We start from the raw sequence: 55,567 nt of genomic DNA, 5'->3' as shown, positions 1-55,567 counted from the left end.
CGCCGCCGGTCGAGCCGGTGATGGAATCGTCGCCCGACCCGCCGGCGACGTTCTCCATGCCGGTCAGCGAGTCGCTGCCGACATCGGACCCGCCGATGCCGGTGCCGTTGCCTTCGTCGTTGAGCGTCACCGTCACGTCGCTGGTGGCGTCGGAGTAGTCGGCGAGATCGGTGCCGGCGCCGCCCATCAGGCTGTCGTTGCCGGCGCCGCCGTCAAGGCTGTCATTGCCGCCGCCGCCGTTCAGCGAGTCGTTGGCGCTGCCGGCGCCGCCGGCGAGGCTGTTGTCGCCGCCGGTGCCGAGGATGCTGTCCGCCCCCGAGCCACCGGTCGCGTTCTCGAAGTCGCGGATGGTGTCGGTGCCCGCGGCGCCCTGCGCGGTCTCGGCTTCCAGGTTGACCGTGACCGCGCCGGTGATGCCGGTGAAGTCGATCAGGTCGATGCCGTCGCCGCCGAGGATGGTGTCGTCGCCGAGGCTGGCGACCACCGTGTCGTTGCCGGTGCCGGCATCGATCGTCTCGCGGGAGCTGCCGCCCAGGATGCTGTCGGCGCCCGCCCCGCCCACCAGGGTGTCGATGTCGCCGTTGCCGAGGATGGTGTCGTCGCCGTCGCCGCCGTCGAGCAGGTCGGCGCCCTCGTCGCCGTTCGCGCCCGTGCTGCCGATCAGCAGGTCGTTGCCGCCCTCGCCATAGGCGGTGTCGCCATAGTTGGTGTTGACGGTGTCGTTGCCGCCGCCGCCCCACATGACGTTGTCGACATGCGTGCTGCCGGTGAGGTTGTCGTTGCCCGAGCCGCCGCGCAGGTTCTCGAAGACATTGGCCGAGAAGGAATCGCCCTGCGCGTCGCCGCCGGAGGCGGTGCCGGCGGCGAGGCTCACCGTGACACCGGTGGTGTCGGATGCGTAGGAGAGTTCGTCCGTGCCGTTCGAGAAGCTCGACTCGACAAAGGTGTCGGCACCCGCGCCACCCTCGTGGGTGTCGTTGCCGGAACCGCCGGTGAGCCAGTCGCCGTCGCCGCCGCCGCGCAGCACGTCGTTGCCGGACCCGCCATCCAGCGTGTCGTTGCCGGCGCCGCCGAGAAGCAGGTCGGCATCGTTGCCGCCGAGCAGGCTGTCATTGCCGGCGCCGCCGTCCAGCGTGTCGTCGCCGTCCTCGCCGCGGAGCGTGTCGTTGCCGCCATTGCCGGCGAGGTAGTTGCCCTCGTCGTCGGTGCCGACGAAGCTGTCCGCCCCGGAACCGCCGACGGCGTTCTCGAAGTTCAGCACGTAGTCGCGCGTGCCGGTGTTGCCCGACTGCGCCTCGCTGCTCGAGCCGCTATTGGCGCTGCTGGCGCGCGGCGTGCTGGCGTCCAGGTCGATGGTCACGCCGGCGGTATCGTTGATGTAGGAAACGGTGTCGCTGCCCGACCCGCCATCCATCGAATCCTGGCCGAGCCCGCCTTCGACCCAGTCATTGCCGCTGCCGCCGACCAGCGTGTCGGTGCCCGTCCCGCCGATCAGCGAGTCGCTGCCGTTGCCGCCGTACAGCGTGTCGTTGCCCACGCCGCCGAGCATCGTGTCGTCGCCGCCCTGGCCGTAGATCCGGTCATCGCCGCCCTGGCCGTCGAGGTAGTCGGCGCTGCCGGTCGCCACGTCCGCATTGGTGGAGGTGGTGTCGCCGTAGATCGTGTCGTTGCTGTTGGTCGAGTTCGCCAGGCCGCCCGAGCTGCTGGCGCTGATCGTGTCCGATCCGGTGGTCCCGGTGATGACGGCCATGGGTCTCTCTCCTCAGGAACGCGCCGCGCCAGCCGTTGCCGGGCGGAATGCGGGTTGAAAACGGGCAAAGCCCGCCGCGCGGCAGCACGGCGGGTGACACAGGCCCCGATGGGGCGTCGTGTTGCGCTGGCCGGTTCGGCCGGCCGGTCGGCCTGGTCGGCCCGGCTTGCCGCCAGACGGGCGGCGCGTGGCGGGTCGTGCCGCCGGGCGCGGCGCGCGTGGGGTGGCGGCCGCCCCGGGAAGCACCGGCTCGGTGGCTTCGAGCGTCGCGGGCTGGCGCAGGTCGGCCATGCGGAATGCGGGCTGGGCGTTCCGCACGCAGATGCACCGCCCCCGCCGCGCGAGCCCGGCCATGCGGCGGACCAGCCGCAACGACAGGCCACCCGTCATCGGGTTGCCGGGCGATGCGGCCCCCTTCGAGGGCAGCGGCGAGGAAGGACTCATTATGCGTGCGTTAACCAGATTTTGAGACAATTCTGCTCATCGGTGATCTGTTTGGTCTTAGGAAATCACGATTTTGTGATATTCGCCTTAACTATGCCTTCAGTTTTCACGATTCTGCTCGCATAGGTTGTAGTGCTGATCGGCCGATTTTCGGCACAACGCCGCCCGCGAACCAGAAGGGCCCGGGATCGCAAGGTTTCGTGATCGGTCCGGCCGCCCCCGCCGCCCCCTGACACCCGCGATGCGTGCATGGCTTCGCCAGACGGCCGTGGTCGTCTGGCGCCGAAAAAAGTTCCCGCGAGCCGGGCGCCGCGGCAGCCGGGGCCGATTCGCCTGCGGCCTATTCGGCGCCGAGCGCCGCACCGGCGGCCAGCGGCGCCAGCGGCACCGCCAGCGACACCCCCGCCCCCAGCAGCAGCAGGAATGGCGCGGGGGAAAGGCCAGCCGCCGCCGCCTCGATCGCCGCCGCGCCGAAGATCACCGCCGGGATGGCCAGCGGCAGCACGAGCAAGGGCAGCAGCACGCTGCCCCGACGTGCGCCAAGGGTCAGCGCCGCTCCTACCGTGCCGAGCAGCGACAGCAGCGCAGTTGCCAGCGCCAGCGCCGCCAGCGCCGCCCCCCAGGCTTCGACCGGCAGGTTGAGCAGGGCCGCTGCGACCGGGGTGGCGGCAAGCAGCGGCAGCCCGGTGGTGATCCAGTGCCCGAGCGCCTTGGCCGCCGCGATCCCGCCTCGCGGCAGGCCGGAGAGCAGCAGCTGGTCGAGCGTCCCGTCCTCCGCATCCGCGCCGAACAGGCGATCGAGCGGCAGCAGCGCGGCGAGCAGCGCCGCGGCGAAGAGCGCCCCCGGGGCGAGCCGCGCCAGGGTTTCCGGCGCCGGCCCCACGCCGAAGGGAAACAGCGCGCTGACCAGGACGAAGAACAGCACCGCCGCCAGCGTGTCCGCCGGGTGGCGCAGCGCGAGGCGGATCTCGCGGCCCAGCAGGGCGCGAAAGGCGGCGGCCTCGCGCGGCCGATCCGGTCCTGTGCCCCCATCCTCCGGCGCGCTCACAGCCGGAGTTCCTGCGCATCCGGCAGCGGCAGCGGCAGATGCGTCGCCGCCACCACGATGCCGCCGGCCGCCCGGTGCGCCGCCAGCAGCGGCCCGAGCCGTTCCACGGATGCCGCGTCGAGTCCGGTGGTCGGCTCGTCCAGCAGCCACAGTGGCGCCGGCGCCAGCGCCAGCCGGGCCAGGGCGAGCCGCCGCTTCTGCCCGGAGGAGAGCACCCGCGCCGGCAGTTCCGCCAGCGGCGCCAGCGCCACGGCGGTGAGCGCCCGCCCGACCTCCCCGCCCCAGAGACGGGCGAAGAAGGCCAGGTTCTCGGTCACGGTCAGGGCCGGCTTCAGCGCATCCTGGTGGGAGAGGTAGCGCAGCCGGCGGGCATGCGCGGCAGGATCGGCGGCGATGTCCTCTCCCCGCCACAGCACGGCGCCTTCGGCCGGGCGCAGCAGGCCCGCCAGGATGCGCAGCAGGGTGGATTTGCCCGCGCCGTTGGCGCCGGTCAGCAGCAGGGCCGTCCCTTCGGCCAGCGAAAGGGACAGGCCGGCGAAGACGGCGCGCTCGCCGCGCAGGCAGGCGAGGTCGCGCGCTTCCAGGATCGCCCCGCCTGCCTCAGCCAAACCTGCCCCCACTCCATGGACCGCCGCCGGCCGCCATGCTTAATACCGCCCGTTTCGCGGCCGCGACCGGCCGCTTTCTTTCGAGGAAGGGCACCCGGACCATGCGGATGATCGGGCAGGACAGCCTGAAGACCCGCCGCACCCTCGCGGTGGACGGCAAGACCTATCACTACTTCAGCCTGCCCGAGGCGGCCAAGAGCATCGGCGACGTCTCCCGCCTGCCCTACAGCCTCAAGGTGCTGCTGGAGAACGTGCTGCGCTTCGAGGACGGCCGTTCCTACACCGTCGACGACGCGAAGAAGATCGCGGAGTGGGTGAAGGAAGGGCGCTCGACCAAGGAAGTGCCGTTCCGCCCGGCGCGCATCCTGCTGCAGGACTTCACCGGCGTGCCCGCGGTCGTTGACCTCGCCGCGATGCGCGACGCGCTGCTCAAGCTCGGCGGCGATCCGCGCAAGGTGAACCCGCTGGTGCCGGTCGATCTGGTGATCGACCACTCGGTGATGGTGGACGTCTCGGGCACCCCTGACGCGCTCAAGAAGAACGTCGACATCGAGTTCGAGCGCAACGGCGAGCGCTACGAATTCCTCCGCTGGGGCCAGGAAGCCTTCAACAACTTCCGCGTCGTGCCGCCCGGCACCGGCATCTGCCACCAGGTGAACCTCGAATACCTGGCGCAGGTGGTCTGGACCTCGACCGACACCGGCGAGACCTTCGCCTTCCCCGATTCCTGCTACGGCACCGACAGCCACACCACGATGGTCAACGGTCTCGGCGTGCTCGGCTGGGGCGTGGGCGGCATCGAGGCCGAGGCGGCGATGCTCGGCCAGCCGATCGCCATGCTCATCCCCGATGTGATCGGCTTCAAGCTGACCGGCAGCCTCAAGGAAGGCGTCACCGCCACCGACCTGGTGCTGACCGTCACCCAGATGCTCCGGAAGAAGGGCGTGGTCGGCAAGTTCGTCGAGTTCTTCGGCCCCGGGCTCGCCCATCTGCCGCTCGCCGACCGCGCGACCATCGGCAACATGGCCCCCGAGTATGGCGCGACCTGCGGCTTCTTCCCGGTGGACGAGACGACGCTCGAATACCTGCGCCTGTCCGGCCGCGACGAGCACCGCATCAACCTCGCGCGCGAATACCTCAAGGCGCAGGGCATGTTCCGCGAGGCCGGCACGCCGGACCCGGTGTTCACCGATACGCTCGAGCTCGACCTTTCCACCGTCGAGCCGTCCATGGCCGGCCCGAAGCGCCCGCAGGACCGCGTGGCGCTGGGCAATGTCGCGACCGCCTTCGCGAAGGACCTCGCGGCCGGCACCATGGGCGTGCCGGGCGACAAGGCCGAGCTGCGCGTGCCGGTGGCCGGTGCGAACTACGACCTCGGCCATGGCGACGTGGTGATCGCGGCGATCACCTCCTGCACCAACACCTCCAACCCCTACGTCCTCGTGGCCGCCGGCCTGGTGGCGAAGAAGGCGGTGGAGAAGGGGCTGACGGCGAAGCCGTGGGTGAAGACCTCGCTCGCCCCGGGGTCCCAGGTGGTGACGGAATACCTGAACAAGTCCGGCCTTTCGAAGGACCTGGATGCGCTCGGCTTCCAGACCGTCGGCTATGGCTGCACGACCTGCATCGGCAATTCCGGCCCGCTGCCGGACCCGATCGTGGACGCGGTCGAGAACAACAAGCTCGTCGTGACCTCGGTGCTCTCCGGCAACCGCAACTTCGAAGGGCGCGTGCACGCCAATGTGCGCGCCAACTACCTCGCCTCCCCGCCGCTGGTGGTCGCCTATGCGCTGGCCGGCACGGTGAAGAAGGACCTGACGAAGGAGCCGATCGGCAACGGCAAGGACGGCCAGCCGGTCTTCCTCAAGGACATCTGGCCGACGCAGAAGGAAGTCTCGGACACGGTCCATGCCGTCGTCACGCGCGAGATGTTCCAGGAGCGCTACGGCGACGTGTTCAAGGGCCCGGCGCAGTGGCAGGCCATCCGCGTCGATGCGGAAAGCGACACCTATCGCTGGAACTCCGGCTCCACCTACGTGCAGAACCCGCCCTACTTCGAGGGCATGACGATGGACCCGGCGGCGGTGGGTTCCGTGAAGGGCGCGCGCATCCTCGCCCAGCTCGCGGACTCGATCACGACCGACCACATCTCGCCGGCCGGATCGATCAAGAAGGCCTCGCCGGCGGGCGAGTATCTGGTCGAGCACCAGGTCCGCCAGGCGGACTTCAACTCCTACGGCGCGCGCCGCGGCAACCATGAAGTGATGATGCGCGGCACCTTCGCCAACATCCGCATCAAGAACGAGATGGTGCCGGGCGTCGAAGGCGGCATCTCGAAGCACTACCCCTCGGGTGACGTCGCGCCGATCTACGACGTGGCGATGCGCTACAAGCGCGAGGGCGTGCCGCTGGTCGTCATCGGCGGCAAGGAGTACGGCACCGGCTCGTCGCGCGACTGGGCGGCGAAGGGCACCTTCCTGCTCGGCGTGAAGGCGGTGATCGCCGAGAGCTTCGAGCGCATCCACCGCTCGAACCTGGTCGGCATGGGCGTGCTGCCGCTGGTGTTCAAGGAAGGCGAGAACCGCCAGACCCTCGGCCTGAAGGGCGACGAGACCATCGACATCCTGGGCGTGGAGAACCTCTCCCCGCGCATGATGATGGACGTCGTCATCACCCGCGCCGACGGGACGCAGGTGAAGACGCAGGTGCTCTGCCGCGTCGATACGGCCGACGAGGTCGAGTACTACAGGAACGGCGGCATCCTGCATTACGTGCTGCGCGGGATGGCGAAGGCGGCGTAAGCCGCCCCGCATCGCCGGGTTTCGGGCAAGGGCGCGGTTCCGCAAGGGGCCGCGCCCTTCGCCTGTTCAGGGGTTCCGCACCTCGTTGACGGTCAGCCGGCGCAGCGTCCCGTCCTGCACCGGCCAGTCGATGGACTGCCCGGCCCTGAGACCGATCAGCCCAGCACCGACCAGCGACAGGATGGAAATGCGCCCCTGGCCGATATCGGCCTCCGCCGGCAGCACGAGCTGCACGCGGCGGGTGATGCCGTTCGCGGCATCGGTGAAGAGGACGTGGGAGCCGAGGGCGACGACGTTCCGCGGCAGGCGGGATGCCGGGACGAGCTCGGCGCGGTCGGCCTCCTCCATCAGCAGCCGGGCGGCCTCGGGATTGCGGCGGGCGCCGCTCGTCGCGAGGCCGACCAGGATGCCGTGCTCGCTGTCGGACATCAGGATGGGCGGGCGGCGCGAGGCCACGCGCGCGGAGTTGGCTAGAGCCATGACATGGGTCCTTCGGAAGGGATTGCGGGAAGTGAAGATCGCGGCCCCGGGCGGCGGCGCGCAGGCGCGCGCATCCCCCCGGGGTCAGTTGCCCGCGATCAGGCACCCCGCATGAGCAAGCCGGCGACGAAGCGTGGCTGTCAGGACCATCGATCGAAGATCGCCCTCCGGCGGCCCGGGTTCAAGCCCGCTCCGGCGACGCACCCCCAAGGCCGCGCACCGCCCCGAGCGCCGCCGCGCACATCGCGGCCATGGCCCAGAACATCGATGCGCCGAACACCGCATAGGCCTGACCGGCCGCCAGCGTCGCCGCCATCATCACCGCCCCGATCCCCGCCGCGAGCAATGTCTGCCCCGTCCCCGCCACCGCGGCCGGCACCGCCGCGGCCATCACCCGCATGGTCGCGAGGTGCATCGCCCCGAAGGTGAGCGCGTGCAGACCTTGCGCCGCCACGAGCGCGGGCAGCCAGACGGACTCCGCCGTGATCGCCCAGCGCAGCAGGCCCGCCAGGGCCGCCACCACGGCGAGGCCCTGCGCGCCGAGCCGCTCCGCGAGCGGCCGCCCCCAGGCGAAAAGCGCCACCTCCGCCACCACCGACCAGGCCCAGAGCAGGCCGATCGCCGTCTCCGAGACGCCGGAGGCCGTCCAGTGGATCGACCCGAAGGCGTAGTAGGCCGCGTGGCTCCCCTGGATCAGCGCCGACACCAGCAGCACGCGCCGGAAGGCCGGCAGGCCGAGCACCGCGCGGAAGGCACCGCCGCCGCGCCGCGCAGCCGCCCCGCCCGGCGGCAGCAGCAGCGCCGCGACCGCCGCCGCCGCGAGCGCCCCGGCGAGCAGCCAGGCGACGCTGCCGACCCCGGCCCGCTCGGCCAGCCAGCCCGCACCGCCGGCCATCAGGATGAAGGCCGCCGATCCCGCCGCGCGCACGCGGCTGTAGTCCCAGCTCTCCTCGCGCGCCGCCCGCAGGGCCATGGAATCGCCGAGCGGCACCACGCAGGCAAAGGCCACGGCGAAGACCAGGTTGGCCGCGAGCAGCCCGGAAAATCCGCCGGCAACGCCATAGAGCATCGCCGCCAGCGCCGCGATCGCCGCCCCCGCCGCCATCACCCCGCGCGGCCGGCCGAGCGCATCCGCCAGCCGCCCACCGAGCGGGCCCGTCAGCAGCCGTACCGAGGCCCCCGCCGCAAGGATCGTGCCCACCTCCGCCGGCGAAAGGCCGCGGTCGGCCATCAGCGGCGGAATGAACGGCAGCAGCACGCCCACCGCCGCGAACTGGGCGGCGAAGAGAAGGACGAAACGGGGTGCGGAAGATGTCACGGAGGAGGCCGCGCGCACCCTGCCGCGCGCCCTCGCCATGGACAAGTGCCGCGCAGCGTGCCACGGAAGCCCGCCCCCAATTTCCGGAACGCCGTCCGCGCATGTTCGAACCCAGGGTCCGCGCCGTCCTCGGCCCCACAAACACCGGCAAGACGCATCTCGCGATCGAGCGTCTGCTGGCGCATTCGTCGGGCATCATCGGCTTCCCGTTGCGCCTGCTGGCGCGCGAGAACTACGACCGCATGGTGGCGCAGAAGGGTGAGCGCCACGTCGCGCTCATCACCGGCGAGGAGAAGATCGTCCCGCCCGAGGCGAAGTGGTTCGCCTGCACGGTGGAGGCGATGCCGCTCGACCGCCCCGTCGAGTTCCTCGCGGTGGACGAGATCCAGCTCTGCGCCGACCCCGACCGCGGGCATGTCTTCACCGACCGGCTGCTGCATGCGCGCGGCATGGTCGAGACCATGTTCCTCGGTGCGGAGACCATCGCGCCGCTGCTGCGCCGCCTGGTGCCGCGCGCCGAAATCGAGACCCGGCCGCGGCTGTCGCAGCTGACCTATGCCGGGCCGGTGAAGCTCACGCGGCTGCCGCCGCGCGCGGCGATCGTCGCCTTCAGCGCGCAGGAGGTCTACGCCATCGCCGAGGCCGTCCGCCGCCGCCGCGGCGGCTGCGCCGTGGTGATGGGCCGGCTGTCCCCGCGCACCCGCAACGCGCAGGTCGCGCTGTACCAGAACCGCGAGGTGGATTTCCTGGTCGCCACCGACGCGATCGGCATGGGCCTGAACATGGACGTGGACCATGTCGCCTTTGCCGCGCTGTCGAAGTTCGACGGACAGCAGGCGCGGCCGCTGACGGCACAGGAAGCGGCGCAGATCGCCGGCCGCGCCGGCCGCGGCATGAAGGACGGCTCCTTCGGGACCACCGCCGATTGCCCCGCCATGCCGGAGGAGATGGTCGAGGCCATCGAAACCCATGCCTTCGAGCCGCTGTCGACGCTCGCCTGGCGCAATTCCGATCTCGATTTCACCTCGATCGACGCGCTGCTCGGCAGCCTTGCCGCCTCCCCGCCGCAGCAGGGGCTCGCCAAGGGCCACGATGCGGTGGACCACATCACGCTCGAGGCCCTGTCGCGGGACATGGAGGTGCGCAGCCTCGCCGACACCATGTCGCGCGTGCGGCTGCTGTGGGAAGCCTGCCAGGTGCCGGATTTCCGCAAGCTGGCGGATGACAGCCACACCAGGCTCTGCGCCAAGCTGTTCACGCACCTCGCGAAGGACGGCAGGCTGCCGCGCGACTGGGTGGCCTCCTCCCTCGCCGTGCTGGAGCGCACGGATGGGGACCTCGACACGCTGATGGCGCGGATCACCGCGATCCGCGTCTGGGCCTACATCGCCGCCCGCAACGACTGGCTCGACGATGCCGCCGGCCTGCAGGCCGATGCCCGCCGCGCGGAGGACATGGTCTCCGACGCGCTGCACGAGACGCTGACCGCCCGCTTCGTCGACCGCCGCGCCGCCCACCTCATCCGCAAGATGGACGAGGGCGAGGAGGAGCTGCTCTCCGCCGTCACCCGCCGCGGCGAGGTGGTGGTCGAAGGCCATCCGGTCGGCCATGTGAAGGGCTTCGCCTTCGAGCCCGACCCCGGCACGGTCGAGGAGGAGGAGCGCCGCGTCGTCCTGCGCGCCGCCCGCCGCGCCCTCGGCGCGGAAATCCCGCGCCGCGTGGCGATGCTGGAGGCCGCGAAGGACGATGCCTTCGCCCTGACCCCGACGCACAAGGTGACCTGGGCCTATTCGCACGCGCCGAACATGCCGGCGGGCCTCGGCGACATCGCCGAGGTGGCGAAGCTCAAGCCCGGCCCCGAGCCCTCCAAGCCGCAGATCGAGGTACTGGCGAGCGAGTTCCTCGACGGCGCCCAGCGCGAGCGCATCCGCGAGCGCCTGGCGACCTGGCTGGACGCGCTGATCAAGCGCGAGCTCGGCGCCGTCTTCGCCGCCGAGGCCAAGGCCGCCGAGGACAATACCCTGCGCGGCCCGGCCTTCCGCCTGCGGGAGGAGCTCGGCCTCGCCATGGGCCGCACCGACCCGGAGATCCGCCCGGATCTGCGGCAGAAGCTCAAGACCATCGGCATCCGCGCCGGGCGCTACGCGCTGTTCGTGCCGGAGGCGATGAAGCCCAAGGCGATGGCGCTGCGCGCGCAGCTCTGGTCGCTGCTGCGCGGCATCGAGACGCCGAAGCTGCCCGGCGGCGGGCTGATCGCCGTGCCGGCGCGCGAGGATTGGCCGCGCGGCTTCGCCGAAACCATGGGTTGGCTGCCCGCCGGCCCGGTGCTGCTGCGCCTCGATGTCGCGGAACGCATCGCCGGCGAGATCGGCCATCTCACCCGCCGCGCGCCAGCGCTGCTGCCGGGCGACCTTGCCAGCCGGCTCGGCGTGAAGGGCGACGTGCTCGGCCAGGTGCTGGATGCCATGGGCTTCCGCCTGCTGCCGGCCGAGGTGCTGGAGGAAGGCGCCTTCGGCCCGCCCGCGCCCGCCCGCATCGCCCATGCCCGCCCGCCGCGGCCGGATTTCCACCGTGGCCCGCGTCGCGACGCGCAGTCGCGCGGAAACCGGGAAGACGCGCAGTCGCGCCGGCAACGCGAGGACGGGCAGCCGCGTGGGCGAAGGGATGACGGCCCCGGCCGACAGGACCAGCCCCGTGGCCCACGGCGGGAAGACCGCCGTCCGCCGGGCCAGGAAGGCCAGGCCGCCGCGCCGGAAGGCACCGGCGCCGAGGGTGCCTCGCCCGGGCCGGGCGCCGAGTCCCCGCGGCCGCCCCGCCAGGACCAGCGTCCGCCGCGCGACCAGCGGGAGGGCCAGCGTCATGGTCCGCGCCAAGGCCAGGGCAAGGGCCCGCCGGGCGGCGAACGGGACCGCGACCGCGGTCCGCGCCGCCCGCGGGAGGATCGCGTCGCCCTGCCGCCCATGCCGCGCCCCGACAGCCCCTTCGCGGTGCTGGCGAATCTGCTGAAGAAGGACTGAGGTGGCGGAGGAGGGTCGCGACGTCCAGCGTCTCGACCTCTGGCTGTGGTGCGCGCGTCTGCGCAAGACCCGCGCCGATTGCGCCCGGATGGTCGAGGCCGGTGCCGTCCGCATCAATCGCCAGCCGACCGGCAAGGCCCATGCCCGGGTCCGACCGGGGGACCTGCTGACCATCGCCCAGGGCAGCGGGGATCGCGGGCGGATCCTGGTCTGGCGCGTCCTGGCGCTGGCGGAACGCCGCGGCCCGCCGGCCGAGGCCCGCGGCCTCTACGAAGACCTCTCGGGCGACACGGCACGCGACTGATACGAGCGGCACGAGTTCTTGCCACGTGCCGAGGTCGCGACGGGCACCTGGTCACCTTGCCTTGCAACGTGACCGGGGCTCCGGAACGCGGCCCGCCGGTGGTCCGGCGCAGCCAAGCGGACCGGAGGTTTGCGCCCGGCGTCCGAGGGCTCGAAAGCCCTCATGCCAACGGTCGCGAATGACGGTCGCTGGTATGAGACCGGCCGGCCTTTCGGCTGATTCGGTATCAGGATCCTGGTGTCGCGCGCAGCGGTCATGTCCCGGTTGGTGGTATCGGGGGCGCGGAGCGCGGGGCGCAGAGCGAAGCCCGTGGCTGGAGCGGTTTCCGTTCGCCTAGGCTCATGGCAACCGCTCCAGCCTTTTGTTTTCGCGAGCATCTTCACCCGATCGGGTGATTCCGCCCGATCGGGCTCTGCTCCAAGCGGAGCGGAGCGTCCCGTGCGGCGGCCGCCGTGATGTGGGCTCCGGCAGGATTGGGTTGCCGGGACCGACAACACCTGGCCTCGAACCGACCACGATGCCCGACGACAGCATGGCCTTTCGCGCGAGGCGAGCAATCGTGGCCAGCCAGCCGATAGGCTGGCCGGTACGAGCCATGTGCTGACAGTGGCTTGCGGGGCGGCGGGCCGCTCGCCATTTTGGGTGCGCCGCAACGTCTTGCCCCGGGGGGCCGTGCACCCGTGACCTACGTCGTCACCGAGAACTGCATCAAGTGCAAGTACATGGACTGCGTCGAAGTCTGTCCGGTGGACTGCTTCTACGTCGGCGAGAACATGCTGGTCATCCATCCGGATGAATGCATCGACTGCGGCGTGTGCGAGCCGGAATGCCCCGCCGAAGCGATCGTGCCCGACAGCGACGACCAGGCGACCGCCTGGCTCGAATTGAACCGGACCTATGCCGCGCAGTGGCCGAACATCACCCGCAAGGGCGAAGCGCCGCCCGATGCCGATGAATGGAAGGACAAGCCCGGCAAGAAGGAGCTGTTCAGCCCGAATCCCGGCTGACCTCCGGCCCCGGGGATGACGGGGAGGGATTTTTCCGCTATATGTTTCAAGCAGATGGCCGGGGCTGCCGTTCGGCGTGCCGCGGCCTCAGGCTTTTTCGGGCGGCCTCCGGTCCCGCGACCGCCGCGCGGCCGTGCCAAAGGGATGATCGCCGCGGCGACCGGCCAGGACCCGTCGCCGCGAGTTGGGGAGCTTAGCGCGCATGAAGGCACAGGCCCGCACCAAGGCCCAGACCGCCAAAGCATCCAGCAAGGCCGGCGGCGCCACGAAGGCGAAGGCGAAGCCCCCTGCCAAGGCGCCTGCCAAGCCCAAGGCGGTCGCCAAGGCCGCCAAGGTCCCGACCAAGACGGCCCCGAAGGCCAAGCCCGCCGCGAAGCCGGCGGCCAAGGCTGCCGCCCCGGCGCCGAAGGCCGCCGCACCCGTGCCCAAGCCGCCCGCCGCCGCCAAACCCACCATGCCCCTATCTACGAAGTCTGCCATGCCCGCCGCCAAGGCACCCGCACCGAAAGCCGAAGCCGTCCCGACGCCCGTTGCCGCGGCGGCGCCCGCCCCGCGCCCTGAACCGCCCCGTGCGATGACGCCGCCACCCGTGCCGCGTGGCGCGCCGGTTTCCCCGCCGCCGCCGACGCACCGGCCTGCCGCCTCCCCGCTGACCGCGGCCGCCGCCAGCCGCGCCGCCCCCCGCCCGAAGGAGGACTTCAAGGCCGGCGACCACGTCGTCTACCCGACCCACGGCGTCGGCACGGTGCAGGGCATCGAGACGGTCGAGGCCGCCGGCTACTCCCTCCAGGTCATCGTCGTGACCTTCGAGGAGAACCGGATGACGTTGCGCGTCCCGGTCAACAAGGCGGCCTCCTCCGGCCTGCGCAAGCTTGCGGCCGGCGCAAACATGCAGCAGGCGCTGGACACGCTGAAGGGCCGCGCGCGCATCAAGCGCACCATGTGGTCCCGCCGCGCCCAGGAATACGAGGCGAAGATCAACTCCGGCGACCCGATCCAGATCGCCGAGGTGGTTCGGGACCTGCACCGCAACGCCGGCCAGCCGGACCAGTCCTTCTCCGAACGCCAGATCTACGAGCAGGCGCTCGATCGCCTGGCCGCCGAGGTCGCGGCGATCGACAAGTCCGACAAGCCGGCGGCGATCGAGAAGCTGCTCACCTATCTCGGCAAGGCGGAAAAGGGCGAGAAGGCGGACAAGGCCGCGAAGGCGGAAGCCTGACCGCCGGCGTCAGGCCGGGCGGCGGGGTTCGCCGCGCTCCGCCCGGAGTCGCGCTTCCAGCGCCTGCAGCGCCTCCCAGTTGACGATGACAGCAGCCTTGTCGGGTGCGCTGGGCAGCAGGCGGCTCCGCCCCGCGAGGCCGGCCGCCTCCGTCTCCGCAAGGCCGAGCAGCGCCGCGAGGCGCGCGGGCAGGCCGGCTGCCAGTGCGTCGCCGGCGATGAAATCGGGATAGGCGATCTCGACATAGGCGCCGTGGCGGCGGAAGGCCTGCCGCACGAAGTCGCGCGCATCGAGGATGGCGCGCATCTCCCGCCCGGCGGCTGCGAGATCGGCGGTCAGGCGCAGTTCGCGCTCCGCCTCGGTCAGCGGCGCCAAGCGGTGATAGCCGCGGTGCTCGGCGATCAGGCGGCTGGCGACGCATTGCGCCGCGCTCTCGCGGACCAGGTGGATGACGGCGGCGCCCCGCGCGCTCAGCACGCGGCAGAGGGCGCTCTCGCCCGCTTCGCGCACCGGCCAGGACCAGATGCCGGAAAAGGCGCCGAGCGTGTTGTACATGATGTCGAGATGGGCGATCCGGCCCTCCTCCGCTGCGCGTGCCGCCAGGCTGTCGAGGAAGGCGTCGAGCATCGCCGCGATCTCGACACCGCGAAAGGCGAAGTCAGGATGTCCGGCGATCCAGCCGGCGGCGAAGCCCGGAAAGGGGGTCGGCGGCGGCGGCGGCTTGAACGCCTCTCCGAAGGAGCGCACGCGTCTGCCGGCGTTCAGCGCGGCGCCGAGGAACTTCGTCCCGCTGCGCTGGGTGGCGATGGTGACGAGCAGCGGGCGGTCCATGGCGTCGCATAGGCGCGGCGGACGGGGTCGGGCAAGCCCTCACAGGGGCGGACGGCGGGACGCAGTGCGTGCCGCGCTGCCCGGACCTGGCCCAGCGGCCACGGCGCATCGGTGCGTCCGGCGCGACGCCCGCCACGGCACCGCACCGCGTCCGCGCCGGCGATGCGGGGTTTCTCCGACCGGAAAAAAGGAAAGCCCCGGGGATCGCTCCCCGGGGCCTGCTCCGCCCTGCCAGCGGCAGGACTACTCCTGGCGCTGCCCCATGAAGGACAGCAGGAGCTGGAAGAGGTTGACGAAGTTCAGGTAGAGCGCGAGCGCGTCGAGCACGCTCCGCTTGCCGGCTTCCTCGGTGCCTTCCGCATAGGCATAGGCCAGGTAGTCGGTCTTGATCCGCTGGGTGTCCCAGGCGGTCAGGCCGACGAAGACCACCACGCCGATGATGCTGATGGCGAAGGCCAGCGCGGAGGAGGCGAGGAAGATGTTGACCAGGCTCGCGATGATGATGCCGATCAGGCCCATCATCATGAACGACCCCATGCGCGTCAGGTCGGCCTTCGTGGTGTAGCCGTAAAGGCTGATGCCCGCGAACATCGCCGAGGTGACGAAGAAGGTCGTGGCGATGGACTGGCCGGTGTAGCGCAGGAAGATGTTCGACAGGCTGGCGCCCATCGCCGCGGCGAAGAGCCAGAACAGCAGCTGCGCCGTGCCCTTGCTCATGCGGTTGATGCCGAAGGACAGGACCAGCACGAAGGCGAGCGGCGAGAGCATCGCGGCCCAGCCGAGGATTGTCGGCGAGACGACGCGCGCGCCGTTCGCGGCACGGCCCACCTGCCAGAACAGGTTCATGAGTTCCGGCGTGGACGCGATGACATAGGCGACGATGCCTGTCAGCAGCAGCCCCGAGGCCATCCAGTTGTAGACCCGGAGCATGTAGGACCGCAGCCCGGCATCGACGGCGGCCGCGTCGGCGGTCGCGACGCGACCCCAGCCAGGCGCACCCGTCGTGTATCGAGTGTCGGGACCAAAGGCCATGACGTTGAAGACTCCTCCTGTGGGGACAATTCCCCGGACCTGGAATATGGAGCTTTTTTCATGCCGATCAACGGGGGATTGCATCGCCCACCCTGAGCGGCACGCCGCCCCCGCCGGGCGGCGAGGGCGGACCGATGCACCGGCCGGACCCCGGCCGGCGCACCCCGGGATCACTGGTTCGCGGGTTCGACCGAGAGAGCCACCGCCTCGGCGATCGCGACATTGACCTGCTGGCCCGGACGGATCGTGCGGATGAAGGCCTGCATCTCCGGCGAGCGGACCGCGACGGTGCGCCGCACGCCGCGCGGACCGGTGAAGGTCACGGTGTTGTTCGTCGTGTCCACGCTGTTGACCGTCACGGTCGCGCGGGTGGTCGCCACGACGGCGCCGGCGGGGCGCTGGCCGGGCTCGCTGCGCGCCGCGGCGACGTCGATCTCGGCGGGCAGGCTCGTGCCGCGCGGCGTGAGCTGGACGGCCACCGCTTCCTCGAAGCGGAGGCGGACATGGTTGCCGCGGCGGATCTGGGCGAAATTCTGCACTTCCGGCCCGGCCGTCACCGTCACCCGGCCCTCGCTCGGGGTGCGGATGGTGACTTCGCGGGTGCGGGTGTTCACCCGCTCGACCACACCGACCGCTTCCTTGGCGGTGGACACCACGATCGGCGCCGGCGGGTTGACCGGCTGCGGCGGCGCGGAGGCGCAGGCGCCGAGGCCGAGCAGCGGCAGGGCGACGATCGCGGCGAGCTTCAGGCGCGCGCGGGGGGATTGCGACATGGCAGTTCCTCGGTGTGGCTTCGAGCCAGAGTGATTCCGGCCCGGCGACTGTAACGGAACCGGATGCGTCGCAGTAGGGGCCGCGATCATTCGCGGCCCGCCAATTCACTCGTTCCGCAGCAGAGGCGCCGGCCGGGCGCGCAACGCCAGTGCCGTGCCGGCATAGCCGAAGGCCAGCGTCAGCGCGGTGCAGGCGAGCACCGTGACCGCCAGCGTCGCGGGCAGGAAGGCCCAGTCCGCCCGCATGACGAAGCGCACCACCCCCCAGGCCGCCGCGGTACCGGCGGCGGCGGCGATCACCCCCGCCGTGGCGCCGAGCAGCCCGAATTCCACCAGGAAGGCCCGCCGGATCTGCGCCCGGGTGGCGCCGATCGTCTTGAGCACCACCGCATCGCGCACCCGCCGCCGCTGGCCGGCGGCCACCGCGCCGGCAAGCACCAGCGCCCCGGCGGAGAGTGTCAGGAAGGCGGTCGCCGACAGCGCGACGCCGATGCGCTCCAGCAGCGCGGCCACCTGCTCCAGCGCATCCCGCACACGGATACCGGAGATGTTGGGGAAAGCCTCGCTGATCGCGCGCAGCACGGCACCTTCCCGCGCGGCGTCCGACCGCACCGTGGCGATGTGCGTGTGCGGCGCTGCCTCCAGCAGCCCCGGCGAGGCCACCAGAACGAAGTTCAGCCCCAGGCCGCGCCATTCGATGTCGCGTAGATTGGCGATGGTCAGCGGGATGTCGCGACCGAGCACATTGACCGTGATCGTATCCCCCAGCCCGACACCCCAGCCGCGCGCCAGGTTGGCGTCGAAGGAGACCAGCGGCGCGCCGCTGTAGTCCGGCGCCCACCACTGACCGGCGACGACGCGCGTGCCCTCGGGCGGCGTCGCGGCGTAGGTCAGGCCGCGGTCGCCGCGCAGCGCCCAGGCGGTTTCCGGCGAGGTGCGCACCTGCTCCGCCGGAACGCCGTTCACCGCGACGATGCGGGCCCGCAGGGAAGGCACGCGCTTGATCTCGGTCACCGTCGGCTGCGCGGCGGCGACGCGGTCGAAATCCCGCGCCTGATCGGACTGGATGTCGATGAAGTAGAAGTTCGGCGCGGCCTCGGGCAGTTGCTCGGAGATCTGGCGGCGCAGGTTGCCCTCGATCAGCGCCACGGCGGCAAGCGTGGTGAGGCCGATGCCGAGCGAGACGAGGATCAGCGGCGTCGGCGCGCCGGGCCGGTGCAGGTTGGCAAGGCCGAGCCGCAGCGCCGGCCGCCGCACGCCGCGGAAGCGCCGCGCGAGGGCCATCAGTGCGAAGGCACCGAAGCGGAACAGCGCCAGCGTCGCCAGCGCCCCGCCGACGAAGAACATCGCGAAGGCACGGTTCTCCGCCGTGCCGATCACCAGCGCCGCCAGCGCCCCGCCGGCCGCCAGCGTAGCCGCCACCAGCGCGAAGCGTGGCCGCGCGCCGAAAGGCTGCAGCGTGTCGCGGAACAGCGCCGCGCCGGGGATCTCCATCGCCCGGCCGAGCGGCCACAGCGCGAAGGCGAGTGCCGTCAGCAGCCCGTAGAGCGCCGCAAGCCCGAGCACCTCCGGGTAGAGCGCGAGCCGCGGCGGCACCGGCAGCGCATCGGCCAGCACCGTCGCCCCCGCCGCCGTCAGCCCGAAGCCGGCCAGCAGCCCGATGGCAATGCCGACCAGCGCCAGCGCCACCACCTGCACGAGGTAGGTCGCGAAGATCACGCCGGGCGAAGCGCCGAGGCAGCGCAGCGTCGCGATGGTCCGCCCCCGCTGGTCGAGCCAGGTCCGCACGCCGGTGGCGACGCCGATGCCGCCGACGAGCAGCGCCGTCAGGCTGGCGAGCGTCAGGAAGAAGGCGGCGCGATCGACGAAGCGGTTGACCGCCGGCGCCGCCGCGTCGGCGGTGCGGACGCGCCAGCCATTCTGCGGGAAGGCGGCACGAAGGTCCCGGGCGAAGGCGCGGCGGTCGGCGCCCTCGGGCAGGGCGATGCGGTATTCCCAGGTGACCAGGCTGCCAGGCTGGATCAGCGCGGTCGCCGGCAGGTCGGCCATCGCGATCATGGCACGCGGGCCAAGGATCGCCGGGCTGGTCACCTTGTCCGGCTCGGTCGTGATCAGCCCGCGCAGGGTGAAGCGCGCCTCGCCGATGCGGATCTCCGCCCCCGGCGCGACGCCGAGACGATCCGCGACGACGCGCTCCACCGCGACCTCGCCCGGCGCGAGCCGGCCCGGCGGGTCGAGCACGAGTTCCCCGAACAGCGGGTAGAGCGCGTCCACCGCCTTCAGCTCGACCAGCGTCCGCTCGCCATCCGGCGCGACGGCCATGGCGCGCATCTGGGTGATCTGCGACAGGCGCGCCCCGCGCGCCGCGATCCAGTCGAGCGTCGCCTGCGGCAGCGGCCCCTGCTGGGAGGCGACCTCGACCTCCCCGCCCAGGATCCGCGCGCCATCGGCGGCGATGCCGGCCTCGACGCCGGCGCGCAGCGTGCCGACCGCGGTGATGGCGGCGACGCCGAGCGCCAGGCAGGCGAGCACGATGCGCAGCCCCTTGACGCCGCCGCGCAGGTCCCGCCGCGCGAAGCGCAGCGCCAGGGAGAGCGTCTTCATCTCAGCGCGCGCCATCGGACACGATCTGCCCGTCCTCGATGCGCACCCGGCGCTCGCAGCGTTCGGCGAGCAGCGGGTCGTGGGTGATCAGAAGCAGAGTGGTGCCGAACTGCTCGCGCAGGCCGAACAGCAGGTCCATGACATGCGCCCCCGTGCCGCGGTCCAGATTGCCGGTCGGCTCGTCGGCCAGCAGCAGATGCGGCCGCGCGACGAAGGCGCGGGCAAGGGCCACGCGCTGCTGCTCCCCGCCCGAGAGCTGGCCGGGATAATGCGTCAGCCGATGGCCGAGGCCGACCGCGCGCAGCGCCTCCTCCGCGCGGTCGAAGGCATCGGCGCGGCCGGAGAATTCCAGCGGCACGGCGACATTCTCGATCGCCGTCATGGTCGGCACGAGATGGAAGGCCTGGAAGACGATGCCGACATGCTCGCGGCGGAAGACGGCGAGCGCATCCTCATCCATGCGCCTCAGGTCATGGCCGGCGACGGTCAGCGTGCCGCCGGTCGGCCGGTCGAGCCCCGCGAGCAGCATCAGCAGCGAGGTCTTGCCGGACCCGGACGGGCCGACGATGCCGACCGCCTCCCCGGTGCCGACCGAGAGGTCCACGCCCCGCAGGATATTGATCTCACCCGCCTGGGCCCTCACCTTGAAGGCGAGCCCGGTGGCCGCGACCAGCGGCGTCCCGGCGGGCGCCCCGGCAGGGTCCGGGGCGTGGTGTGGAAGGGCATCCATGTCAGTTCTGTTTCCGCGGCTTCCAGGCCGATATGGGCGCCGCGACGCGATCCGCCAACTTTCGGCCTGTATCGGAGTGTTGCCGCTGCTGGCCGCTTCCCCCGCCGCGGCGCAGGAGGTCCGGCTGCTGATGCTGGGCGATTCCATCACCGCGGCCTACGGCCTGGCGCGCGGCCAGGGCCTGCCGGCGCGGCTCGAGGCCGCGCTGCGGGAGAAGGGCCATCAGGTCCGCATCATCGATGCCGGTGTCTCGGGCGACACCACGGCGGGTGGGCGGTCGCGGCTCGACTGGGCGCTGGCGGACCGGCCGCAGGCGGTGATCGTGGCGCTCGGCGGCAATGACGGGCTGCGCGGGATCGAACCCCGCGCGACGGAAGCGAACCTCGCCGCCATCCTCGATGCGCTGAAGGCCCGAGGCTTGCCGGCGATGCTGGCGGGGATGCTGGCGCCGCCCAACCTCGGCGCCGAGTACGGGCGGGAATTCGCCGCGACCTTCACGCGCCTCGCGCAGGCGCGGCCGGAGCTCGTCTTCTACCCCTTCCTGCTGGACGGCGTGGCGGGCAATCCGGACCTGAACCAGCCCGACCGAATTCATCCCAATGAAGCTGGCGTCGCGGAACTTGTCCGTCGCATGCTTCCTTCCGTGGAGTCGCTGCTGGCGCGAGTCCCGGCCGGCTGACAGGGTCGGGACCCCTGCCGCGAAGCTGAAGGGGGCAAGAGATGTTGCGCCTGTTCGTCGCCCTCACCCTGCCGCCCGAGCTGCGCTCGACCGTCGCGGGCCTGGCCGGCGGCATCCCGGGCGCGAAATGGGTGCCGGCCGAGAACTACCACCTGACGCTGCGCTTCATCGGCGAGATCGAGAACTGGCGCGCGCAGGAGGTGGACGACGCGCTCGCCGTCATCCGCGGCAATGCCTTCGACCTCTCCCTGCGCGGGCTCGGCACCTTCGAGAAGGCGGGGCGCATCCATTCGCTCTGGGTGGGGGCGGAGCGCAACGAGGCGCTGGCGCACCTGCAGGCGAAGGTCGAGACGGCGCTGCAGCGCATCGGCCTGGCGCCGGAGCGCAAGCGCTTCTCGCCGCACGTCACCATCGCGCGCACCGACCGGGCGCCGCCCGAGAAGGTCATCGCCTTCGTGCAGGGACACAACCTGTTCCGCGCGGCGCCGGTGCGGGTGGAACACTTCACGCTGTTCTCGTCCCGGCTCGGGAAGGAAGCCTCGGTCTACACGCCGGAGGTGGAATACGATCTGGCGCGCCGCGCGGCGGCGTGACGGGCGAAGGGGTTGGAGGGGTGCCGCCCCTCTCGATCCGGCATGCCCGCGGCTTGCGGCCCCCGCCCGCGGGCGGTAGTTGAATCGCGTGCCCCGCTTCCTGAGCCCCGTCGCGCGCCTGATCGCCGCGGTCCTGCTGCTGCAGGTGCTGCTGGCGCCGGCGCATTGCCTCGCCATGGTGGCGGCGCCGGCCGGGCTTGAGACGGTGGTCTGCGCGCCGGACGGCATGCGCACCATCCATGTCGGCCCCGACGGGCAGGAGATGCCGGCGCACGAGGCGAGCCAGGGCTTCTGCCTCGCCTGCCACGGACTGCCGCAGGCGATGATGCCGGATGCGCCGCGGGTGACCGGGCCCGCCTGGATCGCCACGCTCGTCACATGGCACGCGGCGCAAGCGAAGACGCTGCCGCCCGCCGCCCGCGCGCCCCCTTACCGCCCGACCGGTCCCCCCACGCTCTCCTGAGGCCGTTCCCGACGGGACGGCCACGCCAAGGCTTGCCGTTCCGCATCCTCAGGAGACGTCCTAAGCATGTTTCGACACGTTCTCGCGCGGCCGGTCGCCGCTGCGATGGCGCTATGCGCCACCACGCTGCCAGCCGCCGCCCAGTCGGCCGATTCCACCCCGAATGCCGCCACCCTGCCGCCGCTGCTTGTCAGCGCCCCGCGCATCGCGGGCAGCCTGACGCGACCGTCGAACGAACAGGCCGAAGAAGCCGCCCGTCAGGTGCCCGGCAATGTCTCGGTCGTGCCGGCGGAGGAATTCCGCGACCGCCCCGGCGTGACGACCATCCGCGACATGCTGCTCTATACGCCCGGTGTCTTCGCCGAGCCGAAATGGGGCGAGGATTCCCGGCTGTCGATCCGCGGCTCGGGCATTTCCCGCAACTTCCACCTGCGCGGCGTCCGCCTTTACCAGGACGGCATCCCGGTCAACCAGGCGGATGGCAGCGGCGACTTCCAGGAACTCGACCCTCTGACCTTCCAGCGCGTCGTCGTGCTGCGCGGCGCCAACGCCTTCCCGCTCGGCGCCAACACGCTCGGCGGCGCGATCAACTTCGTGACCATGACCGGCCGCTCGGAACCGGGCGCGCTGCTGCGCGCAGAAGGCGGGTCCTTCGGCTTCGCGCGCGGCCAGGCCGCCTTTGGCCTGGCGGGAGAGACCTACGACGCCTGGGCCACCGTCACCGGCATGACGCAGGAAGGCTTCCGCGACCACAGCGCCGGCCGGTCATACCGGGTCAATGCCAATGCGGCCTGGCAGTGGTCGGACATGGCGGAGACGCGCGTCTTCACCGCCTACAACAACATCTGGCAGCAGATCCCCGGCTCGCTGACCCGCAGCCAGGCGCTGACCACGCCGCAGATGGCCAATGCCGCCAATCTGCGCCTCGACTACATGCGCAACATCGAGAGCACGCGCATCGGCACGGTCACCGCGATCCGCCCGCAGGAGGGCGCGCTGATCGAGATCGGCGGCGGCTATGTGCGGCGCGAGCTCGACCACCCGATCTTTCAGTACATCGACAACCGCTCCGACGACTTCGTGCTGTTCGGGCGCACCACCATCGAGGGCACCGTCGCGGGGCTCGAGAACCGCCTGCTCTACGGTGCCAACGCCATGATCGGGCGGACGCTCAACCGCCGCTACGTCAATCTCTCCGGCCATGCCGGCGCGCAGACCTACGGGTCGGTCGACAACGCGACCAACCTCGACGCCTATGTCGAGAATGCGCTGACCGTCGCGCCGGGCCTGCAGGCGATCGCCGGCGCCTCGGTCGGCTGGGCGCGGCGCATCAGCGACGACGAGTTCCTGCGCGACGGCGACCAGTCGGGCAGCGGAAGCTGGAGCTGGGTCAATCCGCGCTTCGGCCTGCTGTGGCAGGCGACGCCGGCCGCCCAGGTCTTCGCCAACCTCTCCTGGGCCACCGAGCCGCCGACCTTCAGCGACCTGATCGCCCTGGTGCCGCAGGGCGGCTTCTCCCGCCTCGATGCGCAGCGGAGCATGACCGCCGAGATCGGCACCCGCGGCGGGACCGCGGAGGTCTCATGGGAGGTGGCGCTCTACCGCGCCTGGATCCGCGACGAGATCCAGCTCTTCACGCTCGGCCAGGGCACCTCCTACGCGCTGAACGCCGACCGCACCATCCACCAGGGCATCGAGGCGGCGGTCGCCTGGACCTTCCTGCGCAACCTGGCCAGCGAGGACGACCGGCTGACCCTGACCCAGGCCTACACCTTCAACGACTTCCACTTCGACGACGACGCGGCCTTCGGCGACAACCAGCTTCCCGGCGTGCCGCGGCATCTCTACCGCGCGGAGCTGCGCTACCGGCATCCCTCCGGGGCCTGGGTCGCGCCGAACCTCGACTGGGTGCCGCAGGCCTACTACGTCGACAACGCCAATACGCTGAAGACGGACGCCTATGTCCTGCTCGGCCTGCGCGCCGGCTGGGATTTCCCCGGCGGCCTTTCGGCCTTCGTCGAGGCGCGCAACCTGGCGGACACGAAATACATCTCCTCCGCCTCGGTCGCCATCAGGGCGACCACCGCCTCCGAGCTCTTCGAACCCGGCACCGGACGCTCGGTCTATGCCGGCCTCCAATACCGCTTCTGACACGAGGAAACGCATCATGCGAAAGACCCTGCTCGCGCTGCTCGCCACGGCCGCGCCGGCGCTTCCCGCCGCGGCCCATGTCACCCTCGACCCCGCCCAGGCCGCGCCGCATGCCTATGTGCGCGCGGCGCTGCGCGTGCCCCATGGCTGCGGCACCGCCGCCACCACGCGGCTGACCGTCCGCCTGCCCGAAGGCGTGACCGGCGCGCGGCCCATGCCCAAGCCGGGCTGGACGCTCGTCCTCACGCCGCACGGGGACGCCGGCACGCCGACGGCCCATGGCGCAGCGCGGGAGCTTTCGGCCATCACCTGGGAAGGCGGGCGGCTGCCGAACGAGCACTATGACGAGTTCGTCCTGCGCTTCCGCGCCCCGGACCAGCCCGGCGCGACGCTGTGGTTCGCCGTGCGGCAGGAATGCGAGGGCGGTGCCGTGACCGACTGGGCGGAGGTTCCGGCCGAGGGCCGCCGCATCTCCGACTACCGCCATCCGGCCGCCTCCCTGCGCCTCGCCCCCCGCTGAGCCCGGAGGTCCCCATGCGCAACATCCTCGCGGCGGCGGCCATGGCACTGCTCGCCGCCACCCCCGCCCCGGCCTGCGATTCGGAAGCGATGAGCGCCGAGCTCACCGCGGTCTGCCGCGGCGCCTTCGCCCCGGCCGCGGAATGGGCGGGCGCGGTGCGCGCCCAGGCCGACGCAGCCGAGGCTGCGGCACTCGACCGCGCGCTCCTGCTCGCCCGCGAAGCCTGCGACAGCGGCGATCCCGCCGCCGGCGCCCGGGAAGCGGCGCGCATCGCTCGCCTGGCCGGGCGCATCGAGGCCCGCATCGGCGCCACCGCGCCGATCTGGCCGGACCGACTTGCCTCCAACTGACCGAACGGAAGGAACACCATGTCCGACATCACCCGCCGCGCCGGCCTCGCCATCGCGCTGACCCTCGCCACCCTGCCCGCGCTCGCCCACGACTACACCGCGGGCGATATCGCCATCGGGAATCCCTGGACCCGCGCCGCCAGCGCGAACGGCAACGGCGCCGGCTTCATGACGCTGCGCAACCGCGGCACGCAGCCGGACCGGCTGCTGTCCGCCGCCAGCCCGGCGGCCCGCGTGGTCGAACTGCACACCCATGTCCGCGAGGGCGACGTGATGCGCATGCGCCCGGTCGCCGACATCCCGGTGCCCGCCGGCGGAATGGCCGAACTCCGCCCTGGCGGGCTCCACGTCATGCTGATCGGCCTGACCGCGCCGCTGCAACAGGGCGCCCGCGTCCCGCTGACGCTGCGCTTCGAGCGCGCGGGGGACGTGCAGGTGGAACTCACGGTGGAATCCGCCGGGGCGCGCGGCCCGGGCCACCACTAAGAGCCCGTTGGGAAGCGCGCCTCGCGGCGCGTTTCCCGGTCCGGCAGCAGCCCGCACCCCCACCCGGCCACCCGTTCCAGGATGCTGACGTGGGTGGCCGGGTTGGGGGCGCGGGCCGCTACCGGACTTTCCAAACGGTCTCCGAGCCATGGAAGACGGGCCTGGCGCCGTGATGCCCGCCGATGCGCGGGGATTGCGCGCCAGGCACCGGCCGGCCAGATTGCCCTGCAGGCGCGGACAACCTCCCCACCGGAAGGACCCGCGCGCCGATCGGAGCGTCCCGACCCCGGCAGGCCCGAACGAGGGGATCTTCCTCGGCGCGCCGGCGTGTCGTGGTCCGCCGGGCGGGGTGGAACGTCCAAATCCTTTCGTCGTCGCGGCCTGGCGCGGATGCCCCCGGCCGCAGGCCCTTGCCACCACGGATCCGCACCGCCCCGCCGGGCCGTGCGCCAGGAGAACGCTGCACGATGAGACGCTGGGTGCCCTTCGCGGTTGCCATCTTCATGCTGACGCCCTTCGCCCTCTGGGCCGGCTTCTCGATGGCCGGCCTGGGCGGCGGGCTGCAGAACGTGATGACCTCTCCCGACGGCCTGGTCCTCACCCTCGCCTCGCTGCCGCTCGCCGGGCTGTTCTGGATCCAGAACCTCCGCCAGATCGGCGATTCCATCGACACCCCGTCGCGCCTGCGCAGCGCCGAGCGCCTGACGCGCTCGCTGCCCCTGGCCATGCTGGCGATCGGCGTCGGCGGCCTCGCGTGGATGAGGAGCGTCGGGAGTGACGGCACCTCGCTGCTGCTGACCGCCGCCGGCGTGCTGGCGATGGCCGGCTTCGGCTGGCTCGCCGCGCGCGCGCCGGCCCTGCCGGACGGCGAGGCCTCCCCCATGCCGGCAAGCGATCCCCGGGAGGGCGAGCGAAGCGCCGAGGCCTTCCTGTGGTTCGTTCTCAACCTGGTGCTCGTCACCGGGAGCCTCGCGGTACTGTGGACGCCCCTCGTCATCCTGTGGGTGGCGGTGGGGCTGGTGCCGGTCGTCTTCGTGACGCTGATGTCCGTCGCCGCCTGGGGCTGCCGCCAGGCCTGATCGCCGGCGCGCAAGGGCTCCGCCGCCCAGAACGCGCACGACACCGGCTTCGCCCTCGGCGGGCCGGCATGCTGCGCGGGGCCGGCGGGGCGACCGCGCGCGAAGCCAAGGCTCCGATACCGAGTCAGCCGAGAGGCTGGCCGATATCGGCCCCTTGTCAGGATCCTGCTGCCAGGGTCCCGCCGTCCCCGCTGGTGATCCAGCGGACTTCGCGAGCGGGACGCTGGACAGGCTTCAGTCGAACGGCTGGGACGCAGCGCTCACGGTCGCTTCCGACCGCCAGAAGGAAAAGGCGAAGCCGGCGGCAAGGGAAAAGTTCCACTCGCTGCGGAAGAGCGGGCTGCCGGCATTCGCCGCGCCGGAGAAGTTCTCGATCCGCCCGCCGGCGACGACCGAAAGGCGCTCCGTCAGCGGCAGGCGATAGGAGACCGACAGCCGCGATCCGACATAGCCCGCCTGCGCATTGTAGGCCGCACGGTCAGGTCGGGCGAATTGCGGGTCCACCTGGTAGAAGTAGTCGGTGTAGCGGTCCGTCCCGAACACCACGCCCGCCGAGAGCCGCAGGCGCGCGAAGGGCGACAGGAAGTTCACGTGCTCGTAGGCGATGTCCGGGGCGAAGGTGAAGCCGCGGAAGGAGACCGAGGTCCAGTCGGTCGAGAACACCGCCCGCACCGGCGTGTCGAGCACGATGCGCCGCGGGCTGGCCTCGTCCTCCCCGCGCCAGAGGGTGAAGCGCAGCGTCGGCCCGATCTCCCCCAGCCAGTCGAGGTCCGGCATGCCCTCCCGTGCCCGCACGTCGGAGGATTGCGCGCTGAACCCGCCGGAGGCGCTGAGCGACAGCTCGATGCCCTGCGCCAGCCCGGCGCGCGCGCGCAGTCCGGACTCGTCGCTGCGCAGCACCTCGCCACGGTAGATGAGGTAGGGGACAAGCAGCCCGCGCCAGCGGTTCTGGTCGGAGGCGGGATAGGCCGGCGTATTGCCGCCGCCGCCGGCGACGCCGATCTCGAGCACCGGCAATTGCTGCGCCTGGGCCGGCAGCGCCGCGCAGGCCAGGAAAATCGGAAGGACGGAGCGGCGGATCATGAGCGTTCCGCCACCAGAAGCACATTCGGCAGCGGCGTGCCAGCCCAGCAGGGTGTCTGCCGGACGGCATATCCCGCCGCCACAAGTGGCACGATGAGGGTGGCGAGAGGACGCGGCGCCACCGCCCCGGCACGGCCGCGATCCCCGCCGAGCAGCCGACGCACGCGCTCCATCGCGAAGCCGAAGGCGCTGCGCCAGCCGCGATCGGGATCGAAGGCACGGATCAGGATGCGGCGCGGCGCGGCGGCGATGACGCGCGCGAGCAGCATATCCTGCGCGGTGGGGGGCATCTGCAGCAGCACGTCGATGATCAGCACGCTGTCGCAGGGCGGGATGCCGGCCCGCGCCAGGTCGGCGACCGCGAAGCGGGCCGGCAGGCCGTGCGCGGCGCCCTCGGCGAGCGCGACCTTGCGCGCGTCGATGTCGAGGCCGGTGACGCGCCCCGCCACGCCGGCCAGCAGCAGCGCGATCGCGAGCTGGCCACGGCCGCAGCCGAGGTCGAGGACATGACCCAGGTCGGGCATGGCGACCAGCACGGGAACGACGGGATCGCCGCGCAGCTTGCCGCGGACGAAGCCCTGGGTCACGCGGCCGGGGTAACGGGCGGCGACGGTCGAAGGAAGGTCGGGGGGAAGGGAACTTCCCCCCGAGCCCCCCAACCTTCTTTGGCGATCGGGAACCGACATCAACGGCCGGTGCCAAAGGCACGTAGAAGGGAGGGGGTGCGGGGGAGGTTCGCCTCCCCCGCCCTTCGCCTCACAGATCCTTCAGGACGGCCCACAGGTCGTTCTTCGCCTCGAACCCGATCCCCGGAACCTCCGGCATGCGGATGCGCCCGTCCACCACCGGCGTATCGCTCGCGAAGCCCCCGAAGGGCGCGAAGACCTCCGGGTAGGATTCATTGCCCCCGAGCCCCAGGCCGACCGCGATGTTCAGCGCGAACTGGTGCCCGCCATGCGGCACGCAGCGCCGCGGCGACCAGCCGTGCCGCGCCAGCATGTCCAGCGTGCGGAGGTATTCCACCAGCCCATAGGACAGCGCCGGATCGAACTGCAGGATGTCGCGGTCCGGCCGCAGCCCGCCATGGCGGATCAGGTTGCGCGCGTCCTGCATCGAGAACAGGTTCTCGCCGGTCGCGAGCGGCGGTGCATAGTGCTCGGCGAGCGTCGCGTGGGTCGCGTAGTCCAGCGGGTCGAGCGGCTCCTCGTACCAGCGCAGCTTCAGCGGCTCGAACGCGGCGCCATAGGCCAGCGCCGCATGCAGCCCGAAGCGGCCGTTCACATCCACGGCGAGGCGCGACCCGTCGCCATCGAGCAGCTTCAGCACCGCCTCGATGCGCGCGAGATCCTCCTTCAGCGCGTCGCGGATCGGCGTGCCGGGAGCGCCGCCGATCTTCATCTTCACCGTGGTGTAGCCGAGGCCGAGGTAGCGCTTCATCTCCTCGACCAGCGCATCGACGCCCTTGCCGGGGTAGTAGTAGCCGCCCGCCGCGTAGATCCATGCCGACTCATCGGCCTCGCCGTCGCGGAAGCGATCCGCGAGCAGGCGCCACAGCGGCTTGTCCTCGAGCTTCGCCGCGGCGTCCCAGAGGGCCATGTCGAGCACGCCGACCGCAACCGAACGTTCGCCATGCCCGCCCGGCTTCTCGTTCCTCATCATCGCGGCCCAGGCGCCGGCGACGTCGAGGCTGCCGTCGGCCGCCGTCAGCTCGCCCTCGGTGCACGCTTCAAGGCGCGGGATGAAACGCTCCGCCAGCAATCCGGGCTGCGCGTAGCGGCCGTTGGAATTGAAGCCGTAGCCGGTGGCGCGCTTGCCGGCCCCGTCCTCGACCGTGATGGCGACGACGCTCGCCGTCATCTTCGAGAAGTCGATATAGGCGTTCGCGATCGCGCTGCTGATCGGCACCACGCCCTGGCGGACGGAAGCGATGCGCATGGGGATGGTCCTCCTGGCTGGGGCCGGAGGTTTCGTACAGGCGGCCGCCGCGCCGCGCAAACCGCGGCGCTTGCCTGTCGCACGGCCTGCCTTAGTGTCCTGCCCGCGAAGTCCGAGGCATCGGCAGCGGACGGAACGGAAAGGCGGGCCACTGACGACAATGCGTGGTGGCCGGAGAACGAAGCCCGCAGGACTTCGGAATCGGGACAATGGTGTCCCGCCACCCACGCCCCGGAGCCTGGCCATGACGACGACACGCCCCCTGCACGGCACGACGGCCGCGGCACGATGAGGAAGATCGTCGTCGGGGTCGCGGCGCTGGCCGCGGTCGGCGTGGTGGCCGTCGTCGCGACCATCGCGCTGCGGGGCGGCGGCATGCCCGCCACCGACCGAGGCGTCGAGGCCGAGCTGCGCCAGGCGGTCGAGCAGCTCCGCCCCTTTCCGCAGCGCATCGACGAGGCCACGGAACTGACCGACGCGCGTGCCGACGGCCGGACCATGACCTATGTCTATCGCCTGACGGTGTCGGACACCTTCGACCAGGCGGCACAGCGGGCCCGCCTGGAACAGGCCGCCTGCGGCAACCCCGCGATGCGCGCCGCGATCCGCGACCACGGCGTCGCCTTCATCTACGAATACCGAGCCTTCGCGGACCCCGCGCGCATCGAGGCCCGCTTCACCGTCGACCGCTGCGGCTGATCGGCGCGGCTCAGACCGCCTTCGCCGTCTTCAGCGCTGCGATCTCGGCTTCGCTGAAGCCGAATTCCGCCAGCACTTCATCCGTATGCTGGCCGCGCTCCGGCGTCGGCTCTTTCGCGCAGTCCACGCCGGCGATCTGCATCGGCGCGCGCACCACGTTCAGCGCGCCGAGGCGCGGGTGCTGCACCGTCATCTCGATGCCGAGGTGCTTCACCTGCTCGTCCGCGAAGACCTGGTCCATGGAATAGACCGGGCCGCAGGGCACGCCTTCCTTGTTGAACTTCGCCACCCAGTTGGCCGAGGTGTCGGTCTGCGTCACGCGCTCGATGATCGCGTTGACCTTGTGGCGGTTCTGGCTGCGCAGCTTGTCGGTGGCGATGTCGGGGTCCTTCGCGTCCTCCTCGATGCCCAGCACCTTCACGATGCGATCCCACATCACCTGGCCGCCGCCGGCGATGTTCACGCTGCCGTCCGCTGTCTTGAACAGGCCGGTCGGGATGGTGGTCGGGTGGTCGTTGCCGGCCTGCTTCGGCACCTCGTGCCCCATGGTCCAGCGCGTGGCCTGGAAGTCCATCATGGCGATCATGGCTTCCAGCAGCGAGACATGCACCCAGCGGCCCTTGCCGGTGACTTCCCGCTCCAGCAGCGCGACCATGATGCCAAGCGCGCAGTAGAGGCCGGCGGTCAGGTCCGCGACGGGAATGCCGGCGCGCACCGGCCCCTGGCCGGGAAGGCCGGTCACCGACATCAGCCCGCCCATGCCCTGGGCGATCTGGTCGAAGCCCGGGCGCTTCGCATAGGGCCCGTCCTGCCCGAAGCCGGAGATCGACCCCAGCACGATGCGCGGATTGATCGTCGCCAGCGCGTCGTAGTCGATGCCGAGGCGGGTCTTCACGTCGGGGCGGTAGTTCTCCACCACCACGTCCGCCTTGGCGACCATGCGGCGGAAGGCGGCCAGACCCTCGGGCGACTTCAGGTTCAGCGTCATGCCACGCTTGTTGCGGTGGACATGCTGGAAGTCCGGCCCGTCGCGCTCGCCGCCCAGGCCCTTGCCGGTATCGACCTCGTCCGTTGCTTCGATCTTGATCACATTGGCGCCCCAATCGGCAAGCTGCCGCACGCAGGTGGGGCCGGACCGCACGCGGGTCAGGTCGAGCACGGTGAAGCGGGACAACGGCATCATGGTCTTGGGTCCTCCGGTCCCGCTTCTGTTGGCACCGCGGCAGCGGATCGGCAAGACACCCGCTTGACGGCCCGGCCCGGCACGCTACGCCTTGCGCGACACAAACCGGGACGGAGCGCCATGAGCGACGATCTGCTGCACGAGGTCCGGGAGGGCGGCATCGCCTGGACCACCTTCAACCGCCCGCAGGCCCGCAACGCCATGCTGTTCGGCATGTACGAGCGCCTGCAGCAGCTGGCCGACGAGATCAGCGCCGATCCCGCCATCCGCGTCTGGGTGCTGACGGGTGCCGGCGGCAAGGCCTTCGCCTCGGGCACCGACATCAGCCAGTTCCGGGAATTCAAGACGGCCGAGGACGCGCTGAACTACGAGGCGCGGATCGACAAAGTGCTCGGCGCGCTCGAGAACTGCCAGAAGCCGATCATCGCCGCCATTGCCGGCGCCTGCACCGGCGGCGGCCTCGGCATCGCCGGCTGCTGCGACCTGCGCATCTGCGACACCGGCGCGCGCTTCGGCCTGCCGATCGCGAAGACCCTCGGCAACATTCTTAACATGCACAATTTCGCGCGCTTCCATGCGCTGGTCGGCCCGGCCGCGATCGCCGAGATGATCATGACCTCCCGCCTGTTCAGCGCGGCCGAGGCCAAGCATATCGGCCTGGTCTCCGAGGTGCTGGAGACGCCGGACGCCGTCGCCGCGCGCGCGATGGAACTCGCCACCACCATGTCCACCCTCGCGCCGCTGACGCTGCGCGCGACCAAGGAAGCGCTGCGCCGCCTGCGCCGTGCGACCAGCGAGGTCGAGGGCGATGACCTGGTGACCATGTGCTTCACCAGCGCCGACTTCCAGGAAGGCGTCGATGCCTTCCTCAACAAGCGCGCGCCGAAGTTCCAGGGCAAGTAGCCGCTTCCCGGGCGGGCGCGCGCGTGCCCGATGACCGGAGCGCCGGAGGGCGCGCAGGTCCCGATCGGCCGCGCCAACGCAACGCCCGCCGGCCAACCGAGGGGAAACACCATGACCATCCGCATCACCCGCCGCGCGCTGGGCGCGGCCACCCTGGCGCCGCTGCTGCCGGCCCCGGCTCTCGCCCAGGCCTATCCGAGCCGCGCCATCACCCTGCTGGTCGGCTTCGCGCCGGGCGGGGGCACCGACATCATCAGCCGCTTCCTCGCCCCCGTGCTGCAGGAGGAATTCGGCCAGACCATCGCGGTCGAGAACCGGCCCGGCGCTTCCGGCACGCTCGCCGTGCTGGCGATGTCCCGTGCCCGGCCGGACGGCTACACCATGCTGATGACGACGATCAGCGCCTCGGCCGTGGTGCCGCCGCTGATGAACCCGCCGCCCGTCGACATCCGCCGCGACCAGACCGCCGTGGTGCATGCGGCGACGGTGCCGCTGGTGGCGGTAGTGCCGGCCAATTCGCCGTCCCGGACGCTGCCGGAACTGCTGGAACGCGCGCGGCAGAATCCCGGGGTGCTGAACTACGCGTCCTCCGGCGTCGCGACGCAGCAGCACCTGGCGGCGGAACTCCTCGCCTCCCAGGCGCGGGTGCGGATGACGCATGTGCCCTTCCGCGGCACCGGCCAGGCGGTGAACGAGATCCTCGCCGGGCGCATCGACCTCGCCATCGACACCTTCCCGACCTACCTGCCGCATATCCGCGCCGGACGCGTGCGCGCGCTGGCGGTGACCATGCCGCAGCGCGTCGAATGGCTGCCCGAGACGCCGACAGTGGCGGAACTCGGCTTCCCCGGCTTTGACGCGGTCGTCTGGTACATGCTGATGGCCCCGCCCGGCACCCCGCAGCCCATCGCCGACCGCTGGGTCGCCGCGGTGAACAAGGCCTATGCGAACACCGACCTGCGCCGGCGCATCAGCGATGCAGGGTTCATCATCGGCGGCGGCACGCAGCAGGATGCGGCGACCATGCTGAACCGCGACGCCGACCGCTACGCGGAACTGGTGCGCAACGCCAATATCCGGCTCGACTGACCGGCGCTATCGTGGCGCGCCGCCCTCCGGGAGACGCGCCATGACCCTCGATCGCCGCAGCCTTCTCGCCGCCCTGCTCGCTGCGCCCGCCGTGGCGCACGCGCAGGGCAGCTTCCCGAACCGCCCGGTCCGCATCGTCGTGCCCTTCGCCGCCGGCGGCATCATCGACGTGGTGGCGCGGATCATCGCCGAGCCCCTGTCGCGCAGGCTCGGTCAGCCCATGGTCATCGAGAACACGCCGGGGGCAGGCAGCACGATCGGCGCCCGCGCCGTCGCCCGCGCGCCGGCCGATGGCCACACCCTGCTGCTCAACGGCGCGGCGCATTCCGTCATCCCCGCCCTCTTTCCGGATGCGGGCGTCGATCCGGTGACGGATTTCGCGCCCGTCGCCCTGCTCGGCGAGCAGCCCTTCGTCGCCGCGGTGCATCCCTCCGTGCCGGCGACCGACGTGCCTTCCCTGCTCGCCTGGCTGCGGTCGAGGAATGGCGACGCCACCTTCGCCACCACCGGCATCGGCGCCGCCTCCCACCTGGCGGGGGAGTTGCTGAAGAAGCTGGCCGGCGTCGATTTCACCATCGTGCAGTACCGCGGCACCCCGGCGGCGGTGACCGATTTCGTCGCCGGCCGCGTGGAGTTCATGATCGACAGCCAGACGCTGCTCGCGCCGATGATGCAGGACGGCCGCGCCCGCGGAATCGCGGTGACCACCGCGCGACGATCGCGCCTGCTGCCTGACCTGCCGACGCTGCAGGAAAGCGGCATTGCGGGATACGAAACCTCCTCCTGGCAGGCGCTCTACGCGCCGGCGGCGACACCGCCCGAGGTCGTGCGGCTGGTCTCCGCCGCGACGCTCGAGGTACTCGCGGACCCGGCGGTGCAGCAGCGCTTCACGGAACGCGGCGTGGAGCCGCGCCCCGGCGACGGCGCGGCGCTGCGCAACGTGCTGAAGGCGGAAATGAACCGCTGGTTGCCGATCCTTCGCCCGGCCGGGGCGCGCGCGGGCTGACGCCGATTGCAGTTGCTTTCGGGGGGCGGAGGGTCCATATCCGTGCCGTCACCTCGTCCGGTCCGCTTGTCGGACCCGCTCTCCGTGCCTTCCCTATGGTTGAGCCTCAGCGATGGCTGGCCCGTCGCGCTGTTTTGCGCGCCGGCAACACCGTCGTGCGGTAACGCGCGTCGGCAACGCCAGTGCGCATGTCGCGCGCCGGCAACGCTCAACCCGGAGACATCGGCATGAGCATCGGTACCGTTAAGTGGTTCAATGCGACCAAGGGCTACGGCTTCATCCAGCCTGAGGACGGCGGCAAGGACGTTTTCGTCCACATCAGCGACGTGCAGCGCTCGGGCCTGAACGGCCTCAACGAAGGCGACAAGGTCGAATTCGAGCTGCAGCGCGGCCAGCAGGGCAAGGTTTCGGCGGGCAATCTCCGCCTCGCCTGATCCCGACGGGGGCGGCCTTCGGGCCGCCCTTTCACTTTCAAGACCCCGGAGCACCCCAGTGGCACGCAAGCCGAACTACGGCCAACAGCGCGCCGACGTGAACCGGGCCAAGCAGGCCAAGAAGGAAGCCAAGCTGCGCGAACGCGAGGAAGCGGTCGCGAAGCGCAAGGCCACCGGACAGGACGGCGAGCCCGACACCGAGGCCCAGCAGGACGCAGAGCCCGCGCGCGACTGACGCAGCGCGGAGGAGAGACAGACATGGCCGCGAAACCCGGCAGCAAGTCGAACTTCGTGCTGTTCGACGTGTTCTACGAAGACGGCAGCCGCCGTTCCAACCGCAAGGTCCCGGCCGAGATCCTCGGCGGCCTCGACGGTGACGCGCCCGCGCGCAAGGTCATCGAGGAACAGGACAACGAGATCGCCAAGGCCTCGGGCAGGCCGGCACTGGCGATTTCGCAGCTCGTCCGCGCGGGCGGGAAGAAGAAGTAAGGTCGGGGGAGGAGAACCTCCCCCGAGGCCCCCTCCCTTCCTTGGCTATTCCGCTGCGCGGGCCTGGTTGGCCAGCAGGGGCACGATGCCGGGAAGGATAGAACCCTCCCAGAGCTGCGCCAGCAGCGCCTTGGCCTGGGCGGCGCCGATGGCGTCGGAGGTCAGTTCCAGGAATTTGTCGGACAGGTCCTGGTCCGTCAGCGGCGCGTCGGGGTCGCCCTTGCGCGTGTGCTGGTGGCGCTTCAGCACGCGGCCGTCCTTCAGCCTGATCTCCACCTTGGCGGAGCGCTTGGACGGGAAGGCCGCGGCGCATTCCGGGTCGAGCGCCACGCTCACCTTCGCCATCAGGGCGCGGATCGCCGGGTCGGTCAGCCGCGCGGGCTCGAAGGCCGCCAGCCGCACCCCCCCATGCAGCAGCATCGTCGCCACCGTGAACTGCGTCGAGAAGCGGCAATCCTGCTCGGTCTGCGCAGTCGGGCGGTCGCAGACCTCCTTCGTCGCCTTGTAGCCGCCGACGGCGACGGCAACGACGTCCTCAGGCTTGAAGCCGTTCTCCAGGTGCAGGTCACGCACGGCGTCGAGCGCGGCGAAGATATGCCCGCAGCAGCCGTGGTTCTTGAAGGTCATGTCGGTGATGGCGAAGGGCTGGCCGATCTTCGCCAGCGACCTCTCCCACTTGCCGGTGTCCTCGCTGGTCGCCGCCGCGAAGCCCGCCGGGCCGTGCAGCACATCGAGCGCGCCAGTCATGCCCTTCGCCGCGGCCATCGCCGCGAGCGCCCCGGCCTCCGCCGCATGGCCCGGGTGGAGCGGCTTCGACATGCCCTCCCCGCGGAAGGCCTGCTGCAGCCCGCTCGCCATGGTGGCGGCGGTGGCGATGGCATGCGCGGTGCGCTCCGCGTCGCAATCCAGCAGCACGGCAACCGAGGCGGCGGCGCCGAAGGTGCCGACCGTGCCGGTGGTGTGCCAGAAATCATAATGCGAGGGCTGAACGGCCAGGCCGATGCGGCAGGACACCTCATAGCCCGCGGCCAGCGCACGCAGCAGCATGTCCATGTCCGCCCCGCGCGCCTGCGCCGCCGCCAGCGCCGCCGCGATGGTCGGGCAGCCGGGGTGATAGACGGCGTAGCGGTAGATGTCGTCGAACTCGACCGTGTGCGACGCCGTGCCGTTCAGCAGCGCGGCATGGCGCACCGGGACGCGGCGGCCCGACACGTAGCAGACGGCACCGCCACCGCCGCGCGTCTCGTCCTCCAGCGCGGCCGACATCAGTGTCGCAGGCGGGCGCCAGGCGCCGGCCAGCAGGGCGGCGAACCAGTCCACCAGCGCGCGTCGCGCATGCCGCGCGACATCGGCTTCGAGCGGGCGCGACCGCCAGGTGGCGGCATGGTCGGCAAGGACGAGAAGCGGGTTCGTCATGGCTTGCTGCTCACGCGTTGCCGCGCAGCACCTCCTTGTTGATGACGACGTCGGGGTCGAGCTGACCCTTGAAGTGCGCGATGATGCTCTCCGCGCAGGACAGGCCCATGCGCCGCGTGGACTGCTCCGTCGCCGCCGCGGTATGCGGCGAGACGACGACATTCGGGAAATCGAGGAAGGGCAGCCTGGTGGTGACGGGTTCCTCCCAGAACACGTCGAGCCCCGCGGCGCCGAGATGGCCCGACCTCAGCGCGGCGGTCAGCGCCGCCTCGTCCACCAGCGTGCCGCGCGCGGTGTTGATGTAGGCCGCGCCCGGCTTCATGGCCGCGAGAAAGGCGCCGTTCACCATTGCCCGCGTCTCCTCGTTGGAGGGGCAGTGGGTGGTGACGATATCCGCCTCCGCGAGTCCTTCGTGCAGCACCTTCACCGGCCGGAACCCCGCGCCCTTGATGGTGTTCTGGGGAATATAGGGGTCGTGGACCAGCACCTCCATGCCGAAGGCGGCGCAGAGCCGCGCGACGCGCCCGCCGATCCGCCCGAAGCCGACCACGAGGACCTTCAGCCCGGCGAGGTCGAGGGTGCGCAGCGACGGCTTCGGCCCCCAGTCGAGCGCGCGGGTGTTGCGGTCGTAGTCGATGGTCCGCCGCGCCGTGGTCAGCATCAGCATCATCGCGTGCTCGGCGACCGAGACGGCGTTGGCGTCCGGTGTCACGGTCAGCGGGATGCCCCGTTCGGTCAGCGCCTTCACATCCACCGCGTCGTAGCCGACGCCGTGCCGCGCGCAGATCGACAGCATCGGCGCCTTGTCGAGGAAGGCGCGGTCGATCTTCGTCGCGCGGACGATGATGGCGTCCGCCGTCTTCATCGGCTCGGCCAGCGTCTCGGGCGTGACGGGATCGAGCATGGTGACGGTGTAGCCCGGTTCGGCGCGCAGCCGCGCCATGGCGTCGGGATGCAGCGGGCGGAGGCAGACGATGTGCGGCATGGGGCGGCGCCTCAGAGCTGGTGATGCGCCGCGGGGCCGAGGATCGCCTCCCGCATGCGATTCTGGATGATCGAGCCGTCGCGCGGCGGCAGGACCAGCTTCTTGCTGGCGGCGTCGATCTTCGCCACGGCGAAGAACGGGCCCTCGCCGGCATGGATCGCGGCCTTGAGCGCCGCGACCTCATCGGGCTTCGTGACGGACATGGTGCGCGCGAAGCCCGCACCCCTGGCCATGGCGACGAGATCGACGCCGTATTTCGTCGCCGTCTCCTGCATGCCGGTCTCGCCGTAGTGCTCGTTGTCCTGCACCACGATCGAGAGGTTCTTCGGCTTCTTCACCGCGATGGTCGCCAGCGCGCCGAGGCCCATCAGCATCTCGCCGTCGCCGGTCAGCACCAGAACGCGGCGGCTGGGCTGCGCCAGGGCGAGGCCGAGGCCGATCATCGCCGCCGCGCCCATGCCGCCCCACAGCGGCAGGTTCAGCGGATGGTCGCCGACCGCGGTGATGTCCCAGGCCGGGGCGCCGAGGCCGGCGATCACCGCCATCTCCCCGCGGTCCTCGAGCAGGACGCGGGTCAGCTCACGACGGTCGAGCTTTCCGGATTCCGCGAGCATCGATTCAGTCCTTGCCGAAGGTCTTGGCGCCGATGACGCGCTGGCCGATCAGCGTCGCGGTCGGGCGGAAGGTGTTGAAGGCCATGCGGATGGTCGCATCCACGGTGGGCGCGATGTCTTCCGGCGTATCGGCGCGGCGCACCAGCGTCCCCATCGCCTCCAGCACCGCCTGGGTGGCATTGCCCATCGGGATCTGCGCCGGGTTGAACTCGCCGAAATCACCGCGCATCGTCACCAGCATCGGCATCGGGCAGCGGTGGATGTGCGACAGCGACAGCATGTTGATGCAGTTGCCCACGCCCGAGGACTGCATCAGCAGCACCGCCTTGTCGCCGCCGAGCCAGGCCCCCTGCATCAGGGCGATGCCTTCTTCCTCGGTGGTCAGGGTGGTGACGGTGATCTCATTGTCGGCGAGGCAGCGCTTGATCAGGCGGGAATGCCCGGCATCCGGCACCAGGCAGACCTGGCGGATCCCATGCTTCTTCAGCAGGTCGTAGATCTGGTCGGGCCAGGCGGCGGCCGCGTCCGGGGCCTTGTCGATGGCGTTGGGATCCATTCGTTTCCTCGAAAATCGGGCTCGCGAGCATCCTAGGGCGGGGCGGCAGGCTGGCAAGAGCGGCACCTGTCGCGGCATCATGGGGCTACCATGCCCTTCACGCAGACCATCGGCGGCACGCGCTTCGTCTTCGACGACCTGAAGACGCTGCTGGCGCGCGCCACGCCGCTGCGCTCGGGCGATGCGCTGGCCGGGGTGGCGGCGGGCAGTGCCGCCGAGCGCATCGCCGCGCAGCGGGCGCTGGCCGATGTGCCGCTTGCGCGCTTCCTCTCCGAGACCGTGATTCCCCCTGAGGCGGACGAGGTCACGCGGCTGATCATCGACCGCCACGATGCCGCCGCCTTCGCCCCCGTGCGCCACCTGACGGTGGGCGGCTTCCGCGACTGGCTGCTGGCGGCCGAGCCGGCGGCGGTCACCGCGCTGGCAGCGGGCCTGACACCGGAGATGGCGGCGGCGGTGTCCAAGATCATGCGCGTCGCCGACCTGATCCAGGTCGCGGCGAAGTGCCGCGTCGTCACGCGCTTCCGCAACACCATCGGCCTGCCCGGGACCTTGTCCATCCGCCTGCAGCCGAACCACCCGACCGACGACCCGCGCGGCATCGCCGCCGGCGTGCTGGATGGGCTTCTGCTCGGCGCGGGGGATGCGGTGATCGGCATCAATCCCGCCACCGACAATGTCGAATCGGTGATGCGCGTGCTCGATATGCTCGACACGGTGCGGGACCGCTTCGCCATCCCGACGCAGACCTGCGTGCTGTCGCACGTCACGACGACGATGCTGGCGATGGAACGCGGCGCGCCGGTGGACCTGGTGTTCCAGTCGATCGGCGGGACGCAGGCGGCGAACGCCGCCTTCGGCGTGTCGCTTGCCCTGCTGCGGGAGGCGCGCGAGCAGGCGCTCGCCCTGAAGCGCGGTACGCTCGGCGACAACGTGATGTATTTCGAGACCGGCCAGGGCAGCGCGCTCTCCGCCGAGGCGCATCACGGCGTGGACCAGCAGACGCTGGAAGCGCGCGCCTACGCGGTGGCGCGCGAATTCGCGCCGCTGCTGGTCAACACCGTCGTCGGCTTCATCGGGCCGGAGTACCTGTTCGACGGCAAGCAGATCCTGCGCGCGGGGCTGGAGGACCATTTCTGCGGCAAGCTGCTCGGCCTGCCGATGGGTGTCGATGTCTGCTACACCAACCATGCCGAGGCCGATCAGGACGACATGGACACGCTGCTCACCTGCCTCGCGGTGGCCGGCGTCACCTATGTGATGGGCGTGCCGGGGGCGGATGACGTGATGCTCGCCTACCAGTCGACCTCCTTCCATGACGGGCTGACGGCGCGCGCGATGCTGGGCAAGCGCGCGGCGCCGGAATTCGAGGACTGGCTCGCGCGCATGGGCATCGGTGCCGACGCCGAGCGCATCCCGCCGCGCCTTTCCCCCGCGCTGATCGGGCTGGAATGACGGGGCCCGCTCTCTGGCGCGACCTGCGTCGCTTCACCGATGCCCGCGTCGGCCTCGGCCGCGCCGGCACCGCGCAGCCCACGTCGGCGCATCTCGACTTCCAGGAAGCGCATGCGCGCGCCCGCGACGCGGTGTGGTCGGCGCTCGACGTGCCCGCGCTGGAGCAGGCGCTGGCGCCGCTCGGCCTGCCGGTGGTGCGGGTGCGCAGCGCGGTGCCCGACCGGCGGAGCTACCTGCTGCGGCCGGATCTCGGGCGCCGCCTCGACAATGCCGCCGCCATCCCGCGCGCGCCCGGCAGCATCGCCTTCGTCGTGGCGGACGGGCTCTGCGCCATGGGCGTGCAGCGCCATGCGCCAGGCGTGCTGGAACGCCTGGTGCCCGCCCTGCCCCTGCCGCCGGGCCCGATCGTCATCGCCGAGCAGGGCCGTGTCGCCCTCGGCGACGAGATCGGCGAACGGATCGGCGCCGCCGCCGTCGTGGTGCTGATCGGCGAGCGTCCGGGCCTGTCGGCCACCGACAGCCTCGGCCTCTATCTCACCTGGGCGCCGCGCCGCGGGCGCACGGATGCCGAGCGCAACTGCATCAGCAATATCCGCCCCGGCGGGCTGAGCTATGACGAGGCCGCCGCCAAGGCCGCCTGGCTGCTGTGCGCGGCGCGGGGCCTCGGCGGCACCGGCGTCGCGCTGAAGGACGAGATGCCCGCCACGGCCTTGCCCGCGCCATGATCCGCGTGACCGGCCGCATCAGCATCGGCGAGGACGAGCTGACCGAGGATTTCCTGCGCGCCTCCGGCCCCGGCGGGCAAAACGTCAACAAGCTGGAGACGGCGGTGCAGTTGCGTTTCGCCGCGATGGCCTCGCCCAACCTGCCGGAGGCAGTGAAGGCGCGGCTCGTGACCCTTGCCGGGCGGCGCATGACCAAAGACGGCGTGCTGGTCATCACCGCCCAGCGCCACCGCACGCGCGAACGCAACCGGGAGGACGCGCTGCAACGCCTGCTGGACCTGTTGCGGGAGGCCGCGACGCCGCCACCGCCGCCGCGCCGGCCGACCAAGCCCTCCCGCGCCGCCAAGGCCCGGCGCGTCGACGAGAAAACCCGCCGCGGCGCCACCAAGCGCCTGCGCGGCGGCAAGCCGGGGGACGAATGATGCCGACTCGCGACAGCCGCACCCCCACCATCCGCATCGAGCGCGATGCAACCGCCGACATGCATCACGGTGCGCCTGCACGCTCCGGCTACAGCGGCCTTCAGCTCAGCATCTGCCCGCCATCCACCACGATGGTCTGCCCCGTCACCCAGCGCGCGAGCGGGGAGGCGAGGAACAGCGCCACATCCGCCACCTCCTCCGGCGTGCCGAGCCGGCCGAAGGGAATGCTCGCCAGGATGCGGTCGTAGAGCGCGGGGTCATCCGTCCGCCGCTTCTCCCAGCTGCCGCCGGGGAATTCGATCGACCCCGGCGCGATGGCGTTCGCCCGGATGCCATCCCTGGCGAGCATCGCGGCCTGGGAGGCGGTGTAGTTGATCACCAGCGCCTTCACCGCCGCATAGGCCGGCGAGCGCACCGAAGGCGCGAGCCCCGAGATCGAGGTGGTGTTGACGATGCACCCCTTCGACATGCGCAGATGCGGCACTGCGGCGCGGGAGGCCCGCACCGTCGCCATCACATCCACGTCGAGGCCGCGCTTCCACGCTTCCTCCGTATCCGGCGCGCCGAAGCCGGAGGCGTTGTTCACCAGCACGTCGATCCCGCCCAGCACGGCGGCCGCCTCCTCCACCCAGGCGGCGACCTGCGCCGCATCGGCGAGGTCCGTCGGCTTCACATGCGCAACACCTTCGGCGACCAGCGCCGCCAGGTCCGCGGCGCCGCGCGCGCAGACGGAAACCCGCGCCCCCGCCGTCGCGAAGCCGAGCGCGATCGCCCGCCCGATGCCGCGGCTGCCGCCGGCCACCAGCACACGCCGCCCTGTGAAGTCGAACCCCATCGTCACATCCCGTCCCTTGCTGCCGCCCATCCTGCCGTCGGCGGCCCGGCGCCGCCAGACGCCCCGTTGCCGCGACGCGCGAATGCCGGCATCAAGGGCGCGGCGCGCGACAGGGGGAGTGGGCTTTCGTGGTGCAGGCGCTGTTCATCCACCAGAATTTCCCGGGCCAGTACCGGCACCTCGCGCCCATCATCTCGCAGCGCAAGGGCGCGCGCGTCATCGGGCTCGGCGAACGCGCCAATACCTCCCCGCCAGGGCCGACGCATCTGCGCTACCCCGCGCCCGAAGGCGCGGGGGAGAAGACGCACCGCTACCTCCGTCCGGTCGAGGCCTCGGTCCGCCGCGGCCAGGCCGTCGCGCGCGCGCTGATGGGGCTGAAGCAGAAGGGATTCGTGCCCGACATCATCTGCTGCCATCCGGGCTGGGGCGAAGGCCTCTACCTGCGCGACGTCTTTCCCGATGCGCGCATCCTCCATTACTGTGAATTCTACTACCGCGCCTCCGGCGGCGATGTCGGCTTCGACCCGGCGCAGGAGGTGACTCTGGACGAGATGGCCCGAGTCCGCACGCTGAACATGACGCAGCTCCAATCGCTCGAGGCGACGGACTGGAGCGTCTCGCCGACACTCTGGCAGCGCAGCCGCTACCCGGCCTTCGTGCGGGAGAAGACCTCCGTCGTGCATGAAGGGGTCGACGCGAACTTCGCGACGCCGAAGGGTGCTGCCACGGTGAAGCTGCCGGACGGCCACACTGTGACGAAAGGCGAGGAGATCATCACCTTCGTCTCCCGCAACCTCGAACCCTATCGCGGCTTCGACATCTTCATGCGCGCCCTGCCGGAGATGCTCGCGCGCCGTCCCGCGGCGCACGCCGTGATCGTCGGCGGGGAGGAGCGCGGCTATGGCCGCATGCCCGCCGACGGCCGGTCCTGGAAGACGGTGATGATGGAGGAGGTCGGCGCGAAGCTCGACATGTCGCGCGTGCACTTCACCGGCCGCATCCCGCATGAGGGGCTGGTGGCGCTGTTCCGCATCTCCTCCGCCCATGTCTACTACACCTATCCCTTCGTGCTTTCCTGGTCGCTGGTCGAGGCGATGGGCTGCGAGGCGCTGGTCATCGGCTCCGACACCGCGCCGCTCGCCGAGGTGATGCGCCACGGGGAGAACGGCATCCTGCTGCCCTTCCACGACCATGCCCGCCTGGCGGACGCGGTGGTGGAGGCGCTCGCCAATCCCGACCGCTACGTGCCGCTGCGCAGGGCGGCGCGGCGCACCATGCTGGAACGCTTCGACCTGCATGCCATCTGCCTGCCGAAGCAGGTCGCGCTGTTCGACGCGGTGCTCGCGGGCAAGCCCGGCACCGCCGCCATTCCCGCCCCCGAGGACGAGCCATGACCCTTCCCTTCGTGCCGATGGCGGAGATCCGCCGCGGCGGCATCCTGGAAAGCCTGCACCACGGCATCGCCGTGGTCGCGGACGCCGAGGGCCGCGTGCTGCAGGCCTGGGGCGACCCGGCCTTCGTCACCTTCCCGCGCTCCTCGCTCAAGCCCTTCCAGGCGATCGCGCTGGTGGAAACCGGCGCCGCCGACGCGGCCGGGCTGACCGAGGAACACCTGGCGCTCGCCTGCGCCTCCCATGGCGCGGAGGATTTCCAGGTCGCGCTGGTGCGCGGCTGGCTGGATCGCCTGGGCCTGACGGAATCGGCGCTGGTCTGCGGGCCGGACATGCCGCGAAGCCAGGCGGACCAGGCGCAGGTCTGGCGGTCGGGCGGCGACAGGTCGCGCGTCTATCACAATTGCTCCGGCAAGCATTGCGGCTTCCTGACGCTGTCGAAGCACATCGGCGCGTCGGTCGCCGGCTACGACGACCCGGCGCATCCGGCGCAGCGCCTGTATCTGGAGGCCTTCTCGGAGCTGATCGGCGAGGATGCGGCGAAGCTGCCGCGCGGCATCGACGGCTGCGGCCTGCCGGCGATCGCATTGCCGATGCAGACCATGGCCAAGGCGGCCGCGCGCTGGGCCGCGGCGAAGGTCGCGACGGAATCCCGCCGCACCGCCATCCGCCGCCTGCAATCGGCCATCCGCACCTACCCGGACCATCTCTCCGGCCGCGATTCCGCAACGGGGAAGATCGTGCGCGCAACCCAGGGCCAGGTGCTGCTGAAGGGCGGCGCGGAGGGCTATGTCGTCGGCTTCGTGCCGGCGCAGGGCCTCGGCATCGCCGTGAAGCTCGCCGACGGCGCGGCGCGCGCGAAGATGGGCGTCTTCGCCGCGCTGCTCGGGCGGCTCGGCCTCACCGATGCCGCCGATGCGCTGGCCGAATCCGTCGAGGGCGAGATCCGCGACAGCAACGGCAAGCCGGTCGGCAGCATCAGGGTGACGCTGCCGGCCTGACCTGGAGCAGCTTCCGTTCGCATCGGATCACGGCAACCGCCCCGGCCCTTCGCCTTCACGGGCATCTTCCCCCGGTCAGGTGGTTCCACCTGATCGGGATCTGCTCCGGACGGCTCATGCCAACGGCCGCTGTTCGCGACCCTTGGCATGTGGCTGTTCGAGCCCTCGGACGCCGGGCGCAAACCTCCGGCTTGCCTGGCTTCGCCGGACCACCCGCGGGCCGCATTCGCGGCCTCGGCACGAGTTCGTGACTCGCGCCGACAGTATCAGCCGCCCACGCGGTGGACGGCGCTTGCCTGAGGTCCCTTCTCGCCCTCGCTCACCGCAACGCGCACGTGGTCGCCGACGCGCAGTTGCGCGAAGCCGTTCCCCACCACCGAGTTGCGGTGGAAATAGACTTCCTGCCCGCCTTCGAGGGTAATGAAGCCGTAGTCCTCGCCGGCGACGAAGCGCGCGATGCGGCCCGGGACCAGCCCCGGCTCATGGTGCTTCACCGCGCCGCCGAGCTTGCGCACGTGGTCCTCGAGCTGGCGTGTCGCCGCGGCGAAGGCATCGCGCAGCGCGACGTAGGGGTCCTCATGCGCATGGTCCTGCGTGCCGCCATTGCCGGCGACGATGCGTCCGCGCGGCACGTCCACCTCGATCCGCGCGCGGTAGAGGTTGCCCTGGTGGTGGTGGCGGTGCGGCGCCTCGACGGTGACGTGGCAGCGCAGGATGAAGTCGGCGAAGCGTTCGAGGCGCGCGGCCTTGTCGCGGATGCGCGCCTCCATCGCCGGGGACGGATCCATGCCCTTGAAGGTGGTCTGGACCGGAATGGCCATGATCTGCGTTTCCTTCCGCAACCACGCCCTCGGCAGGGCGGGGCGGTCGGGCAACTACACAATCGATCGGCGGCCGTGGCCTTGACGAAGGTCAACCGACCGGACGCGGCGGCAGGTTCGCCGCGGAAAGACGCGCGCGGACCTGGCCTTCCTCCGCCGCCAGCGCCGGGCTGATCGCGACGGGGTAGGGCGGCGTCGCCGGTGCCAGGGCGCGCAGCGGCGCCGGCAAGGCCGCGATGCGCTCCGCGGCGTTCTGGCGTGACGTGGCGAGCGGCGGACGCGGCGCGGCCCGGCGCCCGCCCGCCATCACCTGGCGCAGCAGCGGCTCGCCGGGCAGGTCTTCTCCCGCCAGCGCGACGGTGTCGCCCGTGGCCGTGCGGAACACCTGCTTGCGGCCGGGCAGCGTGCGCTTGCCCTCGGACAGCTTCATGCGCCCCTGCCCGGCATAGGCGGTCAGCTTGTAGGCGATGTCGAGCGCCGGCGCGTCGCCCGAGACGCTCATCTCGGTGCCGACGCCGAAGGCATCGATCGGCGCGCCGGCGGCCAGCAGCGCCGCGATGCGGTGCTCGTCCAGCCCGCCCGAGGCGAAGATCTGCACCTGCGTCAGCCCCGCATGGTCGAGGATGCCGCGCGCCTGCCTGGCCAGCGCCGCCAGGTCGCCGGAATCGAGCCGGATGCCGCGGACCCGGAAGGCGGCGCCGAGTTCACGCGCCAGTTCCACGACGCGCCGCACGCCCGCCGCCGTGTCGTAGGTGTCCACCAGCAGGATGGTTTCCGGATAGTGGTGCGCGAAGGCGCGGAAGGCGTCGGCCTCCCGCGCGAAGGCCTGGACGAAGCTGTGCGCCATGGTCCCCGCGACCGGGATGCCGTGGCGCGCGCCGGCCAGCACATTCGACGTCGCGGCGACGCCGGCCAGGTGGAAGGCCCGCGCGCCAGCCAGCGCGGCATCGATGCCCTGCGCCCGGCGGCTGCCGAACTCCACCACCGGCCGGCCGGCCGCCGCAGCCACCACGCGCGCCGCCTTGGAGGCGAGCAGCGTCTGCAGCCCCACCATGTTCATCGCCAGGGTCTCGAGCAGTTGCGCCTCGGCGATCGGCGCCACCACCTCGATCAGCGGCTCGCCGGCGAAGACCGGCGTGCCCTCGGGCACCGCATGCACCGCGCCGGAGAAGCGCAAGCGCGCGAGCCAGGCGAGGAACTCCTCGGGGAACGCGCCCAGGCCGCGCAGATAGGCGAGGCTGTCCCCGCCGAAGCGCAGCGCTTCCAGCGTGTCGCAGAAATCCTCGGCGCCGCAGGCGAGCAGGAAGTTGCGCCCCGCCGGCAGGCGGCGGACGAAGAGGCTGAACACCGCCTCCTCCTCCATGCCGAGCGCATGGTAGGCGTGCGCCATGCGGAATTCGTAGAGGTCGGCGAAGAGCTCGAGCCCATCCGCCGACACGGCGTCAGGCCCCGGCGGCCAGCATGCGCCGGAACACCGGCACGGCGGCGGCGAGATCCGCCACCGCGACGCATTCATGCGGCGTATGCGCGGTGGCGATGCTGCCCGGGCCGAGCACCACGCAGGGCGCGAGGTCCTGGAGCTCGCTCGCATCCGTGCCGTAGGGCGCGGTGCGCGGGGCCTCGCCGGTCTCCGCCGCCGCCAGGCGGATCAGCGGATGATCGGGCGGCAGCTCGGGCGGCGTGCCCTCGCGCTTCTCGGCCAGCGTCACGCCGGCGCGCCGGGCTGCGTCGTGCACCGCCGCCTCGATCGCCGAATAGTCGACGCTGCGGCTGCGGCGGAATTTTATCCGTGCCGTCGCCTTGGCGACCGTCACATTCACCGCCGTGCCGTGGTTGTCGACGATCAGGTTGAAGTCGCTGAACGGCGGTTCATACGCGGCATCCTGCAAGGCGGGATCGCTGCGCAGGCGCTCGAACACCGTCTTCATCTCGGCGAGGAAGGGGATCAGCACCCAGTTGGCGTTGGTGCCGAGCCCGGTCGATGAATGCGCCTGCACCCCGGTCGCGACGGCGGTGTATTCGATGTGGCTGCGATGCCCGCGCACCGGCGCGAGGCCGGTCGGTTCCGCCACCACGATGCCCCGCAGCCCGAGCGAGGTCGCATAGGCCGAGGCCGCGATGGCGCGCGCGCCCTGCTTCGATGTCTCTTCATCGGTCGTCAGCAGCAGCGTGACGGGCACCCCCATGGGCATGCTGCGCGCCGCGACGATGCAGGCCGCGACCGGCCCCTTCATGTCCACCGAACCGAGGCCATGGAGCACGCCGCCCACGACGCGCGGCGTCCAGGGTGGATCGGTCCAGCCGGTGTCCGGCACCGTGTCCATATGGCCGGAGAGCGCGTAGCCGCCCTTCGGCCCGCGATGCGCCACCAGGGCGCGCTTCGCCACGCCATTGGCGTCGGCGTAGTTCACGCGCTCGATCTCGAAGCCCTTCAGTTCGGCCTCGATCCGCTCCGCGACCGGCAGGTTGGAGATCGAGGATCTGCTGTCGATCGCCACCAGATCGGCGGCGAGACGAAGCACGGCATCGGCATCTTCGGTCATGGACGGCAGCATCCCTTGCCCGCCGGCCCCGGGCAAGCGAGGCTGCGCCCGCCATGACCGATATCGCCTATCTCGACCCCCGCACGGGGCGCACCTACCCGCTGGACGTGCCGCGCTGGTGCGGCGACGACCAGGCCCCGCTGCTGCTGACGCCGCTGCCCGGCATGACGCGCGACGCGATCCGGCAGGAGGACCGCTCCCTGTGGCGCTACGCCGCCGCGCTGCCCTTCGTGCCGGAGGACCCGATCAGCATGGGCGAGGGCTGCACGCCGCTGGTGCCGCGCGTCATCGCCGGCGCGTCCGCCCTGTTGAAATGCGAGTGGTTCATGCCGACCGGGTCGTTCAAGGACCGCGGCGCGTCGGTGATGCTCTCCCTGCTGCGGGCACAGGGCGTGACGAGCGTGCTGGAGGATTCCTCCGGCAATGGCGGCGCGGCGGTCTCGGCCTATGCCGCGGCGGGCGGCATGGCGGCGACGATCTTCGTGCCGGCCAGCACATCCCCGGCCAAGACGGTGCAGTCGCGCGCCTCGGGGGCGACGATCCAGCTCGTCCCCGGCAGCCGGCAGGATTGCGCCGACGCGGCGCTGCGGGAATCCGAGCGCATCTTCTACGCCAGCCACAACTGGCACCCCTTCTTCCTGCACGGCACCAAGACGCTCGCCTACGAGCTGTGGGAAGACCTCGGATTCACGGCGCCCGACAACGTCATCGTGCCCTGCGGGGCGGGGTCGAACGTGCTCGGCTGCGGCATCGGCTTCGCGGAACTGCTGCGCGCGGGCGAGATCGCCCGCCTGCCCCGCATCTTCGCCGCCCAGCCGGCCAATTGCGCGCCGATCGCGCGTGCCTTCCTGGGCGCGGCGCCGGTTCCGGCACAACCCACCATCGCCGAAGGCACCGCCATCGCCCAGCCCCTGCGCACCGCCGAGGTGAACCAGGTGCTGACCGACAGCGCCGGCGGCGCGGTGATGCTGAGCGAGGAGGAGATCGCCGCCGCGACGCTCGACCTCGCCCGCAGCGGCATCTATGTCGAGCCGACCTCCGCCCAGGCCGCCGCGGCCTTCGCGAAGCTGCTCGCTGCCGGCACCATCACGCCGGACCAGACGACGGTCGTCGTGCTGACCGGCACCGGGCTGAAAGCCACGCCGCGCATCGCGGAACTGCTCGGGGTGGCCGTCTGATGCCCGGCCCGCGCATCGCCCTGCTGGGCTTCTCCATCGAGTGCAACCGCTTCGCCCCGCCGGCCGGGCGCGCCGACTTCACCGGCCGCTGCTTCCTCGAAGGCGGGGCCATCATCGCCGACGCCCGAAGCCCCGCCCCGCGCGCGCTCGGCGAGATGCCCGGCTTCGTCGCGGACATGGACGCCGCCGGTCCCTGGCAGCCGATTCCCATCCTGCTCGCCATGGCCGAACCCAACGGGCCGGTGCAGGCCGCCTTCTTCGCCGAGATGATGGCGACCTGGCGTCGCGGCCTGGAAGCGGCGAAGGGCCAGGTGGATGGCGTCTACTGCGTCATGCACGGCGCCGGCCTGACCACCGAGGACCACGACCCGGAGGGCACCATCCAGGCGCTGATCCGGGAGATCCTCGGCGACATCCCGCTGGTCTGCTCCTACGACCTGCATGCCAATGTCTCCGACCGCATGGTGGCGACGACGGATGCCTTCGTCGGCTACCGCACCAACCCGCATCTCGACATGCGGGAACGCGGGGCGGAGAGCGCACAGCTGCTGCGCCGCCTGCTCGCCGGCGAGCGCTTCGTGCGCGCCTTCCGCCGCCTGCCCATCGTCGCGCCGACGGTCTCGATGCTGACCGCCCAGGGTCCCTATGCGGAGGTCATCGACCTCGGCCAGGAGCTCGCGGCGAAGGATGCGCGCATCGCGAACGTCTCGGTGATGGGCGGCTTCGCCTATGGCGACACGCCCTTCAACGGCATGGCGGTGATCGTCACCGCCACGGACGGCGCGGCGGCGGAGGCGCTGGCCGACACCCTCGCCCACGCCGCCTGGGACCGCCGGCACCGCTTCGTCGCGCACCTCACTCCGTTGGACGAGGCCGTGCGCCGCGCCAGGGAAAGCCCGGTGCCGCTCGCCTTCGCCGATGTCGCCGACAATCCCGGCGGCGGCGGGCGCGGCAACACCGTCTGGATCCTGCAAGCCTTCCACGAGGCCGGCGTGCAGGATGCGCTGATCGGCATGCTGCTCGACGCGCCGCTGGCGGTCGAGGCGCACGCCCTCGGCGTCGGCGCCCGCTTCACGGCGCGCTTCAACCGCGACATGGCGGCGGATGATCCGTTCAGCAGGCGTTTCGAGGCGGAAGCCGTGGTGCGCGCGGTTTCGGACGGCCATGTCACCGGCCGACGCGGCATCTATGCCGGTACGGCGATGACGCTCGGCCGCACCGTCTGCCTGCAGATCGGCGGGCTGTCCGTGGTGGTGACCGAAGGGCGCGCGCAATGCGCCGACCCGGTCTTCTTCGAGCATCTCGGCCTCGACATCGGCAAGGCGCGCGCCGTGGTGGTGAAGTCGCGCGGCCATTTCCGCGGCGGCTTCGACGAGTTCTTCCGCCACGAGCAGATCGTCGAGGTGGATTGCCCCGGCCTCACCTCCCCCATCCTCACCCGCTTCGACTGGACCTTCATGCCCCGCCCCGTGCTGCCGATCGATGCGGAGGCGCGCTGGCCCTGAGCCAGCCCTTGCACGCCGCCGCCCGGCGGGCGAGCGTGCGGCCGAACGATGGGAGAGCCGCCTTGCGCCGCAACCTGATGGTCCTGACGCTGCTCGCCGCCCTGCCGGCCGAGGCGGTGGCGAACACCGCCTTCTGCGGCGCGCTGCGACAGGTGGTCGCGGCTGCGGAAAGCCGCTTCGATTCGCTTCCGCTCGCCCGCCACGCCATTCCGGGCTCGCTCGAGGAACGCCGCGGCGTGATGCAGTCCGCGAGCGGCCAGCCGCACGGCGTCCTCTATGCCGTCATGTTCCGCCATGATGCGCGCCAGCAGCCCAACCCGGTGCGGGAACGCTTCGCCGCGCTGCAGCGGGAGATCGGGCAATGCCTGACGGAGGCCAGCACGCTCGGCGTCACCGAGGGGCAGGGCGGCGCCCTCGCCCGCTGGCAGACACCCTATGCGGTGGTCGGACTGCGGCGCGCGGATGGCGGGCAGGAACTCGCGGACTCGCAGATCGAACTCTCGGTTGCCTCGCGCTGGTGAGGCTGGTGGAAGCATGACCCTCGACGACCTCCCGACCCCGTGCCTCGTCCTTGACCTCGGCATCCTCAAGCGCAACCTGGCGCGAATGGCGGCGGCCGTCGCCCGCCATCCCGGCCTCACGCTGCGCCCGCACATGAAGACGGCGAAGTCGCTCGCAGTGGCGGAGCTCGCCGCACCCGGCAAGGGCCCGATCACGGTCAGCACGGTGGCCGAGGCGCGCTACTTCGCCGGTGGCGGCTTCAGCGACCAGATCCTTGCCGTCGGCATCACCCCGGCGAAGCTCGACCGCATCGCGGCGCTCAACGCGCAGGGCGCCGACGTGAAGGTCATCACCGACGACGCCGAGGTCGCATCCGCCATCGCCGCCCATCCCGGCCCGCTGCGCGCTCTGGTCGAGGTGGATTGCGGCGAAGGCCGCGGCGGCGTCGCGCCCGACAGCGCCCTGCTGGTGGAGATCGCCGCCCGGCTCGGCGCCCGCTGCGCCGGCATCATGACCCATGCCGGCCATTCCTACGCCGAGCGCAGCATTGCCGGCGTCGAGCAGGTGGCCGAGGCGGAGCACAAGGGCGCGCTGCGCGCGGCGGAACGCCTGCGGGCGGCCGGCATCAAGGTGGAGGTCGTCTCCCTCGGCTCCTCCCCCACCGCGCTCCATGGCAAGGACATGTCCGGCATCACCGATGTCCGCGCCGGGGTCTACATGTTCGGCGACCTGTTTCAGGCGCAGATCGGCACGCATGGGATGGAGGACATCGCCGTCACCGTCCTCGCCGCCGTCACCGGCCGCAAGCCGGAGCGCAACGCGGTGCTGGTCGATGCCGGCGCCATCGCCCTGTCGAAGGACCGCTCCACGGAAAAGGCGCCGAAGGACTATGGCTTCGGCCTGATGCTCGACATCGACGGCAGGCCTTCCTTCGGCGATGCCATCGTCCTGCGCACCCACCAGGAACACGGCGAGGTGCGCGGCGAGGCCCCGCTGCCCTTCGACCGCCTGCCGATCGGCGCCCTGGTGCGCATCGCGCCCAACCACACCTGCCTGACCGTCGCCCAGCATGACCGCTACCACGTGGTCGATGGGGCGCGCGAGGTGATCGCGGTGTGGGACCGGGTGAACGGATGGTAGGGCTCCGCCCCATGCGCGCGAACAGATTGTGCTGTTGATCGGAGAGGGGCCCTGCCCCTCTCCGAGCCTCACCCCGCCAGGGTGCGGTGCACCCTGGACCGGCCGATACCTGGTGCCGGGCTTGACTGCCACGCCGGCATGAAGAAGCGCGCCGCGGGCACGGCGTCCGGAGAGCATCCCGGGCTCCGGGCGCGGCGCTTCCTTCGTCGCTGCGGAACTCCCGCCCTGCCCAACACCGGATGACGGTTTCCAAAGGCCCTTCGGCCTTGGGTGGGGAGAGGTCCGGAGAGGGGCAAGGCCCCTCTCCGGTTCCCTCATCCCCACACCTTCGCGCGCATGCGCTGCCGCCCGCCTCCCATCACGGCGCCGCCACGAGCACCACCGCGCCGGCGGCCAGCCCGGCCAGCGACCCCACCACGAAGAGCAGCCCGTAGCGCCCCGAACCGAGCGCCACGGCATAGACAGCCTTGGCGACGATGTTGCTCGCCACCGCCACGCCGACGGCCTGCACCGCGACCTCGGCGTCGATCACCGCCGGCACCATCAGCGGCACCGACAGGGTGATGGCGTCCACATCCGTCAGCCCGGTGACGGCGGCGATGACGATCACCGCCGCGCCGCCAAGCTGCTCCGCGCCGAGCTTCGCGAGCGCGCCGACGCCGCCCAGCAGCGCCGCCATGCGCAGCACCGCGCCGACCTCGAAGGGATTCCCGAGCGCCGGCGGCCCTTCGGTCATCGGCGCGCGCTGCCGCGCCAGCAGCAGCGCCACCACGCCCATGCCGGCGGCCGCGGCCACCAGCGCGGGCAGCAACTCGCGCCCCGTCTGTGGCGCCACCAGCAGCGCCAGCCCGGCGGTCCGCAGGCAGGAGATCAGGCCGGCGACCAATGCCCCCGCCGCGAGCCCGCCCGCCGGTCCACCCTTCGCGGCGGCCGAGGCGTTGGACAGCGTCACCGCGGTCGAGGAGATCAGCCCCCCCGCCGCACCGGCCAGCAGCAACCCCCTCTGCTCGCCGCCCAGCTTCACCCCGAGGTAGCCGAGGTAGGAAATCGCCGCGAGCAGCACCGCCAGCGTCCAGACCTTGTGCGGATTGATCCCGGCCAGCCAGGAGATCGGCACGTCCGGCACCAGCGGCAGCGCCACCAGCGTCATCGACAGCAGCAGGATGGCCGAGCGCAGTTCCACCCAGGTGATGCGCGCCATCAGCCCGTGCAGGGATTCGCGTGCGGCGAGCACGGCGGTCATCGCCACCGCCGCGGCGCCGGCGGCCTGCGCCTCCCCCGCCACCGCCAGCGCGCCGAGCATGTAGGTGCCGACGGCGGCGACCGAGGTGGTGGCGCTGAAGCGGCCTTCGGCCTCGGCTTCCCGCAGCGCGAAGGGCACCAGCGCGGCCATCAGCGCGAAGAGCCCGGCGGCCAGCAGCACGGCCCGGGCGACAGGCTCCGCATCGCCCGCCAGCGCGGCGACGATGCCGCCGACAAGGCCCACCAGCGCAAAGGTCCGCACGCCGGCCGTGCGCTTGCCGGGCGCCTCGTCCCGCTCGCGCCAATGGCGCTCCGCGCCCACCAGCAGGCCGATGGCCAGCGCCACGGCCAGGCGGCGGATCAGATCCTCCCCGTCCATCAGGGCATTTCGCGCCGGGCGGGGATGCGCCGCAAGCCCCGTGTCTTGCGCGCCCCCGGCCGGCACGCCCATATCCCGGCCATGGATCTCGACTTCACCGAGGCGGAACTGCACCGCTACTCGCGCCACATCCTGCTCGAGGAAGTGGGGGCGACGGGCCAGGCGAAGCTGCGCGCCGCGCGCGTGCTGGTGGTCGGGGCGGGCGGCCTCGGCTCGCCGCTGGCGCTCTACCTGGCCGCCGCCGGCGTCGGCGCGATCGGCATCATCGACGACGACGTGCTGGAACTGTCCAACCTGCAGCGCCAGGTCGCGCACACCACCGCGCGGCTCGGCCGCAGCAAGGCGGAGAGCATCGCCGAATCGCTGCGCGCCCTGAACCCCGAGACGCGGGTCGAAGTCCACGTCCGCCGCATGGACGTGGATGCCGCGCAGGAGCTGATCCCGCGCTACGACATCATCTGCGACGGCACCGACAATTTCGCCACGCGCTTCCTGCTCGGCGATGCCTGCCACCTGCTCGGCCGGCCGCTGGTCAGCGCGGCGGTCCTGCGCTTCGAGGGACAGCTCTCGGTCTTCGCGAGCCATGACGGGCAATGCCCCTGCCACCGCTGCCTGCACCCCGAGCCGCCGCCGCCCGGCCTGGTGCCGACCTGCTCGGAAGCCGGCGTGCTCGGCGCCGTCACCGGGGTGATGGGAACGCTTCAGGCGACCGAGGTGCTGAAGCTCGTGATGGGGATCGGGGATCCGTTGAAGGGGCGGCTGCTGCTGTGGGACGCGCTCGATGCGCGGTTCCGGTCGGTGCGGCTGAAGCGCGACCCGGCCTGCGCACTGTGCGGGGAAGGGGCGACGATCCGCGACCTGTCCGCACATCGGGATGTGGCGGCGCCGGCATGTGCGGTTTGAAGATGCGGGGGAGGATGAACCTCCCCCGCCCCCCCTCCCTTTTTTGTCCTTTGGGAACTGACCTCGGAGGTCAGTCTCCATGTGCCAAGGAAGGTTGGGGGGCTCGGGGGGAAGTTCCCTTCCCCCCGATCTTTCCGCCATGACCACCCTCGGCATCCTCCTCGAATCCGGCACCCACGCCCGCGCCCACTACGCGCTGGTCGTCGCGGCCGGTGCGGCGGCGCTCGGCCGCGAGGTGACGCTGTTCGCCACCAATGCCGGCTGCCGCCTGCTACTGGACCCCTGCCCGCTGCTCGACGACCCGCGCGAGGCGGAAATCTCCGCCCGCGGCGTCGCCGGCATCGCGACGCTGATGCCGGCCTGCGTCGAGCTCGGCGTCCGCCGCATCGCCTGCGAGGCCGGGCTGCGGGCCGAAGGATTTCATGACCTTCCCCTTGCCTCCGGGGTTGAGGTCGCCGGCATCGCCACCTTCCTCGAGGCCCTCGGCACGGGTCAGGTGATCACCTTGTAGTGCAGCGCGGCTTGACCGGGACTCGGCCATAGGGGGAGAGAGGGGCATGACACGCGTGCTCCGTACCGGATGGATGCTGCTGGCCGTGCTCGGCGCCGCGCCGGCCTTCGGGCAGTCGAGCCTGGGCGGGGCAGGCAGCCTGCCACCGCCGCAGCGCCCTGGCGGCACCGCCGCCCCGGCCGCCCCCACCCCTCCGGCCCGCCAGGCCACTCCGGCACCGACGGCACCACCCCGCCAGGCTACCCCTGCCCCCCCCGCGCCGCGCCCGCCCGCGGCGGCGGCCCGCACGCCGCCTCCCGCCCCGGTCGTGCGTGCCCCGAGCCGCCCCAACGCACGCCC

55 protein-coding genes and 1 pseudogene (1 of these 56 cut by a window edge) are annotated in these 55,567 nt (G+C 71.7%); 33 read left to right on the top strand and 23 right to left on the bottom strand.

The genetic code is table 11. From position 1 onward, the window contains the following. From GXW74_RS10000 to ccmA, 3 genes are all read right to left on the bottom strand, one after another. On the bottom strand, positions 1–1,750 hold the 5' portion of the coding sequence (locus tag GXW74_RS10000; RefSeq protein WP_211846355.1) for a Hint domain-containing protein. Its footprint begins 1,148 nt before the window's first position; only the first 1,750 of its 2,898 coding nucleotides appear in the window; it begins with the start codon at positions 1,748–1,750; its stop codon lies beyond the left edge, outside the window. Positions 1,751–2,534: 784 nt separating this feature from the next. After that, positions 2,535–3,176: a heme exporter protein CcmB gene (ccmB, locus tag GXW74_RS09995; RefSeq protein ID WP_246523172.1), complete on the bottom strand. Its 642-nt coding sequence runs from the start codon at positions 3,174–3,176 to the stop codon at positions 2,535–2,537. Positions 3,177–3,238: 62 nt separating this feature from the next. Next, complete coding sequence (gene ccmA / locus GXW74_RS09990) at positions 3,239–3,862, bottom strand: heme ABC exporter ATP-binding protein CcmA (protein WP_408903864.1); 624 nt, start codon at positions 3,860–3,862, stop codon at positions 3,239–3,241. An 89-nt stretch (positions 3,863–3,951) separates the two neighbouring features. On the opposite strand from ccmA, the gene acnA reads away from it, so the two are divergent. Then, the gene (gene acnA / locus GXW74_RS09985; RefSeq protein ID WP_211846353.1) at positions 3,952–6,648 is read left to right on the top strand and encodes an aconitate hydratase AcnA; all 2,697 of its coding nucleotides are present in this window, start codon (positions 3,952–3,954) and stop codon (positions 6,646–6,648) included. A gap of 66 nt (positions 6,649–6,714) precedes the next feature. On the opposite strand, the gene rnk is transcribed toward acnA, so the two are convergent. Together rnk and GXW74_RS09975 are read right to left on the bottom strand one after the other, a co-directional pair. After that, positions 6,715–7,128 carry a nucleoside diphosphate kinase regulator gene (gene rnk / locus GXW74_RS09980; protein WP_211846352.1) on the bottom strand — a complete coding sequence of 138 codons (414 nt, stop codon included), beginning with the start codon at positions 7,126–7,128 and terminating at the stop codon, positions 6,715–6,717. Positions 7,129–7,309: 181 nt separating this feature from the next. Then, positions 7,310–8,446, bottom strand: coding sequence for an MFS transporter (locus tag GXW74_RS09975; RefSeq protein ID WP_211846351.1), 1,137 nt, complete (start codon positions 8,444–8,446; stop codon positions 7,310–7,312). Between the two features lie 101 nt (positions 8,447–8,547). Between GXW74_RS09975 and GXW74_RS09970 the strand changes: the two genes are divergently transcribed. The 4 genes from GXW74_RS09970 to GXW74_RS09955 all read left to right on the top strand — a co-directional run bounded on the left by GXW74_RS09970 (position 8,548) and on the right by GXW74_RS09955 (position 13,993). Continuing rightward, positions 8,548–11,463: a helicase-related protein gene (locus GXW74_RS09970; protein WP_211846350.1), complete on the top strand. Its 2,916-nt coding sequence runs from the start codon at positions 8,548–8,550 to the stop codon at positions 11,461–11,463. 1 nt (position 11,464) lies between these two features. Then, on the top strand, positions 11,465–11,767 hold the full coding sequence (locus GXW74_RS09965) for an RNA-binding S4 domain-containing protein (protein ID WP_211846349.1): 303 nt from the start codon (positions 11,465–11,467) through the stop codon (positions 11,765–11,767). Between the two features lie 680 nt (positions 11,768–12,447). Then, entirely contained in the window at positions 12,448–12,774 is a 327-nt protein-coding gene (gene fdxA / locus GXW74_RS09960) for a ferredoxin FdxA (RefSeq protein WP_211846348.1), read from the top strand. A 574-nt stretch (positions 12,775–13,348) separates the two neighbouring features. After that, positions 13,349–13,993: a CarD family transcriptional regulator gene (locus GXW74_RS09955; RefSeq protein WP_211846347.1), complete on the top strand. Its 645-nt coding sequence runs from the start codon at positions 13,349–13,351 to the stop codon at positions 13,991–13,993. 9 nt (positions 13,994–14,002) lie between these two features. On the opposite strand, the gene GXW74_RS09950 is transcribed toward GXW74_RS09955, so the two are convergent. From GXW74_RS09950 to GXW74_RS09930, 5 genes are all read right to left on the bottom strand, one after another. Further along, positions 14,003–14,824: a hypothetical protein gene (locus GXW74_RS09950; protein WP_211846346.1), complete on the bottom strand. Its 822-nt coding sequence runs from the start codon at positions 14,822–14,824 to the stop codon at positions 14,003–14,005. Between the two features lie 243 nt (positions 14,825–15,067). Beyond that, positions 15,068–15,856, bottom strand: a complete 789-nt coding sequence (locus GXW74_RS09945) for a Bax inhibitor-1/YccA family protein (RefSeq protein ID WP_211846345.1) — start codon at positions 15,854–15,856, stop codon at positions 15,068–15,070. 170 nt (positions 15,857–16,026) lie between these two features. Next, positions 16,027–16,629: a hypothetical protein gene (locus tag GXW74_RS09940; RefSeq protein WP_211846344.1), complete on the bottom strand. Its 603-nt coding sequence runs from the start codon at positions 16,627–16,629 to the stop codon at positions 16,027–16,029. A gap of 105 nt (positions 16,630–16,734) precedes the next feature. Continuing rightward, a complete protein-coding gene (locus tag GXW74_RS09935) occupies positions 16,735–19,248 on the bottom strand; it encodes an ABC transporter permease (RefSeq protein ID WP_246523146.1) in 2,514 nt (837 codons plus the stop codon). Beyond that, a complete protein-coding gene (locus GXW74_RS09930) occupies positions 19,235–19,963 on the bottom strand; it encodes an ABC transporter ATP-binding protein (RefSeq protein WP_211846343.1) in 729 nt (242 codons plus the stop codon). Before GXW74_RS09930 ends, GXW74_RS09935 begins: the two co-directional genes overlap by 14 nt. A 76-nt stretch (positions 19,964–20,039) precedes the next feature. Here GXW74_RS09930 and GXW74_RS09925 point away from each other — a divergent pair, with 76 nt between their 5' ends. The 8 genes from GXW74_RS09925 (at position 20,040) to GXW74_RS09890 (ending at position 26,284) form a co-directional block, all read left to right on the top strand. Beyond that, positions 20,040–20,642, top strand: coding sequence for an arylesterase (locus GXW74_RS09925; protein ID WP_338148195.1), 603 nt, complete (start codon positions 20,040–20,042; stop codon positions 20,640–20,642). Positions 20,643–20,683: 41 nt separating this feature from the next. Then, positions 20,684–21,235, top strand: coding sequence for an RNA 2',3'-cyclic phosphodiesterase (thpR, locus tag GXW74_RS09920; protein WP_211846341.1), 552 nt, complete (start codon positions 20,684–20,686; stop codon positions 21,233–21,235). An 88-nt stretch (positions 21,236–21,323) separates the two neighbouring features. Beyond that, complete coding sequence (locus GXW74_RS09915; protein WP_211846340.1) at positions 21,324–21,698, top strand: hypothetical protein; 375 nt, start codon at positions 21,324–21,326, stop codon at positions 21,696–21,698. A 66-nt stretch (positions 21,699–21,764) separates the two neighbouring features. Next, positions 21,765–23,849: a TonB-dependent receptor family protein gene (locus tag GXW74_RS09910; RefSeq protein ID WP_211846339.1), complete on the top strand. Its 2,085-nt coding sequence runs from the start codon at positions 21,765–21,767 to the stop codon at positions 23,847–23,849. A 16-nt stretch (positions 23,850–23,865) separates the two neighbouring features. After that, a complete protein-coding gene (locus tag GXW74_RS09905) occupies positions 23,866–24,369 on the top strand; it encodes a YcnI family protein (protein ID WP_211846338.1) in 504 nt (167 codons plus the stop codon). Positions 24,370–24,383: 14 nt separating this feature from the next. Next, entirely contained in the window at positions 24,384–24,719 is a 336-nt protein-coding gene (locus GXW74_RS09900; protein ID WP_211846337.1) for a hypothetical protein, read from the top strand. 18 nt (positions 24,720–24,737) lie between these two features. Continuing rightward, on the top strand, positions 24,738–25,205 hold the full coding sequence (locus GXW74_RS09895; protein WP_211846336.1) for a copper chaperone PCu(A)C: 468 nt from the start codon (positions 24,738–24,740) through the stop codon (positions 25,203–25,205). Positions 25,206–25,672: 467 nt separating this feature from the next. Then, on the top strand, positions 25,673–26,284 hold the full coding sequence (locus tag GXW74_RS09890; protein WP_211846335.1) for a hypothetical protein: 612 nt from the start codon (positions 25,673–25,675) through the stop codon (positions 26,282–26,284). A 234-nt stretch (positions 26,285–26,518) separates the two neighbouring features. Here the strand turns inward: GXW74_RS09890 and GXW74_RS09885 are convergent, their stop codons facing one another. From GXW74_RS09885 to GXW74_RS09875, 3 genes are all read right to left on the bottom strand, one after another. Continuing rightward, a complete protein-coding gene (locus GXW74_RS09885; protein ID WP_211846334.1) occupies positions 26,519–27,367 on the bottom strand; it encodes a MipA/OmpV family protein in 849 nt (282 codons plus the stop codon). Next, positions 27,364–27,954 (bottom strand): methyltransferase domain-containing protein, encoded by a 591-nt coding sequence (locus GXW74_RS09880; protein ID WP_211846333.1) that lies wholly within the window; start codon positions 27,952–27,954, stop codon positions 27,364–27,366. The genes GXW74_RS09885 and GXW74_RS09880 overlap by 4 nt, the downstream gene beginning before the upstream one ends. A 169-nt stretch (positions 27,955–28,123) precedes the next feature. After that, the gene (locus tag GXW74_RS09875) at positions 28,124–29,302 is read right to left on the bottom strand and encodes an enolase C-terminal domain-like protein (RefSeq protein ID WP_246523144.1); all 1,179 of its coding nucleotides are present in this window, start codon (positions 29,300–29,302) and stop codon (positions 28,124–28,126) included. 288 nt (positions 29,303–29,590) lie between these two features. Here GXW74_RS09875 and GXW74_RS09870 point away from each other — a divergent pair, with 288 nt between their 5' ends. Beyond that, positions 29,591–30,001, top strand: a complete 411-nt coding sequence (locus GXW74_RS09870; RefSeq protein ID WP_211846332.1) for a hypothetical protein — start codon at positions 29,591–29,593, stop codon at positions 29,999–30,001. Between the two features lie 10 nt (positions 30,002–30,011). Here the strand turns inward: GXW74_RS09870 and GXW74_RS09865 are convergent, their stop codons facing one another. Then, positions 30,012–31,184, bottom strand: a complete 1,173-nt coding sequence (locus tag GXW74_RS09865) for a CaiB/BaiF CoA transferase family protein (RefSeq protein ID WP_211846331.1) — start codon at positions 31,182–31,184, stop codon at positions 30,012–30,014. 120 nt (positions 31,185–31,304) lie between these two features. Between GXW74_RS09865 and GXW74_RS09860 the strand changes: the two genes are divergently transcribed. The 7 genes and pseudogenes from GXW74_RS09860 (at position 31,305) to GXW74_RS09830 (ending at position 35,105) form a co-directional block, all read left to right on the top strand. Further along, complete coding sequence (locus tag GXW74_RS09860; RefSeq protein WP_211846330.1) at positions 31,305–32,087, top strand: enoyl-CoA hydratase/isomerase family protein; 783 nt, start codon at positions 31,305–31,307, stop codon at positions 32,085–32,087. Positions 32,088–32,198: 111 nt separating this feature from the next. Next, entirely contained in the window at positions 32,199–33,176 is a 978-nt protein-coding gene (locus GXW74_RS09855; RefSeq protein WP_211846329.1) for a Bug family tripartite tricarboxylate transporter substrate binding protein, read from the top strand. 40 nt (positions 33,177–33,216) lie between these two features. Further along, a complete protein-coding gene (locus tag GXW74_RS09850; protein ID WP_211846328.1) occupies positions 33,217–34,182 on the top strand; it encodes a Bug family tripartite tricarboxylate transporter substrate binding protein in 966 nt (321 codons plus the stop codon). Position 34,183: 1 nt separating this feature from the next. Next, positions 34,184–34,285 (top strand): annotated as a pseudogene (locus GXW74_RS28760) (hypothetical protein); the annotation flags it as partial. Positions 34,286–34,409: 124 nt separating this feature from the next. Next, positions 34,410–34,616 carry a cold-shock protein gene (locus tag GXW74_RS09840; protein WP_211846327.1) on the top strand — a complete coding sequence of 69 codons (207 nt, stop codon included), beginning with the start codon at positions 34,410–34,412 and terminating at the stop codon, positions 34,614–34,616. Positions 34,617–34,674: 58 nt separating this feature from the next. Then, positions 34,675–34,851, top strand: a complete 177-nt coding sequence (locus GXW74_RS09835; RefSeq protein WP_211846326.1) for a hypothetical protein — start codon at positions 34,675–34,677, stop codon at positions 34,849–34,851. A gap of 23 nt (positions 34,852–34,874) precedes the next feature. Further along, entirely contained in the window at positions 34,875–35,105 is a 231-nt protein-coding gene (locus tag GXW74_RS09830) for a hypothetical protein (protein WP_211846325.1), read from the top strand. Positions 35,106–35,150: 45 nt separating this feature from the next. Here the strand turns inward: GXW74_RS09830 and GXW74_RS09825 are convergent, their stop codons facing one another. Genes GXW74_RS09825 through GXW74_RS09810 form a run of 4 tightly spaced genes read right to left on the bottom strand, consistent with a single transcriptional unit; the run spans position 35,151 to position 38,676 of the window. Further along, positions 35,151–36,521, bottom strand: coding sequence for an MmgE/PrpD family protein (locus GXW74_RS09825; RefSeq protein WP_211846324.1), 1,371 nt, complete (start codon positions 36,519–36,521; stop codon positions 35,151–35,153). Between the two features lie 10 nt (positions 36,522–36,531). Beyond that, entirely contained in the window at positions 36,532–37,506 is a 975-nt protein-coding gene (locus tag GXW74_RS09820) for a hydroxyacid dehydrogenase (protein ID WP_211846323.1), read from the bottom strand. Between the two features lie 11 nt (positions 37,507–37,517). Continuing rightward, positions 37,518–38,120 (bottom strand): thiamine pyrophosphate-dependent enzyme, encoded by a 603-nt coding sequence (locus GXW74_RS09815; protein WP_211846322.1) that lies wholly within the window; start codon positions 38,118–38,120, stop codon positions 37,518–37,520. Between the two features lie 4 nt (positions 38,121–38,124). Beyond that, positions 38,125–38,676 (bottom strand): thiamine pyrophosphate-binding protein, encoded by a 552-nt coding sequence (locus GXW74_RS09810; RefSeq protein WP_211846321.1) that lies wholly within the window; start codon positions 38,674–38,676, stop codon positions 38,125–38,127. Positions 38,677–38,766: 90 nt separating this feature from the next. Between GXW74_RS09810 and GXW74_RS09805 the strand changes: the two genes are divergently transcribed. Genes GXW74_RS09805 through arfB form a run of 3 tightly spaced genes read left to right on the top strand, consistent with a single transcriptional unit; the run spans position 38,767 to position 41,278 of the window. Next, positions 38,767–40,131, top strand: coding sequence for an ethanolamine ammonia-lyase subunit EutB (locus GXW74_RS09805; protein WP_211846320.1), 1,365 nt, complete (start codon positions 38,767–38,769; stop codon positions 40,129–40,131). Continuing rightward, positions 40,128–40,856, top strand: coding sequence for an ethanolamine ammonia-lyase subunit EutC (gene eutC, locus GXW74_RS09800; RefSeq protein ID WP_211846319.1), 729 nt, complete (start codon positions 40,128–40,130; stop codon positions 40,854–40,856). Before GXW74_RS09805 ends, eutC begins: the two co-directional genes overlap by 4 nt. Next, positions 40,853–41,278, top strand: a complete 426-nt coding sequence (arfB, locus tag GXW74_RS09795; RefSeq protein ID WP_211846318.1) for an alternative ribosome rescue aminoacyl-tRNA hydrolase ArfB — start codon at positions 40,853–40,855, stop codon at positions 41,276–41,278. The genes eutC and arfB overlap by 4 nt, the downstream gene beginning before the upstream one ends. Before the next feature lie 100 nt (positions 41,279–41,378). Here arfB and GXW74_RS09790 read toward each other — a convergent pair whose 3' ends face one another. After that, positions 41,379–42,113 (bottom strand): SDR family NAD(P)-dependent oxidoreductase, encoded by a 735-nt coding sequence (locus GXW74_RS09790; RefSeq protein ID WP_211846317.1) that lies wholly within the window; start codon positions 42,111–42,113, stop codon positions 41,379–41,381. A 128-nt stretch (positions 42,114–42,241) separates the two neighbouring features. Between GXW74_RS09790 and GXW74_RS09785 the strand changes: the two genes are divergently transcribed. Then, positions 42,242–43,507: a glycosyltransferase family 4 protein gene (locus GXW74_RS09785; RefSeq protein WP_338148194.1), complete on the top strand. Its 1,266-nt coding sequence runs from the start codon at positions 42,242–42,244 to the stop codon at positions 43,505–43,507. Next, positions 43,504–44,505: an asparaginase gene (locus GXW74_RS09780; RefSeq protein ID WP_211846316.1), complete on the top strand. Its 1,002-nt coding sequence runs from the start codon at positions 43,504–43,506 to the stop codon at positions 44,503–44,505. The genes GXW74_RS09785 and GXW74_RS09780 overlap by 4 nt, the downstream gene beginning before the upstream one ends. A 266-nt stretch (positions 44,506–44,771) precedes the next feature. Here the strand turns inward: GXW74_RS09780 and GXW74_RS09775 are convergent, their stop codons facing one another. The 3 genes from GXW74_RS09775 to GXW74_RS09765 form a co-directional block, all read right to left on the bottom strand. Further along, a complete protein-coding gene (locus GXW74_RS09775) occupies positions 44,772–45,326 on the bottom strand; it encodes an HPF/RaiA family ribosome-associated protein (RefSeq protein ID WP_211846315.1) in 555 nt (184 codons plus the stop codon). A gap of 91 nt (positions 45,327–45,417) precedes the next feature. Further along, positions 45,418–46,764 (bottom strand): nicotinate phosphoribosyltransferase, encoded by a 1,347-nt coding sequence (locus GXW74_RS09770; protein ID WP_338148193.1) that lies wholly within the window; start codon positions 46,762–46,764, stop codon positions 45,418–45,420. Between the two features lie 4 nt (positions 46,765–46,768). After that, complete coding sequence (locus GXW74_RS09765; protein ID WP_211846313.1) at positions 46,769–47,869, bottom strand: M20/M25/M40 family metallo-hydrolase; 1,101 nt, start codon at positions 47,867–47,869, stop codon at positions 46,769–46,771. 53 nt (positions 47,870–47,922) lie between these two features. Between GXW74_RS09765 and GXW74_RS09760 the strand changes: the two genes are divergently transcribed. The 4 genes from GXW74_RS09760 to GXW74_RS09745 all read left to right on the top strand — a co-directional run bounded on the left by GXW74_RS09760 (position 47,923) and on the right by GXW74_RS09745 (position 52,193). After that, on the top strand, positions 47,923–49,047 hold the full coding sequence (locus GXW74_RS09760; RefSeq protein ID WP_211846312.1) for a pyridoxal-phosphate dependent enzyme: 1,125 nt from the start codon (positions 47,923–47,925) through the stop codon (positions 49,045–49,047). Continuing rightward, positions 49,047–50,552 carry a M81 family metallopeptidase gene (locus tag GXW74_RS09755; RefSeq protein ID WP_246523143.1) on the top strand — a complete coding sequence of 502 codons (1,506 nt, stop codon included), beginning with the start codon at positions 49,047–49,049 and terminating at the stop codon, positions 50,550–50,552. Before GXW74_RS09760 ends, GXW74_RS09755 begins: the two co-directional genes overlap by 1 nt. A 62-nt stretch (positions 50,553–50,614) precedes the next feature. Then, complete coding sequence (locus tag GXW74_RS09750; protein WP_211846311.1) at positions 50,615–51,073, top strand: hypothetical protein; 459 nt, start codon at positions 50,615–50,617, stop codon at positions 51,071–51,073. A 13-nt stretch (positions 51,074–51,086) separates the two neighbouring features. Beyond that, positions 51,087–52,193 carry an alanine racemase gene (locus GXW74_RS09745; protein ID WP_211846310.1) on the top strand — a complete coding sequence of 369 codons (1,107 nt, stop codon included), beginning with the start codon at positions 51,087–51,089 and terminating at the stop codon, positions 52,191–52,193. A 358-nt stretch (positions 52,194–52,551) separates the two neighbouring features. On the opposite strand, the gene GXW74_RS09740 is transcribed toward GXW74_RS09745, so the two are convergent. Continuing rightward, positions 52,552–53,814 carry an MgtC/SapB family protein gene (locus GXW74_RS09740; protein WP_211846309.1) on the bottom strand — a complete coding sequence of 421 codons (1,263 nt, stop codon included), beginning with the start codon at positions 53,812–53,814 and terminating at the stop codon, positions 52,552–52,554. 81 nt (positions 53,815–53,895) lie between these two features. Between GXW74_RS09740 and GXW74_RS09735 the strand changes: the two genes are divergently transcribed. The 3 genes from GXW74_RS09735 to GXW74_RS09725 form a co-directional block, all read left to right on the top strand. Next, positions 53,896–54,717: a HesA/MoeB/ThiF family protein gene (locus tag GXW74_RS09735; protein ID WP_211846308.1), complete on the top strand. Its 822-nt coding sequence runs from the start codon at positions 53,896–53,898 to the stop codon at positions 54,715–54,717. 139 nt (positions 54,718–54,856) lie between these two features. Then, a complete protein-coding gene (locus tag GXW74_RS09730; protein WP_211846307.1) occupies positions 54,857–55,228 on the top strand; it encodes a DsrE family protein in 372 nt (123 codons plus the stop codon). Between the two features lie 46 nt (positions 55,229–55,274). After that, positions 55,275–55,567: hypothetical protein (locus GXW74_RS09725; RefSeq protein WP_211846306.1), on the top strand; the 293-nt coding region annotated here is incomplete at its 3' end.

Origin of the sequence: Neoroseomonas eburnea, assembly GCF_018129005.1 — a bacterium.
Lineage (GTDB): Bacteria > Pseudomonadota > Alphaproteobacteria > Acetobacterales > Acetobacteraceae > Neoroseomonas > Neoroseomonas eburnea.
Note: the sequence above shows the minus strand (reverse complement) of the source record. Positions and strands in the feature narration are given on the sequence as shown.

Coding starts and splice junctions, on each gene's coding strand:
- acnA (WP_211846353.1), top strand. CDS start 3,952: ATGCGGATGATCGGGCAGGACAGCCTGAAGACCCGCCGCACCCTCGCG.
- rnk (WP_211846352.1), bottom strand. CDS start 7,128: ATGGCTCTAGCCAACTCCGCGCGCGTGGCCTCGCGCCGCCCGCCCATC.
- GXW74_RS09970 (WP_211846350.1), top strand. CDS start 8,548: ATGTTCGAACCCAGGGTCCGCGCCGTCCTCGGCCCCACAAACACCGGC.
- GXW74_RS09955 (WP_211846347.1), top strand. CDS start 13,349: ATGACGCCGCCACCCGTGCCGCGTGGCGCGCCGGTTTCCCCGCCGCCG.
- GXW74_RS09950 (WP_211846346.1), bottom strand. CDS start 14,824: ATGGACCGCCCGCTGCTCGTCACCATCGCCACCCAGCGCAGCGGGACG.
- GXW74_RS09945 (WP_211846345.1), bottom strand. CDS start 15,856: ATGGCCTTTGGTCCCGACACTCGATACACGACGGGTGCGCCTGGCTGG.
- GXW74_RS09940 (WP_211846344.1), bottom strand. CDS start 16,629: ATGTCGCAATCCCCCCGCGCGCGCCTGAAGCTCGCCGCGATCGTCGCC.
- GXW74_RS09935 (WP_246523146.1), bottom strand. CDS start 19,248: ATGGCGCGCGCTGAGATGAAGACGCTCTCCCTGGCGCTGCGCTTCGCG.
- GXW74_RS09930 (WP_211846343.1), bottom strand. CDS start 19,963: ATGGATGCCCTTCCACACCACGCCCCGGACCCTGCCGGGGCGCCCGCC.
- thpR (WP_211846341.1), top strand. CDS start 20,684: ATGTTGCGCCTGTTCGTCGCCCTCACCCTGCCGCCCGAGCTGCGCTCG.
- GXW74_RS09910 (WP_211846339.1), top strand. CDS start 21,765: ATGTTTCGACACGTTCTCGCGCGGCCGGTCGCCGCTGCGATGGCGCTA.
- GXW74_RS09905 (WP_211846338.1), top strand. CDS start 23,866: ATGCGAAAGACCCTGCTCGCGCTGCTCGCCACGGCCGCGCCGGCGCTT.
- GXW74_RS09900 (WP_211846337.1), top strand. CDS start 24,384: ATGCGCAACATCCTCGCGGCGGCGGCCATGGCACTGCTCGCCGCCACC.
- GXW74_RS09895 (WP_211846336.1), top strand. CDS start 24,738: ATGTCCGACATCACCCGCCGCGCCGGCCTCGCCATCGCGCTGACCCTC.
- GXW74_RS09890 (WP_211846335.1), top strand. CDS start 25,673: ATGAGACGCTGGGTGCCCTTCGCGGTTGCCATCTTCATGCTGACGCCC.
- GXW74_RS09885 (WP_211846334.1), bottom strand. CDS start 27,367: ATGATCCGCCGCTCCGTCCTTCCGATTTTCCTGGCCTGCGCGGCGCTG.
- GXW74_RS09875 (WP_246523144.1), bottom strand. CDS start 29,302: ATGCGCATCGCTTCCGTCCGCCAGGGCGTGGTGCCGATCAGCAGCGCG.
- GXW74_RS09870 (WP_211846332.1), top strand. CDS start 29,591: ATGAGGAAGATCGTCGTCGGGGTCGCGGCGCTGGCCGCGGTCGGCGTG.
- GXW74_RS09865 (WP_211846331.1), bottom strand. CDS start 31,184: ATGATGCCGTTGTCCCGCTTCACCGTGCTCGACCTGACCCGCGTGCGG.
- GXW74_RS09860 (WP_211846330.1), top strand. CDS start 31,305: ATGAGCGACGATCTGCTGCACGAGGTCCGGGAGGGCGGCATCGCCTGG.
- GXW74_RS09855 (WP_211846329.1), top strand. CDS start 32,199: ATGACCATCCGCATCACCCGCCGCGCGCTGGGCGCGGCCACCCTGGCG.
- GXW74_RS09850 (WP_211846328.1), top strand. CDS start 33,217: ATGACCCTCGATCGCCGCAGCCTTCTCGCCGCCCTGCTCGCTGCGCCC.
- GXW74_RS09840 (WP_211846327.1), top strand. CDS start 34,410: ATGAGCATCGGTACCGTTAAGTGGTTCAATGCGACCAAGGGCTACGGC.
- GXW74_RS09830 (WP_211846325.1), top strand. CDS start 34,875: ATGGCCGCGAAACCCGGCAGCAAGTCGAACTTCGTGCTGTTCGACGTG.
- GXW74_RS09825 (WP_211846324.1), bottom strand. CDS start 36,521: ATGACGAACCCGCTTCTCGTCCTTGCCGACCATGCCGCCACCTGGCGG.
- GXW74_RS09820 (WP_211846323.1), bottom strand. CDS start 37,506: ATGCCGCACATCGTCTGCCTCCGCCCGCTGCATCCCGACGCCATGGCG.
- GXW74_RS09815 (WP_211846322.1), bottom strand. CDS start 38,120: ATGCTCGCGGAATCCGGAAAGCTCGACCGTCGTGAGCTGACCCGCGTC.
- GXW74_RS09810 (WP_211846321.1), bottom strand. CDS start 38,676: ATGGATCCCAACGCCATCGACAAGGCCCCGGACGCGGCCGCCGCCTGG.
- GXW74_RS09805 (WP_211846320.1), top strand. CDS start 38,767: ATGCCCTTCACGCAGACCATCGGCGGCACGCGCTTCGTCTTCGACGAC.
- eutC (WP_211846319.1), top strand. CDS start 40,128: ATGACGGGGCCCGCTCTCTGGCGCGACCTGCGTCGCTTCACCGATGCC.
- arfB (WP_211846318.1), top strand. CDS start 40,853: ATGATCCGCGTGACCGGCCGCATCAGCATCGGCGAGGACGAGCTGACC.
- GXW74_RS09790 (WP_211846317.1), bottom strand. CDS start 42,113: ATGGGGTTCGACTTCACAGGGCGGCGTGTGCTGGTGGCCGGCGGCAGC.
- GXW74_RS09780 (WP_211846316.1), top strand. CDS start 43,504: ATGACCCTTCCCTTCGTGCCGATGGCGGAGATCCGCCGCGGCGGCATC.
- GXW74_RS09775 (WP_211846315.1), bottom strand. CDS start 45,326: ATGGCCATTCCGGTCCAGACCACCTTCAAGGGCATGGATCCGTCCCCG.
- GXW74_RS09765 (WP_211846313.1), bottom strand. CDS start 47,869: ATGACCGAAGATGCCGATGCCGTGCTTCGTCTCGCCGCCGATCTGGTG.
- GXW74_RS09760 (WP_211846312.1), top strand. CDS start 47,923: ATGACCGATATCGCCTATCTCGACCCCCGCACGGGGCGCACCTACCCG.
- GXW74_RS09755 (WP_246523143.1), top strand. CDS start 49,047: ATGCCCGGCCCGCGCATCGCCCTGCTGGGCTTCTCCATCGAGTGCAAC.
- GXW74_RS09745 (WP_211846310.1), top strand. CDS start 51,087: ATGACCCTCGACGACCTCCCGACCCCGTGCCTCGTCCTTGACCTCGGC.
- GXW74_RS09740 (WP_211846309.1), bottom strand. CDS start 53,814: ATGGACGGGGAGGATCTGATCCGCCGCCTGGCCGTGGCGCTGGCCATC.
- GXW74_RS09735 (WP_211846308.1), top strand. CDS start 53,896: ATGGATCTCGACTTCACCGAGGCGGAACTGCACCGCTACTCGCGCCAC.
- GXW74_RS09730 (WP_211846307.1), top strand. CDS start 54,857: ATGACCACCCTCGGCATCCTCCTCGAATCCGGCACCCACGCCCGCGCC.